Source organism: Microcoleus sp. MON1_C1 (assembly GCF_036701945.1).
GTDB lineage: Bacteria > Cyanobacteriota > Cyanobacteriia > Cyanobacteriales > Microcoleaceae > Microcoleus.
Genome location: NZ_JAUBRO010000010.1, coordinates 1 through 57,521 on the forward strand (window position 1 = coordinate 1; position 57,521 = coordinate 57,521).

The window sequence follows — 57,521 nt, forward strand, 5'->3', positions numbered from 1 at the left end:
AGAAATCAGTTCACTATCTTCTTACACTTTCATTCTGGAAGCTTTATTCTATGCAGCTTCATATTAAATTGGTATTACAGCTAATAACCGTGATTGATAACTCTTGACTCACAAATATCGATCGCCATCGGTAAATTATTTGATTGACAACTTTTATAAAATCTGGTACTTTATCCATCTCTGGTACATCATAAAACAGCGCGCAAGTTTTCTTCAACATTTTTGGTAACAGCCGGAACAATATCCCCCTTTAAAACTTCTCAACCATCAAACTAACTCAGTTAGGCTATGGGAGCATAAAAAAACGTTTTTGTCAATATTCAATTTAGGTGAAAGTTAGGTGAGGTGAAAGTTAGGGGCGATCGACTCTCATCCGCACCGGAAAAAGATCGATCGCTGCTGCGGTTGGTTTGTGATATGAATTTGATGTGTGCGTGTACCAGGAGAATTTAAACGTGGAACTCTATAAAGAACCGAAACACCAGATAGTTTTTGCAGATTCACAAGTTAAAGATTGCGAAAGTTTAACAGAAACGGTCAATCTCGATACAGAAATTGTTATTCTGAAAGCCGATCGCGACGGCATCGAGCAAATCGCCGAAACACTTAAACAGCGGCAAAACATTGCAGCCGTCCACATTTTGTCTCACGGCGCAGCAGCCAGCTTGCAACTGGGAGCAATAGAACTAAATCTCAGCAACATTGAAAGCTACCGCAATTATTTAGAAACATGGTTTGCTTTGCCAACAACTGAGGCAAACTCTAACTCTCCAATTACAGCTAAACCCGAAATTCTGCTTTACGGTTGCAACGTCGCCGCCACAGAAGCAGGTGTGGCTTTCGTGGAAAGGCTGAGCCAGCTCACGGGAGCAAATATTGCCGCTTCCGATAACTTGACTGGGAATGCTGCGTTGGGTGGAGACTGGGAACTCGAAGTAACTACGGGCAACATTCAAACACCTTTGGCATTTTCTGCGGAGGCGAGGGAAGCTTACAGTGGCGTGTTAGCAACCTTTACCGCTACCGACTTTACCAGTCTGAACAACGCCATCCTTTTTGCTAATGTCCTGCCGGATGCTGATGATATCAACATCACTGGTCCTATCACCTTCAGTCCCGGACAAGTTCTGCCTGTAATTAGTAACCCTGTTAACTTTGTTGGCAGCACTACAACTGGAATTACGATCGACGGCGGTGGTAATAGCCGACTATTTTTCGTTGACACCACTGCCACAGTCACCTTATCTAACCTCACACTTCAAAATGGAGTAGCAATTGGCAAACCGGGAACTCTTGGTGGTGGTGGCGGCGCTGGCTTAGGTGGCGCACTTTTTATCAACAAGGGTACTGTCAATATTGACAGCGTTACCTTTGCTAGCAATACAGCAACAGGTGGTGCAGGTGCGCTCGGGAGCGGTGGTGCAGGTGGCAACAGCGACTTAAGCACCGGTAGCGTAGGTAGTACCCCGGGTGCTGCTGGTGCCGGTGGTATTGGTGGTACACCCGATGGTGCCGGTGGTATTGGTGGTACTGCTCTGGCTGGTGGTACTGGCTTCCCTGGTGGTACTGGTGGTACTGGTGGCATTGGCGGTACTGGTGGTGCAACCAATGGTCCTGGAGGCAATGGTAGTGCTGGTGGTACTGGCGGTGCTGGAGCCTTCGGTGGCGGCGGTGGTGGTGGTGGCACTGGTGGTGCTGGCCAGAATGGGACTGGCACTGGTAACGGTGGTAATGGTGGTGTTGGCGGTGCTGGTGGTGCTGGCGGTGTCGGTGGCGGTGGCGGCCCTGGTGGCCTTGGTGGTGCTGCTGGTACTGGTACTGTTCCTGGTATCGCTGGTACTGTTGGTGTCGGTGGTGCTGGTGGCTTTGGTGGTGGCGGTGGTGCTGGAAGCACTGGTGGTGCTGGTGGCGGTGGCGGTGCTGGTGCCGGTGGTACTACTGGCGGTGGCGGTGGCGCTGGTTTAGGAGGTGCTATTTTCCTCAATACAGGCAGCACCTTAAAGGTGAGCAACAGCACCTTTAGCGCAAATAAAGTGACAGGTGGTGCCGCTGGGGGCAACGGTATTGCTGGTCAGGGCTTAGGTGGCGCGATTTTTGTCAACACAGGTGCTACGGCTAATTTGACGAACACTACCATTGCCCTCAACACTGCCAGCGACAATGGCGGCGGCGTATTCAACTCTGGGATAGCTAACGTCAACAACACAATCGTCATTAGCAACTCTGGCGGAGTCACCCCCGAAATTAACACCATCACCGCAGGTGCTAACAACGTTACTACAGGTGGTACGCCGGGAACCCTCCCCCCTTGGCTGGGCGCACTAGGCAAGAATTTCGGTGGCATCGTCCCAACCCACAACTTAATTAATAGTCCTGGCAATCCTGTCATCAATCTCGGCAACGCAGCCACCGCCCTCAACGCAATAACTGGTGCGGCTCTTACTACTGACCAACGTGGCACTGAATTTAACATTCCCTTTGCCCGTACCGTCAACGGCGCTGTTGATATCGGCGCTTATGAGTACGGCCCCACAATTACTGGTCAGAAATTCAATGACCTCAATGGCAATGGCGTTAAAGACGGGACTGATGCCACCGCCACAACTCCAGCGCAAAACTTTGTTATTTATGTAGACGACAACAACAACAATGCGCCGGACCCCACTGAAGAGCAGGCTACCGTCGCCACAGGAGGTACATACACCCTCCTCGACACGAAGACTAACAGCCCGATTAAGGAAGTGGCAGTAACTGGTTGGCAGCAAACTCTCCCCGCTACAGGCGCAACTCCCTACAGCACAGGTGTTGCTGACGCTGCTACGGGCCGAGACTTTGGCAACTTCCAACTGACATCGATCGCGGGCAAAACCTACACCGATGTCGCCGGCAACGCCGTCTTAGACATTTCCACCGACCCCACCTTCAACGGCGTCACGGTCACTTTATACAAAGACACCAACCTCAACGGCACGCTAGAAGTCGGCACAGATACGGTTGTGGGCGCGCCGGTAACGAGTGCGGGAGCCGGAGATTACCTATTCTCAAATATCGGCCCCGGGAATTACCTGATACAAGCCACTGCCCCAGCCAACTCCAGTATTTCTTTCCCCGCTACCCCAATTCTAGTTAGTGCCCAAAGCGGTACTCCCGTCACCGGTCAAAACTTCGGCGTTTTCCAAAACATCACCGTTAGCGGCACCAAATTCACTGACCTCACAGGCAACGGCTTCTCTGCCGACGATACGCCCTCCCCCGTTACTACTATCGTTCGCTTGTTCAAAGATACTAACAATAACAGCACTTTAGATAGCGGTGACGCGGAAATCGCCTTTCAAGGTACCGGAACAGCGCCAGCGGCTGCTGGGACGTATAGCTTTGCCAACGTCGGCTCCGGTCGGCACTTTGTGAGACAAGACGTACCGACTGGTTTCTCACAAACCGCCGGCCCGGCTTTTTATACAATTAACCCGGTCAGTGGCACAAACATTACGGCTCAAGACTTTGGCAACTTCCAGTTGGGCAAAATCAGCGGGATTAAATTTAACGATCTCAACAAAAATGGCATCCAAGATGCGCCAGCAGAACAACCCCTAGGAGGCTGGAGAATCTACGTGGATGCCAACAATAACGGCACCTTCGATGCTGATGAAGAAAGCGAAATCACGGATGCTACGGGTCAGTATGAGATCGACGACCTTACAGCCGGCACTTATACAGTGCGGGAAGTGCCACAAACTGGCTGGACGCAAACTGTACCCCCCGTCAACCCAGCCACGCCTACCCTTTCAGGCGCGTTTACGATCGCCGTCACCAGCGGTACAAACTCCCAAAACAACAACTTCGGCAACTTCAAGCCCAACTCGATTAGTGGTCGGAAGTTCAATGACCTCAACAACAACGGGGTACAAGATACCGGGGAACTAGGACTTCCCAATTGGAAATTCTTCCTCGATACCAACAACAACGGCACTCTCGACACGGGAGAAGCGAACACTGACACCGATCCCGCAGGCAACTACAAATTCCTCGATTTGTCAGCAGGAACCTACAAGGTGCGGGAAGTCTTGCAGCCTACTTGGACGCAAACTACCCCCGACCCCGCCGACATCACTGTCACCAGCGGTCAAGACATCACTAATATCAACTTCGGCAACTTCCAGTCGAGCACAATCAGCGGTCAAAAATTCAATGACCTCAACAACAACGGCGTTAAGGATGCCGGAGAATTGGGGCTAGCTAACTGGCAAATATTCCTCGACAGTATCAATCCGGATGGATTGTTTCAGCAGGGCGAACCAACTACCATCACTGATGCAGCGGGCAACTACACTCTCCGAGATATACCCGCAGGTACTTACCAGGTAAGGGAAGTCCAGCAAAACGGCTGGACGCAGACGACCCCCAACCCCGCCCCCGTTACTGTTAATCCCCCAAATAACATCACCGGCATTGACTTCGGCAACTTCTTGCCACAACCAGGCGCGATCCGAGGTCTGAAGTTCCAAGACACCAACAACAATGGCACTCAGGATGCTGGAGAACCGGGTTTACCCAATTTCCAAATTCAGTTAACCAATGTCGTAGCTGGAACTGCTCCTGCTCCTGTTACTACTACCACAGACAACAGTGGCAACTACCTGTTCGCGAACCTAACCCCGGGAACCTACCGCGTCAGGGAAGTCAACCAACCTGGGTTTACCCAAAGCACGCCCCAACCGGCCGACATCGCCCTAACTTCAGGCGCTATTGTCACCGGCATCAACTTCGGGAACTTCCCAGCGCCGACGCCGACGCCGACGCCTCCACCTGAACCGCCGACGCCGCCACGGCCACCTGAACCGCCGACGCCGACGCCTGCTGCACCGACGCCGACGCCGACGCCTGCTGCACCGACGCCGACACCGACGCCTGCTGCACCGACGCCGACGCCGACGCCTGCTGCACCGACGCCGACGCCTGCTGCACCGACGCCGACGCCGACGCCTGCTGCACCGACGCCGACGCCTGCTGTACCGACAGATTTGGTTTGCCCTGAGAACTTCCCCAGGATCGCTACTCCCAATGATCCCGGCACTTCTTCAGCGGGTAATGTGATCAACGGCCCTAACGGCGACGATACGATCGTGGGTAGTGTCGGCAATGACTCTATCTTAGGGTTGGGCGGCAACGATTTGATCTTTGGTCGAGGGGGCGGCGACTACATCAATGGCAATATTGCCAACGATACTGTCTACGGAGGCATCGATAGCGATACTCTCTACGGTGGCAAAGGGTTTGACCTGATTTTTGGAGATCGCGGTAACGATACGATTTATGGCAATCGTGGCAACGACTCTCTCTCTGGTGACGAAGGCAATGACGTATTGTACGGCGGCAAAGCCGATGACGTAATTTTGGGAGGCGCTGGCGATGACGTGCTAATTGGCGATCAAGGCAATGACACTCTCTGCGGCGGCGAGGGTAACAATACCTTAATTGGCGGCAGCGGCGATGATTTGCTCTTTGGTGACACCGGCGATAACTTGCTCTTTGGTGGCATTGGCAGCGATACCCTCGTCGGCGGCATTGGCAGCAATGGCTTTGTCTTGTCAGCGAGCGGAGGAATTGACACCATTTTCAACTTCACCGAAGGAGTGGATTCGATCGAGTTGGTGGGAGGCTTGGACTTCAATCAACTGTTATTGACCGAAACTAATGGCTCGACGGCGATCGGGCTTGCTAACAGCGACCAGATTTTGGCTATAGTGACGGGCGTGCAGCCGAGCCAGTTATCAGCTCAGAGTTTTAGCTTGTTGGTTTAGTCGGCAGATCAAACTCGGCATTTGCAACCGAGCATACACTTGCCAGTCGTCCCAGCAGAGAGGGACTACCCGAAAGCAGAGCCTCTAAACCCATGTTTAGAGGCTCTGCCAAAGAAGGGGAACGAATTCCGTTCCCCTTCTTTGGTCAAATTTGTTCGAGATACTTTAGCAAGTCTGCCATTTCTTGCGGACTCGGCTGAAACTGGGGCATTGGTGGGGTTTGCCCGCTGGTGACTTGGCGGATCAAATCGAATTCGGATTTGCGCTCGGACACTCCGTGCAAGTTGGGTCCGACTTGACTGTCTGAAACCGATGTGTGACACCCCGCACAGTTCATTTGAAAGATGGCGGAACCCTGAAACGGGTTGCCCGTCAGGGATAGTACGCTTTTGACGTAAGGATCGGCGACTTGAAACTGACGAATTGTCATACTCGCCAACATGATGGCAACCAACACCGCTAGCGCAAATATGGCAAGTCGCTCGATCGGGTTTTTAATTTCATTCCTGGCAAGTTGGTTATTCAAAGGAGTTCAATTAAAAATAGTATCTACAAGAAAATTTATTTCTCATAACATAGCTTAATCGTTCGCAGCGGGGAGAGCAAGCTCTGAGACCCACGGAAGGCTGCTTTTGGGAAAATTCATCTGTATAAGTGCTGGTAATATTAAAAATAGGTTGTTAAATCTTAACGTTAAGGAGCTCTCATGGTAGAACCGCTACTTTCAGGTATTGTTCTGGGTCTAATCTTTGTTACTCTGGCGGGGCTGTTTTTTGCGGCTTATCAGCAGTACAAGCGCGGCGATCAGTTGGGTATCAATAAGTAAAAGGGGCTACAGTCCCTCACTCAGGCTGTCAGGGGGAGGGGGAATTGGGAATTGGGCATGGGGCATGGGGCATTAATCTACCTACTGACTTCTTCCCTCTTCCCTCTTCCCTCTTCCTTCTTCCTTCTTCCCTCTTCCCTCTTCCTTCTTCCCTCTTCCTTCTTCCTTCGTTAAAGATATCGATCGAGAATAGCAGCAGTTTGCAGCCCTGTTTTTTCCCAGCTAAATTGTTTTGCTCTGGCTAAACCGAGCTCCCGCAAGTGCGATCGAACTGTGGCATCGACTGCAAGCTCTTGCATAGCAGAGGCAATTTCCTCGACGCTGTAGGGATTGACTAATAATGCTGCACCCCCCGCCACTTCGGGCATTGAAGACAGGTTAGAGGTGATGACAGGAGTGCCACAGCCCATTGCTTCGAGCACGGGGAGGCCGAATCCTTCCCAAAGACTGGGGAAAACCAGCGCGATCGCTTGGTTGATGACTTTGGGCAAGTCGGCTGCGGGGAGGTAATCTAAGAATTTTACTCGATCGACCAATCCCAATTCTTGAACCTGCGCCTTCAGCAGCGGCGTATAGCGTTTGTCTTCCGAACCTGCTATCCACAATTCGTACTCGGAATTCTGCTGCAAAGCAGCAAAGGCTGCTACAACTCGCTGCACGTTTTTATAAGGATTGTGGCGGCCGATATAAAGAAAATAATTGCTTGTTGGTAAGTCTAAAAAACGGAAAAAACTGGTATCATATCCGGGAAAAATTGGCGTAATTAAATTAGTAGAAATCTTGCAAAAATTAGCGATATCTTGTGCTGTTGATTCTGAGTCGCAAATGACGTGTTGAGCCTGCCGCAGCACTTGGGGAATGTAGTAGCGGTGATAAGGTGTCAGAGGATCGAAGCGACGGGGAAATCGCAGCGCTATCAAGTCATGTACTGTAATTATATAGCGGCAACCTGCAAATAAAGGAGCTTCGGGAATTGGGGAAAATAACAGGTTAGATTTTAGCTGTTTGTAAATTTTGGGAAGTTTGGTTTGTGTCCACAACAATCGGTTGATGTGTCCTTTGGTTCCTTGTTCGGGTGTTAGATTGGCGGGGATTTGGTAGCAGTTGTTATTGGGGAATTTTTCGGGTGTTAGTAATGTTGGATTGAGGGATTTTAGGTGGGGAAATAGGTTTTTGGCGTAGATGGCTAAGCCGGTTGGTTTGGAAATTAGGAAGGAGAGGTTGATTAGTAAGTTAGATTGGCAATTGGGCATGGGATAATATGTAGATTGCGGTTTTTTGGTGGGATTTTTTTTTACCGCAGAGGGCGCAGAGGACGCAGAGAGGAGAAAGGAAGAGAGGGAAGATTTAAAGATATTGCTGTAAGATGTTGGCGGTTGCTTTTCCGGTTTTGTGCCAGCTAAATTGAGAGGATCTGGCTAAACTCGCAGTTTTTAAGTTCGATCGCACTTTTGAATCTGTGGCTACTGTTTGCATGGCTTCGGCTATTTCTCCGACGCTGTAAGGATTGACTAATAATGCGGCATCTCCGGCTACTTCTGGCATCGATGACAGGTTCGATGTGATGACGGGTGTGCCGCAAGCCATTGCTTCTAAAATTGGTAAGCCGAATCCTTCCCAAAGTGTAGGGAAAACTAGGGCGATCGCCTGATTCATCAGTACGGGCAATTGAGAATAGGGAACGTAACCGAGAAACTTTACCAAAGATTGTAAACCTAATTGTTCAACTTGTGCTGTCAACTGCGGTGTGTAGGCATTGGGAGGCCCAGCTAGCCACAATTCGTAATTTGCGCGAGCGGGCAAACTCGCAAATGCAGCAATCAATCTTTCCAAGTTTTTGTAAGGATCGTGTCTGCCGGTATAAAGAAAATAATTTTTGGCGGGCAAGTCGAGATATCTATAATTAATATTATCGCAAGCTAGGGGAATGGCGGTCATTTTATGAAGCGGAATCTGGAAAAAGTTAGCAACATCTGCCGCCGTTGCTTGAGAATCGCAAATAATGTGTTCTGCTTGTCGCAAAACCTGCGGTATGTAGTAGCGGAAATAAGCTGTTAAACGAGAAAACCGTCGGGGAAATCGCAAAGGAATTAAATCGTGAACTGTGACGATGTAGCGGCAGCCAGAATACAAAGGTGCTTCGGGAATTGGGGAAAACATCAGGGTGGACTGCAATTTTTGGTAAATTTTTGGTAACTCAAACTGAGTCCACAGCAGCCTGTTAATTTGTCCTTTCGGGCCGCGATTCGGTGTTAGAGTGTCGGGGATTTGATAGCAAGTATAATTTTCAATTTGCTGGGAAACAAGTAATGTGGGTTCTAGCTGTTGCAGTTGCGGGAAAAGATTAGCTGCATAAGTTCCGATTCCCGTTGGTTCAGGAGTTAAGAAGGACAAATTGATTAACAGTGAATTAGACATGATTTTAGATATCCGGCGACTGGAAGTCGCAACTACACATACAAAGTCCCAGCAGAGGGGGACTGAAGAAAACGGTAATAAAATCGACTTTGATATTAGTCCTATGCAAGAGGACTTTAGCTTTTGGCTAGGGGTTTTAAGCCCTGGTGGACTATTTAATTAGCCTTTAAGTTCGATCGAGCATTTGAGCTATATCGGCAGGATTTGGCAGCCGAATTGTAGCATACTCTTGGTGAAGAATCTCAAAAAAACTCTTGACTTTTTTATCGAAACGTGCGCGTCTAAAGTTCTGACTGCGTTGCTGTGCACCAGCTTGAAATTCTGCTAGCAAATCGGGATTAACAATTAGTTGATGTGAATGCTGGCACAGTTCCTCAACGGTATTGAACAAAAAGCCCGATCGCCCATGTTCGACAATTTCCGGTTGGCCGCCGCCGTTGAAAACAATCGGAGCACAACTGTTTTGCATTGCTTCCACAGTCGCCATCCCGAAATGCTCAAATCTTTGAGGATTGACTTCACCCAAACCGCAGCCGTGCCAAAATATGCTCGCTCTAGCATAAAGCGATTTTACCTCATCAAAGTCAGCATTGACTTTTAGCTCGATCGCCCTTGAATCTTGCTTCAATAAATTCTGAACCGTCTTTAAATAAGGATTTTTCGGAATGCTACTTCCGGCTAAAATGAGCCGCCATCCTTGAAATTGTTCGGGATAATCTCCTAACAAACTGCGGAAAGCTTTAATTAGTTCAATTTGCTTTTTTGTGCCCCCAGCTTCAAACTGTCCCACAGCCAAAATTATTTTTTCTTTCGGCACTTTAACTGTTGCCATGTCCACGGGCGGATAAAGCAGAAAAGTTGGCTGTAGGTTCCAGCGTTTCTCCAACCACTTAACAGTAAAGTGACTGTTGGCAATAATAAAAGTGTAATCATCGACAGCAAAGTGGCAGTTGCGGAAGGTATTGGGAAAGTGGCAGAAAAATACTGATATCGGTGACAGTGGTTTGACTTTTTCCAGTTGGTTCGCGTTGATAAAAATATCGTAGTTTTTGCTTTCTCTGGCAATTTCATCAAAGGGATTTTCCATATCTTCCACGATGATGCTGGAATCGATGCACTGCATTCCGCGTTTCTCGTAAAACGCCAAGGGAAGAATTTTAATTTTGCATCCTGAAAGGTTGAGTCCGTACCACGATTCTAAGTCGGAAACAGCAACTGGTTTGTTGGCGATAAAAGTAATGTCAAATTCATTTTGTAGCAGCGAGGCGATGGTAGCGACGTATTTTTGACCGCCACCAATAAAATGCAGTCCGTGATCGTAAATGGCGATCGACATTTTGCGATCGCCCCGAACCACCTGCAATCGAGATAAAATGCGATCGATCTTCATCCGACTGTAAATCACCGCCAACTTTTCCGACAACTGTGGCAATACAGTTTCAATGATTTCTGGTTTCTGATAATCAAGCAGCTTTTTAATCGCTACAAATAAACTCTCGAACAGCAAATCGTACTGCTTGTTAGTAAAAAAATCAGAAGTATGAATTCCTTTGACTAACTGCAACGGTTCATGTTTTGCCAAATACAAAAACCGATTTCGGTTGCAGAAATACTCGGTAAGTTTGCTTCCTTTACTCGAACCACGATATTCGTGATGGGCGATTGCTGCCGGAGTATAAAGCATTTTCCAACCGCGTTTGTGGCAGCGTTTGGCAAACTCTACATCCTCAAAATACATCACAAAATCTTCATCTATCGGCCCCACATCTTCGAGACATTCCCTGCGAAAAAGGACCGCCGCCCAACAAAGCCCTTCGACTTCCCGTTCTGTATCGTACTGTCCCGAATCTTTTTCGCCAAAACCGACATCTCGCCAATAAAAATTAGGTAATTGCTGAATGCCAGCGCTGTTAATTCGCCCGTCTTTAAACAGCAATTTGCCGCTAGTCGCACCTACTTCTTTATTAGTTTCTAGCCGTTTTACAAGAATCTCTAACCAGTGACTGTCAAGGGTAGCATCGTTATTTAGAAAGGCGATATATTGCCCTTTTGCTTCGCTGATGCCGAGGTTGAGGGCTTTAGCAAAATTGTTGGCGGAGTTGACAAAAATCCGAACTTTTGGAAATAGTTCGCGCAGGGAAGTAACGGAATCGTCTTGAGAACAATTATCAATTACAATTAAATCTAGTTGCTGTTCGGGATACGCAAGTTTTTGTAGAGATTTTAAGCAATCTTTCGTGTGGCGCAGACCGTTATAGTTGACTATAATTAACGAGCATATGGGCAGTGTGGTCATCTTTGATGCTTTATTGTTGTCGATCGAGCAATTGAGCGGTAAGCTTCTCTAAAATAGCAGTATGTTGCTGCTGCACTGCTTTAATTTGCTCTATTTCAGACTGAAAAGCTGCGATCGCATTTTGTTGAGTCTCAAGCTGTGCTGTAACTTCGGGAGATGCGCTGCTGAATTCGGATTGAATTTTTTTCTCTAGAGTTTGTTGATTTTCTTGCAGTTTTTGCAATTGAATGCTCAATGTTTGAACGACGCGGGTATTGGCAAAATTGTAAATTACTTGTCGTTCGAGTACGGGTCTGAGCAATTTTCGGACTATTTTTCTAACTGCAATTACTGCGGAACCCAGCCGTCTTTGGTAAGAGGTAATGGGGATGTTATAAATGTCGAAACCTGTCTTTAAAAGGGCGATGTCTTCGTCATCTTCATCTCTGGCGATCGCACTATTTTCGGTTCCCAATAACGGCGGCTCAGCAATACCAATTCGCGGCTCCAAAGTTTGCCGCAATCTATCTATTATCTTTTGAGTTGGTATTTCTTCGTAATGCAAACTTTCCTCTCCTTTAAATAACTTACTCTGACTTATTATGGAACAGGCATATTTGCTGTTTCACTCATTGTAACTAATGGTGAACAGCCATCTTTGCTGTGTGAATAATTGTAAGTAATTGTGCACAGGCAAGATGCCTGTTCAAGGGCGGGCAGGATGCCCACCCCACAAGAAAATTCATCTCTTGTTAAATCAGGATTATTGCTTCCAATATTGGCAATATCTCAATTTAAGCTAACTCAATTTGACTGTCATCACCAATCAGAAACCGCAGAGCTTTTGGACGAGCCGGCGCAATGGTTAGTTGAGCTCGCTGCCCGATCACGCTGTCAACAATTCGTTGGTGAATGCCAAGTATTTTCGCCCCTTGCAATATTACACTGTGTTCGATATCAGCATCAATCATGGTCACGCGATCGGCAATACTGCTGTAAGGCCCGATAAAGCAATTTTCAATGCGGCAATTTTCCCCAATTACCACTGGCCCGCGAATTGTAGAATTAATGACCTCCGTTCCTTCCCCTATTTGCACTCGCCCGATAATTTGACTTTTGGCGTCTACTTTTAATTCAGTTGAAGCTACGATACGGCTATCTAAAATGATTTGGTTTGCACTCAGCAAATCGTCTTTTTTCCCCGTATCCAGCCACCAACCTTCTAAATTGCAGGCTTCTACGTGTTTTTCCTGATTGATGAGCTGTTGAATGGCATCGGTAATTTCGAGTTCGCCACGGGGCGAGGGTTGAATTTGATCGATCGCCTCGTGAATAGTAGGAGCAAAAAAGTAAATCCCCACCAGTGCTAAATTCGATGGCGGGACTTGGGGTTTTTCTACTAACTCCAAAACTCTTCCTTTCTCATCAACTTTTGCCACACCGAAAGAAGAGGGATTGGGAACGGGACGCAGCAAAATCAGAGCGTCTAGTTTTTGCTGGTTAAAAATCTCTAAAAACGGATCTAGCTGATTTTCAATTAAGTTATCTCCCAAATACATAATAAACGGAGAATCGCCCAAAAACGGTCTGGCAATTTTCACCGCGTGAGCGAGTCCCGCCGGCTTTTCTTGCAAGATATAAGTAATTTTTGCACCGAAGCGAGATCCATCTCCTGTTTTCGTCTTCACCTCTTCTCCGGTTTCAGGACTAATAATAATCCCAATATCCGTAATCCCAGCCGCCACAATTCCTTCAATTCCGTACCACAGTATCGGCTTATTTGCTACAGGAACCAACTGCTTAGCACCCGTATAGGTGAGGGGACGCAAGCGTGTTCCTTTGCCGCCAGAGAGGATGAGTGCTTTCATTGGGTGAACTCTGAGTTATCCTTTAGGGTTTGCGGTGCTGGCTTGAGTTGCCTGCACTTGTTCGCTCTTGTTGATTTTAAAGCACCGCTACCCCGCTGGCAATAGTTGTCGTGTCTTATGATACAAATGATTTATGCCGATCGAGCTTTTATAGTCCGGGACGCATAGAGTGTCAGAAACTTGGTTTTTTGCCGAATAAAGCACCTAAAAGCTGAGGTTTTTTGTCAATAAACGCGGTTTCTCAAGGTTGCGAGTGCGCCAGTCCAGATTTAATTGCGTACCGTTTTAATAGCGACCGTATCGGGCGATAAATTGACTACCACTATTGTTTTGATTTGTCAACCAAGCCCACATCTGATCCCCCAGAGAAAAATGCCACCATTCGTTAGGATGCTGCTGAAAACCCGCAGCTATCATCACATTTTTTAAGATTTGCCTGTGACGGTGATATTGCTGTTCTGGTTCGCGCTCTCTATTACCAAAATAATCGGGATAAGAACGTTCTGATATTTCATCAATCGGAGAACCCATATTAATTTGCCGATTATTTTCGTCCACTAAAGTTATATCTAAAGCTGCACCTGTACTGTGAGGGGGAGGCGTCGCGCGATCGAGGCTCGGTACTGCCCAAAATTGATATACGTGTTCTATAATTACTTGGCGTTTGTCTTCGGAAACCGGAAATTCGCAGCCTTGAGCTAGGGCAATTTGATTGAAAGTATAATCCACCATAAATTGCTGGACTTCCACGGGTCGATAAGCGTCAAATATCAGAATTTTCCAATTTTGATAATTTTGCTGTAGCTCAGTTTTAGCGGCGATTAAACTATCTACCACTCCTTGTCGCAAATAGTAAGGTGAATCTGCTTTGCTGTTGTGATAGGGAGCACCCAACTTTTGATAAGGGTGTGGAATTTCAAAGGCAAAATGTTCGGGTGGAATAGGGACTAAAGGTTCGCCACATTCGTCGATTGCTATTTGCTGATATGCTTTCATATCAAGGTGTTACCCTACTTTATGATTACTGATGAACTACAATACTAAGTATATGCTTTTCACTTGAGTCAGCCGCGCGGCAAATAGCAAAGCAGCTAGAATATCCTCATGTTCTAAATCGTCATAGTCATCTATAATTTCTTTATAATTCATACCAGAACTGAGTAATTCAAGAATCCACTCTACTAGATATCGGAGACCCCGCCTACAGGGTTTTCCGTGACAGATATTTGGATCGAGTGTGATGCGCTGCAAAAGTTAGTTTTCCATATTTTAGGAGCCAATATTGAATCTATCCTAACCTAAAGAGCGTAGCTTTCGATCAGTTTATAGTAAGGACTTTAGTGCTTTCAATCTCCACCTAAAGTCCTAAAGTCCTTACTGCCAAAAAATCCTAACTTTGACGGTAAGCAACTACCGCATAAAACGGGTCGCCGCTTGCTATTCGCAGCATTTGCATAAAACTCGGCAAGTTAGGCTTGCGAACAATTACTTCCGGCTTGCTAAATCCGGGTATATTCGCTCCTTTGACAGAATCAAAGTAACCCTTGACTAATTCTACCCGATCGCCCTCGGAACCTTCCCGCCAAGCCGCGATCGCCTTTTGATAAAACATCCGGTTGGAAAAACTCATAATTGCTACGCCCCCCGGCTTCAAAATCCGGTGAATCTCCGCAAAAACCGCATCTGGGTGCTGCAAATACTGTACCGAAACGCAGTTGACAACCGCGTCAAATTCTGCATCCGGCAGTGGCAATTTGGGATTTGCGTTCAAATTTTGCACGAAATAATGATTCAGCCTGCGATTTTTTGCCAACTCCTCTTCATTCATGCCGTGCCCTTCGACATGGGAAAATTGCATCTCGTCGGGCAAGTGAGAAACCCAACTGCTCATCATATCAAAAATCCGAGTATTCGGTTTCAGCCGTTCTCGATATAATCCGGTGAGTTGCTCAATGAATCCATCGTCTACGTGAGTCACAAACCGGGGAGCGGAATAGAACAAATTGTCGTCGGTGTCGTCTAACTTGGTGCGTTGGTCGGGTGGAAGCAACATAAATTCTGATTGCAAACTAGATTTACTCTTTCTAGTTTAAGAACAATAAGAATTGTTAACATATCCGGCAGAAGGCGGATTCCCGGTTTTAGCGTAGCATTCGATCGCCAAAAAACCGACTTGCACCCTTTGGGCTGACCGCTTTTCACTGGCTGGTACTGTGCTGCTTGTGGCCAGAAGACGGTTTGCCGACTTCCAGCATTGGCGACAAACTGCAACAGGTAGGCGGGACGCTGACAGGCGCGATCGATCGCATGGAAGAAAGAGGCCTAGTCCGCCGAGAGAGAGACACGCGCGATGGCCGCATTTGGCGCATTTGGCTGACACACTCCGGCAGGGAACTGCAAGACGTATTGCCCCCGCTGGTAGCTGAAATCCGAGATCGAGCTGTCGAGGGGATTTCAGAGGGCGATCGAGAACTCTTTTGCCCACTGATCGATGGGGCGAGCGTCAATCTTTCCTAAACCGACAAATCAATCTTTTTAGTAAAGCCAGCAGCATCTACCTCCACTACATTACAACTAACCGTAAAATACTACGCATTCTTAAAAAAAGCAGTGCTACTTTCCTGCACGAATATCACCGCAGCCGCCGGACAAATCGCCCACAAATCCGTTGAAGTCGGGCAGCGGGTGCAGCCGGGAACTCCGTTAATAGCGATCGTCAGTAATGATTTGTGGGTAATTGCCAACTTCAAAGAAAAGCAACTGGCAAATATGAAACCCGGCTAAAAAGTAGAAATCAAATTAGATGCTTTTACTGACCGTAATTTTGAGGGTGGTCTCGATAGTTTCTCCCCTGCTTCTCGCGCTCAATTCTCCTTATAGCCTCCCGATAATGCTAGGGCTATTTTACCAAAGTCGTGCAACGGATTCCTGTCAAAGTTATATTTGATGCCGAAAGCTTTAAAGGCTATGAATCGCGAATTGCACCGAGGATGTCTGTTACGGTAAATGTTGAACTGAAATAAGGGAAGAACACGGATACACGGATACACGGATGAATTTACAAGTCGGGCATTTGATTTGTTTGGGGTAAGGGCGACTAACAGGAGAAAACCCTGACTTCTTGGAGCAGTTTGAGAAGTTTGAGCAGTCGGGGATTTTATTTGTTTCGGTTAAGGGCGATCGCCCTTGCAATATCATCTTAAAAAGTTAGGTATCTGGTAGTGAAAACAAAACCTAAATCTCGTCCACCAGCTCGAAAACGGGTTGTTGCTTTGTGATGAGTGGCGATCAATTCAAATCGGAAAAATTTTATTGCCAACAAAACAAGTCTATGGTATACTAGAAGATTGTGAATATTAATCAAAAGTAAAGTAACAAGCCGGGAGAAATCAAAATGACACAGCAAACCCTGCACGGAACCAGCCGCAAAAGAAAAAGAACATCCGGTTTTCGCGCCAGAATGCGTACCGCAACCGGTCGATTGGTAATCAAAGCTCGCCGCAGCAAAGGTCGCCACCGCCTCGCAGTCTAGCACTGCATCAAGGTTGAGAGGCCTCAACGATCGCCCTACGCCATGTTGCCCGAGACAAACCGACTTAAGCACCGAAAAGACTTCAGCGCCGTATACCGCAAGGGAATGCGCCGTAACTCGGCCCATTTCAGCTTAAGAGCTCTGCGTAAACCAAAAAGCGCCGAATTTGCCAAACCGACAGCCGAAAAATCCTTGCAGCCAACTCGCACAGGCATTTCCATCAGCCTGAAAGTCAGCAAACGCGCTGTAGTCCGCAACCGGATTAAGCGTCAGATTCGGGCAGCTTTGCGACAGCTATTGCCCCGATTAAGGTTCGGGTGGGATTTAGTAATTGTCGTGCGTCCGATCGCACAAGAGTGCAATTATGCAGAAATTCTGCAAGAATTAGAGCAGTTGTTGGTAGAAGCCGAGGTACTAGATGGGAATTCGAGAGGAAGTATATTATGAAGGCGGCCCCGCGCCGGGAGACTTGATCCTCAATTTACTCCTGGGGCTGACAGTCGTCGGAATCCCCCTAGCAGTAGGAGGAATTGTCCGGGCTCTGTGGCTGCGGTATCGGATCACGAGCCGCCGAGTGTCCGTAACTAGCGGTTGGATGGGGGGCGATCGTACAGACGTTATCTACTCAGATATAGTCAAAATCGTCACAGTACCTCGCGGTTTCGGGACTTACGGAGACATGGTGCTCACCATGAAAAATGGCAGCCGCTTGGAACTCAGAGCTATGCCGAAATTTCGAGCAATGTATGACTACATTAACGAAAAACTGCCCGTAGCCGCTCAAAAAGCAAACGCGGCCCAAGCTAAATAACCGAACCGCTTCGCCCTCAAATCAGGGTAAAGTGAGTGCGAGTATTGGCAAACTCATTACAACAAACCCGCAGACTGGGCGGTCGATCGACGGGCAATGTCCTAAGATAGAGACAAAACCCTAAAAATTGAGGCGGCTCGCCTTCAGCGGGTAAAAATAGTTCTCAACAGCAAACATAGAGCACCTAAATTAACTCAAAGCGAATGGATTTCGGTATCTCGTTTCTCTCCAACAACCTCATGCTCCCGATCCTAGATTTTTTCTACGGGATCGTGCCAAGCTACGGTTTAGCGATCGTAGCTCTGACGCTTGTGATTCGCTTTGCTCTTTATCCTCTCAATGCAGGCTCTCTTCGCAATATGCGGCGCATGAAAGTAGCGCAGCCATTGATGAAAGAGCGAGTAGATCAAATTCAAAAACTCTATAAAGAAAATCCTGCAAAACAGCAGGAGGAAATGAGCAAAGTATACAAAGAATTTGGTAATCCTCTAGCAGGATGCTTCCCGTTGGTGCTGCAAATGCCAGTGCTGTTTGCACTGTTTGCAACGCTCAGGGGTTCGCCGTTTTCTGACATAAATTACAGCGTAAACGTTCAAGTTTTGCCCAAAGAACAAATCGAAACTGTTCAACCGCAAGCTTTTGCTACACCGCCACAAAATATTTACGTCACAGGTACTTTTCATGCTCCTGTTGTGGGCGTAATTCCAGGCGGCGACAAACTCGCAGTCGGCGAAACAACCAAGATTAATTTTCAAACCCCAGAGGGCAAACCTCTCAAAGCTCTAGCGGCAGAAAATAAGAGCGAAATCGACTTTGAACCCGGCTGGAAAGTCATCAAAGGCGAAGAAGTCGTCAAGGTAGATGAACAGGGCAACATCACGGCCTTAGCGCCCGGTGAAGCGACAGTTCAAGGTACAATCCCCGGATTGGCTACTAACAAAGGATTCCTGTTTATTGAAGCTCTAGGCCGCGTTGGCGCGATCGACTCAGACGGTACACTCCATTGGGATATTTTGGTAATGATCCTGGGCTTCGGCATCAGTTTGTACATCAACCAAACCCTTTCAGGACAAGCACAAGGGCCAAACGACAACCCCCAACAGGCTACAGTTAACAAACTGACGCCAGTCATATTTTCAGGGATGTTTTTGTTCTTCCCGCTGCCCGCCGGCGTGTTGATGTATATGCTGATTGCTAACATCTTCCAGACAGTTCAAGCGTTTATATTGTCGCGAGAACCGCTGCCGGAAAACCTGCAAAAAATAGTAGACGAAGCAGAGGCGAAAACAAAAAAAGATCAGGGATTAGATGCCCTTCCCTTTGAGCCAAAGCGTGCCAAGAAAAAGGCTTGATTTTAACAACAATGAAAGACTCTCAAATGCAGCGCGGACAGGCATGGTTAGAAGAATTGCTACAACTGTCCGCAATTCCTTCAAAAGTGGTATGCGAACAACAAAAAGATTGCTATTGGATGACAATAGATGAAAGCAATCTGACTCGAGAACAAGTTGCAATCTTAGTCGGGCCAAACGGTAATGTAATAGATGCCATTCAATACCTCTGTAACACGGTTCAGAATATAGGTCAGGAAGTAGAGGAGTCAATTCCTTATACAGTTGAACTAAATGGCTATCGCATCCGCCGCCAAGAGGAATTGCGCTCGATGGCAGAGTACGCAGCAGATCAAGCCCGATCGACGGGAGTTGAAGTTGAAATAAAATCGCTGTCTTCGGCAGAACGCCGTCAAGTCCACAGCTTTTTGAGCGAATGTGAGGACATAGAAACTTACAGTCAAGGGCAAGAACCAGATCGGCGTTTGGTAGTGCGGCTGCGCTGACGCTAAAGAAGGAAGAAGGAAGGAAGAAGGAAGAAGGAAGAAGTTAAAAATTAACTATTCCTTTTGACCTTTGAATTCAAGAAGTAGGAAGGTAAAAGATTATGGAGACAATTTATATCCCTCATCTACTCACAAAAACTGAGCGGAAAGAGGTCATTGATTTTGAAGAATTTATCCCCGATTTAGAAACTCTTACTCCGGTGCGGGGGCGACTGCAAGTGGCTCACCAAGGGAATTATCTTGAGGTGAAGGCGAAAGCAGAAACAATAGTTACTCTCACGTGCCACAGATGCTTGAAACAATACAATCATCGTTTGGTACTCAACTCATCGGAACTAATCTGGCTCGAGGAAACAGCAAATCAAACAGATTCAAGTTCAGCAGAAATAGAAGTTGCTTTAGAAGATTTGGTGGAAAATTTGTCCCCAGGTGGCTATTTCTCTCCGAGCGATTGGGTGTACGAGCAAATGTGTTTGGAACTGCCGCACAAACAGATATGCGATACTGAATGTCCGGGAATTTCTTTAACTGATGATGCAAATACAGAAAGCTCAGAAACAGTCTCAGACAGTCGCTGGGCGTCTCTGGAAGCACTTAAACGGCAATTGCCTTAGTCAGTTGACTAATAACTAATGACTATTTTTAGCGACGAGTTTGAACTACTGCTGCGATCGCGCTACCCCCTAATTTACATTCCCACACGGGAAGAAGAGCGCGTAGAAGCGGCGATCGCCCAATGCGCCAAAAAACAGGGTTCTCGCGCTGTCTACATCTGGGATTTTGTTGATGGCTACCAAGGCAATCCCAACGATACCGGTTTTGGCAAGCGCAACCCGCTGCAAGCTTTGGAATTTCTAGAAAAATTGCCCGCTTCCGCGCCGGCAATTTTTATTCTGCGCGACTTTCAGCGGTTTTTGGAAGATGTCTCGATTTCCCGCAAGCTGCGGAATTTGGCGAGACTCCTCAAATCTGTCCCCAAAAATATTGTCATCGTATCTCCTTTAATTTCCATCCCGGAAGACCTCAGCGAAGTGATGACAGTTTTGGAATTTCCCCTGCCTGCGGCGGCGGAAATCAAAATTGAGGTAGAAAGGCTGTTAGGGGCTACCGGACAAGCCCTTGAAGGGCGTTTGCTGGACGAAACAGTGCGCTCCTGTCAAGGGCTGTCGATCGAACGAATCCGCCGAGTTTTGGCAAAGGCGATCGCCACCAGAGGCGAACTCCATCCCGACGACGCGGAACTGATTTTAGAAGAAAAGCGCCAAACAATTCGCCAAACTCAAATTCTGGATTTTTACCCAGCCCGCGAAAATATTTCCGATATCGGCGGTTTGGACAATCTCAAAGAATGGCTGCTGCGGCGCGGCGGTGCTTTTACCGATCGAGCCCGCCAATACGGTTTGCCGCATCCCAGAGGTTTGTTGTTAGTCGGAATTCAAGGAACCGGAAAATCCTTAACAGCAAAGGCGATCGCCCACCACTGGCATTTGCCTTTACTGCGCTTGGATGTCGGGCGTTTGTTTGCCGGATTAGTCGGGGAATCAGAATCCCGCACCAGGCAAATGATTCAGCTAGCGGAAGCTTTGGCCCCCTGCGTGCTGTGGATTGACGAGATTGACAAAGCTTTTGCGGGATTAGACGGTAAAGGGGATTCCGGGACAACCAGCCGGGTGTTCGGGACTTTTATTACTTGGTTGGCCGAAAAAACTTCCCCGGTGTTTGTGGTAGCAACAGCCAACAACATCCAGTCTTTGCCGCCAGAAATGCTGAGAAAAGGCAGGTTTGACGAAATATTTTTTGTCGGTTTGCCCAGCCAGGAGGAACGGCGGGCGATTTTTGAGGTACATTTGTTGCGGTTGCGATCGCACAGCATCAAAAATTACGATTTAGAGCGCTTGGCTTACGAAACTCCCGATTTTTCAGGGGCCGAAATCGAGCAAACTTTGATTGAAGCAATGCACATTGGGTTTAGCCAAAATCGAGACTTTACCACAGATGATATTTTAGAATCAGCTAGTCAGATGGTGCCCTTAGCCAGAACGGCTCAAGAACAAATCCAGTTTCTCCAAGATTGGGCCGCTGCGGGGAAAGCTCGCCTTGCTTCTAGATACGGCAGTTTGAGCCGCCGGATTCAAGGTTAAGCTTTTGAAGTCAGTAGTCAGTAGTTAGTAACCAGTTGTCAGTTGGCAGTTACCAGATTTTACTCAACATTCAGCAGTCAACACTCAACAGTCAACCTTCTTCCCTTTTCCTTCTTCCTTCTTCCTTCTTCCTTCTTCCTTCTTCCTTCTTCCTTCTTCCTTCTTCCTTCATTTGCGGTTTTATGAACAGTGTATATAGCGTTTTCAAATTTTTAGTGGGTTTTCTGCTCGCGATCGTCCTGATGGCAGGTGCTAGCGTGGCTGCTGCACTTTACTTTGCCGCTAAGCTAACTACTGTACCCGAAAAACCTGTTTTTCCCAACGACAAAACAGCAGTTCAGGTTGCCGGCGCTGGGCCCAAGTCAACAGCCCAGGCTAGCCCAGTTTCTACATCTAGCGATGCCCCGTCTCCCAAACCCCTGGAACCGGGAGCTTACCGAGCTGTGGTGACTCAGCCGATCGGCTTAATTCTCCGGGATACTGGTAGCCGAGACTCGAACCGCATTGGCGGTGTTGGTTACAAGGAAAAAGTCGTAGTTTTGGAAGAGTCGCCCGACAAAGAGTGGCAGCGAATTCGGATTGAGGATGGCAATCGCGAAGGTTGGGTCAAAGGTGGCAATACTGAAAGAGTTGAGGGCGAATAGGACTTAGACAAAAAATATACTCCTCTGATTGTGAGGGCAGCAAAGCAATCGTAGTGTGCAGGTTGTTTACCAACCCCGGGTTTTTGCCTGTCTGTGGTTCCAAATAGCGAGATACATATTTATAAATAAAAGTCAAGTTAAATTTATTTACGATATTTGGGATAGCAGTTTGATGCGCTGACACTGCTGGTGCGCTCGCCCCTGCAAAATCCTGAATTTGACATAAAAGCCCAGCAGACAAAAGGTTTCAACAGCTAAAACTCAACAGAAAAACTCGAAAATACATAATCCTAACTTATGTTATTCAGGAGAGTATGTTAAGAAACTTAGCAAAATTTTAAGGTTAGTTGCAAAACCCAGGCTGTTGTCCCTGGCGCAGAGGCAAGAGTGGTAGCTTGGATTACAAGATGTAAGTTTTCAGCTTAACAGCTACCAACAATAAAAAATATGTACGACAAACGTCCCGATCGAGATTTGGCGACTGCTGCTGTTACTGCGGCTTTGGGAGCTGGGGTCGTTACCTCTTTTGCGGTGAGCAGAGGGCAAAACCCGCTGGTAGCCATCGCAATTACTGTTTTTGCAGCGGGAGTAGCTGTAATTTGCGATCGGTTCGGCTTAATTTAAGCGATCGTCGATTTTTTAATACAAAGTCAACTTATCAAGAAATCCCCGCCCTATTTGCAACTAGCAAAAGTGGGGATTTTTAGTGGCTAGTTTTTTGGTTAATCAGCGGTACTTTCCTAGACGCAATCGCCACATGAAGAAGCCGCGTTTCTTAACAAAAAACCTGCGATTTCAGGCTCTTTACCAGACCACAAATTAAGGTGATGACAGCCTGCTCGCAAGTCTTGTGGTAATTTCAGCGGCAGCCAGATAAAATATTAGCCAGCACTACCCCACAACTTATTCTCTTTTGGCGTTAAAGGCTAAGACTATGCCTGCAAACTTTTTTGCTGAGTCTCGCGTCTCTAGAAGCAGCGATGCTATCTTGGTTATTACCTGTAATTATTTTTGACGGTATTTAAAAAAAAAAACGGGTGCTTCGCGCTTTTCATGTAGAACTTAGCGTTGGTAGAATCCAAGCCAAGCGTGCCAAAAATCATTTTTGGCAGCTTGCTCACACAACCCACCCACAATTTCACACTAAAAAATTATGGAATCTCTTGCTTACCTCGAACTTGCTCTTGTTTGCGAAGCACCCGCAGAGTCGAAAATTTTTGATGAGATCAAGTGGCAAAACCTATCGAGTCAGACTTACGTCCGTTTGCTGTCTCTGGCTTTGATGCTGTCGGTTTTGAGTGCAGCCGGTTCGGCTTTTGCTCAAATAGATCCGGTTTATCCGAATGTGCGAGCGGTTCAAGACAGGTTGCGGGATCTCGGCTATTTTCCCAGATCTTCGACTGGTCAACTCGGCCCGGTTACTAAACAAGCGCTGACTAACTTTCAGCGAGACTATCAACTGTCGCTGACTGGTAGGCCCGATCGAGCTACTGTGATAGCCCTCAACAGTTTTGCCAGGGACGATCGACCTTTTAATACTATTTATACAAATTATCGGGAGCTGCGTTTTGGAGACGCAGGTGCAGGTGTTTCTGCTCTCCAGCGCAGGTTGCAGCAGCTAGGCTACTTCAGCGCGCGTCCCACAGGGAGTTTTCGCGAAGTTACTCAAAATGCGGTTAGATACTTCCAGCGAATTAATCGACTGCGGGTGACGGGAGTTGCCGATAGGCAAACTTTAGCTTTGCTGTTTGGTTCCACCCGGCCTGTTCCCCCCGTTACGCTTCCAGGGAATATTTCGGGAAATGGCGGTTGCAAAGGGCTGCGGTTCGGGGACACAGGGGCGACGGTAGACTTGATCCAGCGGCAATTAAAAGCTTTGGGCTATTTTGAAGGCGGCGTTGACGGCAAGTTTCGCGAACGCACTCTCTACGCTGTGACTCGTTTTCAGCAAGATTATAATCTGGTTTCTGACGGTTGCGCGGACACTGCTACTTTGACTGCTATCGATGCCCAGATGAGGGCAGCTCAAATTACCTCATTGACTGAGGAAAATGACCAACAGACTAATTCCGGAGATTTTCTGGAGTTGGGCGACAGAGGCCGACAAGTAGAATTTGTGCAGCGGCGGCTGCAAGAATTGGGTTATTACAGGAGCCAGATTCACGGTTGGTTCGATCGACCAACTCAAGCAGCTTTGATCCGCTTTCAGAGAGATAGCGGGCTGTTCGGGACTGGAAGGGTCGATCGCAGCACTCGATCGGCTTTGCGGCAAGGCAACAGGCAGGCAGCAGCGCCTGTGCCGCAAATCGCCACTGGTCTGCGACGGGGCGATACTGGGCCTGCTGTCCGACAACTTCAGTCTTCGCTCAGAAGTCTGGGCAAAAACCCCGGCCCGGTGAACGGAGTATTTGGAGCCGAGACCGAGTTTGCACTGCTGTCGTTTCAGCAGGAACGCAATTTGTCACCGGCGACGGGTATTGCCACTCCGGCAACTTTGGCGGAGATCCAAAACGGATTAGCAGGGCGGTTAGCTGTTCCTGCTGTTCCTGCTGTTCCTGCTGTTCCAATTAGCAGTAGTTTGAACTCTCGATCGAGCATTGAGCAATTACAAAGGCGGCTGCAAGACCTCGGCTTTTACACAGGCTCGATCAGCGGAGTTTTTGATACTCCGACGAGAGACGCCCTCGATCGAGCTCAGCGCAGTTACGGGGTTAGCAGCGACGATTTGTTGAGCCAAACTTTTTAGCCCCAGGCTTGCGGACGCTACATCAAAGAAATCGGGTTTCTGCTGTCCAACTCCTTCCTGAAATGATGTATTTTTCTTAAGAAACCCGGTTTCTGCGTAACTGCGATCGCACTTGGGCTACCGATTTTTGTTAAAACTTGTAACAAGCCGTACTTGAAATGCGAAAATAGTGTACTATCACTCGACTGAATCCGGGGCGCTGCTGCCGTTGTGGGCGATCGACCTCGGACAAGACCAATTGCTGGAAACCAAAGACGGCCATCCCATCCGCAAAGCTTCGTGGCAAACCGTATGAATCGTTAGCTGGCAGTCTAGCAGGTGCAACCCAGACTTTTCAGCTTGCTTCATGCCAATTTTCAGAATCGAGTCGTTGTTAAATTCGATCGTTCTGTTGCACTGAACGCAGACTAGGTGGTGGTGGTGATGCGGGTAAGGCTGGTTTATTTCATAGTGTTTGTGACCTTCTGCGAGTTCGAGTTCGCGGAGGAGGCTCATCCTTGCCATTAACTTTAAAGTTCGGTAAATGGTGGACAAGCTAATGTTTTCTCCGCGATTTTTTAACAAAGTGTACAAATCCTCCGCACTCAGGTGATTGCCTTTGGGGAGGTTCTGAAACACGTGCAAGATGGTTTCCCGTTGGGGAGTCATCCGCCAGCCTTTGTCATTGAGTTCGGATTTGAATGAGGACGCGGTGTAAAGTGCCATAGTGACCCTCTCAAGAAAGTCTGCCTATTGACAATAATACACAACGATCGAGATATTTTGCAAATATCGCAGCTTATTGAAAAAAGATTGAGGAAAAAATTTGGTTTTTGATATTTTTTGACTTTTAACAAGCTTGATGACTTGCTGCAGAGGACAGAGAAGTTGTTTAGAAGTAAATATTTTTACTTCTGCCGAATGCCTCATGCCTTCTGCACAAGTGCCAAATGCCTTGCTCCCTGATTAATCGCGCTGACTGACCGGCCAAATTTAAGTCAGAGACTCCAGATAGTCGCGGACGCGGTTGCGACGCTTGGGTTGGCGGAGTTTTTGCAAAGCTTTGGCTTCAATTTGGCGGACTCGCTCGCGGGACAAGTCGAGCGCGCGACCGATTTCTGCCAGCGAATAGGGGTGTCCGTCGCCCAAACCAAAGCGCATCAGAATTACATCTCGCTCGCGGCTGGTCAAATCTGCCAGCAGTTGCTGCAAGTCGCGGTGCAGAGCTTCTCGCATCAGCATTTCTTCTGGGGAGATGCTGTCGGTTTCGAGCAAGTCGCCCAACTCTGTATCTTTTTCGTTGCCCACTTTAGTTTCCAAAGAAACAGAACGGGGGACTCGCAGCAAAACTTCTCGGACTTGGGGCGCCGTCATGTCCAACTCGACAGCGATATCTTCGATCGTAGCTGTCCGACCTTTTTCTTGAGAAATTTTGCGCTGGGCTTTTTTGATTTTGTTAAGTTTTTCGGTGATGTGGACGGGGAGGCGAATGGTGCGGCTTTGAGTGGCGATAGCCCGCGTAATTCCCTGCCGAATCCACCAGTAGGCATAGGTGCTAAACCGATAGCCCCGCGTCGGGTCAAACTTTTCTACAGCTCGCTCCAGTCCAAGAGTACCTTCTTGTATTAAGTCGAGCAATTCTAAACCGCGATTTTGATATTTTTTCGCCACCGAAACCACCAGGCGCAGGTTCGCCTTAATCATGTGGTCTTTCGCTTCGACGCCTTCGGCTTGAACTCTTTCGATCGCCTCGACTGTCATCTCTGCTAACTCTGCCCACTGGCGCTTGCCTTCGGACATAATTCGCTTGAGTTCTGGCACGTCACCGACGCCGGCAGTTAATGCCCAGCGTTCCAGGGAAGGTTTATGTCCCAACTGTGCTGCTAACCGATCGCGCACTTCAATTAAATGCACGAAGCGCCCAATTAGCCCTTCTTCCTGGGATGCGACGGTGTTGCGTAATTCCAGCAATTTGATATAGCGCTGAACTTTTTGAGCTTCCGAGACTTCTTCGTCTCTACCCAAGAGACGAACCCGACCTATTTCTTGAAGGTACAGGCGCACTAAATCTGTAGTGCGGCGGCTGGCATTTTTTTGCAATTTTGCTGCTGGGTCTGCATCTTCTGTCTCTGCTGGGTCTTGGTCGAGCAGTTCGTCTCCAGCTTCTTCAGCATCTTCATCCAACACATCACCTTGCAAGGGATTGACTCGCAGTTGTTCGTCGAATTCAGCTTCAGCGTAAAAAGAGGTGGCTGGCATAGTGATTTTCTCAGTTGCTCCGGGTGAAAAGATGCTACGCTTAGCGGTTATTTATAATTATGATGCCCGCTTTGTTAAAACGAAGCATCACCGCTTTGTGTTTCTTTACTAACTTTCCTGACTTTTCTGCTGTTGTTCGATCGAACTTTTGCTGCCCCACTTGTTTTACCAAGATTCTGGAAAACGCTAAGAACTTTCTGATGTAACAGGTTGAAGGCCCGGAAAGTGTGTTGTACTTCTTTGTTTATGTAGCTAGTATAGATAGTGACTGGCTAGAAACAAGTGACGTTAGTCAGAAGTTAAGTTAATCTTCATCACCGATAAGCAGGTTCCCGATCACTTCGGAAAATTAGCCATTTTTTTAATAAAACTTTATATAACTCGGCGCTCTAGATTAAAAATATCCTAGTGAACGCAGAAGTTTAATCCATTACAGAATATGAGCTTCAGAGTTTTTGCAGTCTGCAGTACCGAGTTAGCGACTGACGCAAAAACCGGGTTTCTCGACAAAACTTCTGGATTAAAACCTAGAAGTTTGAGGAAGAAACCCGGTTTCTGGATGTCTTTTGCGTAAGTCGCGACTTTGATGGGGCGATCGACCGATAATTGTTTTGCTGTTGGCTGCTGCTTGCCCGGTGAAATCTTCCAAGATCACCAAGATCGGAAACCGGGTTTTTTGCACTCTGCCTGCATAGAAAGCGCAGGTTTTTCCTCGCTGTTACCGGGTTAAGCGGGTTTTAGTGAGAATGGTGCGATCGGGCGCGAGTCAACTCAAATTAAAATGGCTAGCGTGGGTAAAGTTTCATGAGTTCCCTCACCTGTTCGGCGTGATAGGAACTGCGAGTTAAGGGAGAAGCGACAACTTGCAAAAATCCCAAAGATTCGCCAAACTTTCTCCAAGCATCAAACTGTTCCGGAGGCACAAAGTTTTCTACGTTCAAGTGCTTTTGAGTCGGTTGCAGGTACTGTCCAACTGTTAAAATATCGCAGCCGACAGCCCGTAAGTCCTGCATAGCCTCCCGAATTTCGGTGTCTGTTTCTCCCAGTCCCACCATGATGCCGGATTTGGTGTAAACCCCAGGTGCGAGTTCGCGACTTCGCTGCAATAGTTCCAAGGTGCGATCGTACTTTCCTTGCGGCCGCACCTTGCGGTAAAGTCGCTTTACGGTTTCGGTATTGTGGTTGAGTACCTCTGGCCGGGCTGTGAGAATGATTTCTAAAGCCTGCCAGTTGCCGCACAAGTCGGGAATCAAAACTTCTATAGTTGTATCGGGCATCGCCGATCGTACTGCTTGAATGCACTCGACAAACTGAGACGCGCCCCCATCCGGCAAATCGTCCCGGTTGACAGAGGTAATCACGACGTGGTTGAGTTTGAGCCGCTGCACCGCTTGCGCCAATCTTTGGGGTTCCGTGGGATCTAATGGTTGGGGCTTTTTCTCAAAATCAATGTCGCAGTAAGGACAGGCGCGGGTACAAGCCGGGCCCATAATCAAAAATGTCGCAGTACCTGCGTTGAAGCATTCGCCGATGTTCGGACAGGAAGCCTCTTCGCAAACCGTATTCAGGGATAAATCCCGCAAAATTTCTTTGACGTTGCCGACGCGCTCCCACTGGGGGGCTTTAACTCGCAACCACTGGGGCTTAACTGTCACGTCTGTCTCCGCCTGAGTAGTGTTTTACAAATCATTATATACGAGCTTGCTAAATTTTAACTTGAATGTGATAAGCTAAAAATATAGTGACTAATTTCGGGATGTAGCGCAGCTTGGTAGCGCACCTCGTTCGGGACGAGGGGGTCGCAGGTTCAAATCCTGTCATCCCGATTATAAAATTAAATTGGATATTCCGCAGCAAGTGAGTTTGTTTTGGGCGATCGTCCGGCTGTGTATATTTGTGGTTGGGATAAATTAATGGATCGGGCGATTCCCTACGGGATAGCTGCGCTTCACGGGCGTGTTAATTTGCCTTGGGTAAAAAATTAACTGTAGCGACTGTTTTGGCAGAGGGAATTAGAGAATAAGGCGTAAAGAATCACAGCAGCAGTAGAGAGTAGCCAACAAGTCTTTGCCTTCTCCCTCTGTGAGGATTTGGGACTGTGTTTAATCACACGTACTTGCTCAATGCTGAAAACTTTGACCAAAGTTTAAAACCGGAGGCAAGTATAAATACTGCAAGAATTCTTAAATACAAGTTCATCACGATTTACATCTTGAGATAGATGAATTAATAGGTGAATGAGCTTATAATAAAACTTAATTGTTAGCGTGTCTTAAATTAACCCAAAACCGGAGGATATTCCAATGCAAATAAGTGGCAAAGCCTTCGGCTCATGCTCTCGCTGCGAAACACTACCCGCAAAAATAGAGGGCAGCGGAGGTCTATACCTGTGGTTTCCAGTATATCATACGCTGACCAAGGTTATTTCTGCACTCGCTAAGGCTAAACTTGAATTCAAGCTTTTAGAAGAGAGTAAGTGTTTGTACGTTATCCTTGAGGGAATAGCGAGAGAAAATTTTAACGCTCTAGCATCATCGGTACTGACAACTCAAGAGTTGAAAGAGACAAAAGTTTTGTGGATGGCCGAAGTTGAACAGCCCAAACTTAGCGATTTTTATCGCAGCACTTCCTTAGACTCTTTTATTAATTTTAGTAACTCTGATTGGCTGTTAGATTTATTGTCCCAAGAACGCATTACTACACATTTTCAGCCCATTGTTTATACCTCAGATACTTCTAAAATTTTTGCCCATGAAGCCCTGCTCCGAGGAATTGACGAGCAAGGAAACTTAATTTATCCGGGTCGGATTTTTTCCCAAGCAGAATCAGCAGGCCTAATTTTTCAACTAGATGTTTTAGCCCGGACTCGCGCTATCCGCGAAGCCCATGTTTACGATATCAAAGAACTACTTTTTATTAATTTTTCTCCGACTTCAGTTTACGATCCCGCTACGTGCCTGCGAAGAACAGTACAGGCTATTGATGAAGCGGGAATTCCTCACAGCAATATTGTTTTTGAAGTAGCGGAATCTCAGCACCCTCCTGATATCGATCACTTGATTAAGATTCTGAGGTTTTACCGAGAGGCGGGATTTTTAATTGCCCTGGACGATTTTGGCAGCGGTTCTTCTAATTTAAATTTGATGCACCAACTGCGTCCAGATTTTATTAAGTTGGATATGCAATTGATTCGCAACGTCCATCAAGATTATTATAAGGCACTCATTACGGAAAAGATGTTAGAAATTGCTACTCAATTAGAAATTAAAACTGTTGCTGAAGGTGTGGAAACTTTGGAGGAGTTTGAGTGGGTGCGGGAACGGGGAGCAACTTTGGTTCAAGGTTATTTGATTGCTAAGCCGACTTCTCCGCCGATCGCAGTTACGAGCTATATTGGTGCTGAACCACTACCTATTTCTGCTTAAATGGTTTTCAGTTGCGATTTGGCGCTACATTTGCTCGTTCGCAGCCAGAGCCTCAGGATATTCATTACCAGGCAGAGCCTGGTAACGAGAATAAGTAGCATTTTAAACGCTCAAATTGCGCCGCAGAAAGCTTTCTAAGGATTCCATTCTCATGCCGTAAATTGATTCCAAGTTTTGCACTTCTTCGGGAGTGCAGAAATACTCGTTACCCAGCAATACGCGCAAAGTTCCTAAGTCTTTTTGAGCTTGAGGATTCAATAAACCCAAGGCATTTCTCAAACCGTCAAACACAACCAGTGGCGGGTTTATTACCATCGGTTCGCGATTGAATAAGCGTGCAAAAATGCGGGGAATGTCATCCCTTGTCAGCACATCCGGGCCACCGACTCGCAGAATTTGGTTGCGGGCGCCTTCGACTGTTGGGGAGTCTGCGGCAATCTTTGCTAAGTCGTCGGTACTGACAACAGATGTGCGGTTTTTGCCGTCGCCAATCAGCAGGTAAAGTCCGGTTTCTCGAAATCTTTCTGCTAGCGGTAACAAGCTGGAAGCAAAACCGGCCGGCCGCAAGATTGTATAATTCAATCCGCTGTTTTGCAGGTATTTTTCAACTTCTCGCTTGGCTTTGAATACTGCGGAATCTTCGTATCCTCGATCGACTCCCAGTACCGACACAAAGACAAAGTGCTGCACTCCGGCTTCTTTGGCGCAGTCGATCAATTCTATGTTAGCGCGGTAGTGTACTGCTTGAACATCGCCGCCGGTGCCGTGGGTGCTGATGATGTATTGCACTCCTTGGCAGGCTTTTTTAATATCTTTGTCTTGTTTTAAGTCGCCGATAAAAATCTCGGCGCCTCGGTTTTCTAGTTCTGAGTAGCGAGATGCGAGGCGAACGAATGCGCGGACAGGCTTTTCTTGCTGTCTGATTTCTCGTACAATTCGGCGGCCTAGTGCGCCTGTTGCTCCGGTTACTAAGAACATGATTTTTAGTTGTTGGTTGTTATTAACCTTATAACCGATCGATCAAATTTCGACAATTACGGGGGCGTGGTCGCTGGGTTTGATTAATTTTCTGGGAGCAATATCTATTGTACAGTTTTTTGCTTGTTCGTACAGGGGAGGGCTGAGATAATGGTGGTCGATTCTCCAGCCGTTGTTGCGGGGAAATGCGGCGGCGCGGTAGTCCCACCAGCTATAATGACCTCCTTCTGATGTGAATTTGCGAAAGGGGTCATTTAATCCTAATTCTATGATTTCTGTGAGTGCGAGGCGTTCGGCTACTGATAGGCCGACGGAGTTAGCATTGGCTTTGGGATTGTGGATATCTCGATCGTCCGGGACGATGTTGAAGTCGCCGCAAATGCACAAGTTAGGGGATTTATCTAGTGCTATTTTGAGGTATTCTTGCAGCAGTTTGAGCCACTTTAGTTTGTACTCATATTTCTCGCTGCCAACTTCGGAACCGTTGGGAACGTATACGCAAATAATGCAAATATCGTCTATAACCCCGGCTATTAGGCGTTTTTGTTCGTCAAAAATACCTGCGGTTTCGTCGCCGAGAAGGGGGGCAAATCCGCTGCTGATTTCCGACATGGGCGATCGACTAAAAATGGCAACGCCGTTGTAGGATTTTTGACCGGAAATGTAGCAGTTGTAGCCGAGGTTGGTGAAGGGTTCTAGGGGAAAGTCTTTGTCTATAACTTTGGTTTCTTGGAGGCAGAGAACGTCTGGGGAGTTTGTTTGCAACCAGCTAGTAACGTGTTCTAAGCGGGTGCGGATTGAGTTGACGTTCCAGGTGGCGATTTTCATTTTTTGTTTGTTATATACTCTCTGATTACGGGCGCGAGCGTAAAGTGCGAGCGCCCATTTTGTTGTACTGTTTCAACTAATGACCGTCGTCCTAAAGATTGCATGACATTTAATAGTTCTGCCCGTGATAGTTGCAGGTTTTCTGGTATTTTTGAGAGGTCGGCTGGTTCGGGGGTAGTTGCTAGCCAACCCATAGCTTGTTGTTCGGATGCGGTTAGGCGATCGCACTGCTGGTGCAGGAGAGATTCTAAGTCACCTAAGAATAGGGTATCATAGGAGAGGAATTCGGAAACGCTACCGCTGAATAAGTCTTGAATCATAGTTGCAATTATATTTAACCATAGGGGATTGCCTCGGTAAAGGTCGATCAGTTCTAACCATTTCTCCGGTTCTGCTAAACCTTTTTCTCTGAATATTTCTTGTGCTTCCGCGCATAAACCGTTGAGTTGCAGAGATTTGCAGGGGCGGTTTTCACCTTCTAAGCCGGCGATTTCTCTGGGTTTTTCCCAACTCAGGAGAATTAAGCAACTGTTGTGGGATGATTCTGCTATTTGTTTGAAGAATGCGCCGTAATTTTCATATCCGGGTTGGTAATTTCCTGCGAGTTGTTGGCTGCTGAAGATTGTTTGCACATCATCGAGGATGATCAGACAGCGGTGCGATCGTAAATATTCTAGTAGGGGCAATACCCCCGTGGTTGCCCTTTCTTCGGGATAGGGGGCGGGCACGGGGACACCGCCCCTACAGAATTTAATTAAGTCGGTTTCGAGTGAGGCCAGGGGTGGCGCATTGCGGAGGCTTCGCCAGATGATGCGATCGAATTCCTGTTGAATTTGTGGGATTAGTTGGAGTGTAATGGCGGTTTTGCCAATACCGGATAAGCCTAAGATGGTGATGAGGCGGGTGCGGCCTAAAATCCCGTTTTCGAGGGTGGTGAGTTCGGATGTGCGGTTATAGAATAGGGTTAGTTCTGGTGCATCAGCTAAATCTAAATGTACTTTCGGTTCGGAATTGCTTGTTTTTTCGTTAAATTTATTCTTTTCTTGCGGTTCAGATTGTAATTTTTTTGAGGATTGGGAACTATCAGCAGAGATGTTACCAATATGGATGCAGCCATTCCCGACGAGTGAGACAATATTAGAAGCTTGTAAATTTTCCAACTTAGCTCTAAAATTTGCTTTAGATACTTGTTCATCGCCTAATGCAACTGATAAAAGTTTCCATAATTTAAAGCCAACCTCTTTAACGTATTTCTCTGAACGGTTGTGATGCTGTGCAATTTCTTTATATTTCTGATTGTCCCAAGCGCCACGTAATATAGCTTTTTGCAGACTATCTAAATGTTTTCCCGTAGTAGTCAAAGCTAGATGGTCAACAAATTCTAAGGCTTCTTCAACGTCCATCAGTCAGGCAGATGCAAGGGGTTGACCTGATTGTAACCCAACTAAATATGACTTTTTCAGTAGCAACCAACTAAATATGACTTTTTATGACCTAGTTGGGATGAAAACAACTACTAAATATGACTTTATATGGCTTGACAAGCTTTGGTATTTAGGAAAGAATTTATACTTAAGACAGTAAAAGGTTATGCTAAGCGCTACTGGTATCTAACGGTTATGACACAACCGAATATTTTGGAACTCGCGAAACAGGGAGATGCAAAGGCGATCGCGCTTCTGCTAAACCGCCAGCTACAAGCCAAGGGCATCACCGCCGCAGCTTCCCTTAAGGATCGTTGTTTACAGGTGATGCTGGAATCGGCAGAAGCGCCTAGTCAGCAAGTCTTGGCCCCGTGGGTGAGTAAGTCGATCGCTGGTTTGGGGGCTGCATGGATTGAGAAAGTCAAGGTTTACGGGCGACAGACAGGCGCAAAGGTGCCGGCGTGGAGTCAAGAGTTTGAAGTGGCGGGGCAAAATTTGCCTGTTGCAAATGTTACACCGGGGCGGGCCAGTTATAGTGATAATACGGAGTCAAATCAGCTTAGTTTGAAGGAACGGACTAAGCTTGGGGATGTGGATGCGATCGCATCTCTGTTAAATCTTCCGTTGCAAAACAAGGGAACGGCGACAGCGACTTTGCAAGACGGTTGTTTGCAAGTGATGCTGGAGTCCGATGTGGTTCCTGATGAGGAGAAGGAAAAACTATTGCTACTGGAGAGTTCGGCTTAGGTAAAATCGTCTCTTATAATCGCTGTAAATTTTCCCTCGAAGTTAAAGGAGTACCCAAGTCAGGGTTTTACACGATTCAGATCGGTAGTCGAGGTTATCTGACATATTCATATCAAGAGATGAAGGAGCAAACTAGGATATAAATTTGTTATTAGGTCATTAATTTACTCTTATCAAAAATAGTCGTTTATGATTTTTGTAATTCCGTTTATTATGGGCGCTGCTGTTTTAGCTACTGCTGCGTATGGCGCTGTGAAAGGTACTGAAGGCTTTGGTAACATCAATCAAGCCAAGGAAATAGGCGATCGCGCTCAACACCGCCACGAGAAAGCAGTCAGCGATCTAAAAGTAGACTGGGAAGCAGCCAACAGATTAGCAGAAGTGTACGGTTCACTCCAAATTCGTGTAAGGCATCGCACTATTGGACGATTTGTTGCCTTCATTGAGCGCATTGGACAGAAAGCTTCTCCAAGTGATATGAAGTTTTTAGCGGGACTAGAAGGCATCTCAATTCAGCAGCTAAAAGAATACAAAACTGTCGCGCTGGAAGGTCAGGAAGTATTCCAAGGTGTGACTTCATCCGCAGGGGCAGGCGCGGCTGCTGGTGCTACAGCAGTAGGCGTGGCGCAAACTTTTGGGACAGTTGCAGTTCCTCAATTTTTTGGCTTGTTTAGTACCAATGTAGCTGTTTCTCAACTCGGTATGTCTGGTGTGGCGGCGTGGTTAGGCGGTGGCAGCATGGCACTAGGTGGCGCTGTACTCGGAGGTATTGCACTTGGCCCTGCTTTAGCTGTTGGCGGTTTCCAAATTGCAGGTAAAGGTGAGGAAGCTTTAACGAAAGCACGTGAATACGAAGCTCAGGTTAACGTTGAAGTTGCCAAAATTGAAGAGGCTAGAGATTTCATCCGACAAGTCGAACGGCGAGTCAAAGAATTAGGCAAATTGGTGTCTGATTTAGATAGCCGCGTTGCTCTACTTCTCAACGAACTTGAATTAAAACCCTTTGATATAGTTCAAGATGCTGCTAAGTTTCAACAGGCACTAATGCTAGTGAAAGCCATTGTAGAAATTATGAAAACCCCTGTGTTAGACAGCCAAGGAAATCTGAATTAGACCGTGGCGAATATTCAAGCAAAATACCGGAATATGTGAGGAAATTAACAATGAGCAAAATGGGAGCATTTGTTAGCGGTGCTGATGCCTTTCAGCAAGTTATTGCACATTACACTGAGTATAAGCAAATCGCTGAACAAGAGCGGATCAAGCGCCGTGAAATCAAAGCTTGGGAAAAGGAAAGCCTAGCAAAGATTACAGCTCAACGTGACTTGTTAATGGAGTACCTCGATCGCTCCTTTGATGAACGATCGAAAAATTTTAAGCAACTTTTCGATGTGGTCGATCGAGCAATAGCCTCTGGTAATAATGAGCAACTGGGATTAGCATTACATTCGATTACAGAACTTGCGAAGTCTAGCCCATTTAAAGAACTGGCTAATTTATCTTCTGTGCAGGCTGCTCTCGCCGATCCAAACCATGAGTGGAAGTTTTAATTAGCTAGCTGTTAAACCATTATTGATAAACTAGAGTGGGGATTCCCCCACTCTAAAGGAGAGTAAATTATGGCTGACCTTGAAAACCTTCTAAACCAACTGCCAGAAATTGCCGAGGCAATGAAACTTACTATTGGCAATCCTAGCGAAATCAGACGTGAAATTGGGAATATAGATAATCTTCTAAAGCGACTAAATACTATTGGCAAGGAACTTGAAGAAGTATTAAATAATGAGAGATTCCATAAAGGATTTTTGGGAGCGATACCTTTGTTAGGGGCAGTTGCCGGCTTGTTCCTACCTGGTGGATTTTTAGTAAATGCACTTGTATCGGCAGGGAGTGGCTTACTTGCTGAAAAACTGGGCGATCCAGATAAGGAAACGTCTCTTGCTGACTTAATAGAAAATGTTGAAAACTTAATTGAGTGGGGCGAGGGTCTAAAGAATATAGCAGAAAATATTTTAAATGATTCACAATTATTGATCAAGCTAGAATGGGAAAGGAAATCTCTAAGTATCCCAGAAGAACTAAGGCAAATTGATGAAAATTTAAGAATTCACATAGACTTTGATGAAGAGCAAAGTTTAAGGCAACAGGTTCAGCAAATAAAGGTAGCTCAAGAACAGCTAAAACAGGTTCAGCCTAAACTGGATAGTATCGTACAAAATCTTGAACGTAATGTCGAGCCAATTGAGCGGATAAAAGCTTTTATATCTTACTTTGGGGAATCAGTGTTTGCGATAGAATGGTTGGATGAAGAGCATGGGCTTATTATATCTTATGAGGGTCAAACTACAACATTAGGAATTATATTGAATGAATGTGTATCTTTAAAAGAAAAAGCTAATGCTTTAATTGACCGGGCTAATAGGTTAAGAGGACAGGCTGAAGAATGTCTTAAACACCTAGAAAAAGAACGCCGTCACAAGGAACAAAAAAAATCTAGTCGTAAGCAAAGTGAAAGCTCCACACAGACAGGAGAGTCTCTAAATCCTATTGACCGTACCCTGTCTTCAGAGCAAAGACGCGGGGGTAGAAGTGGCTGGATACTGATACTATCCACACTGACTCTAGGAGTTTTGGGTTTTATCGGCTGGAAAACTACCTTTCAAATTTCACCGAGTCAGCAGACAATAGCAAATTCGGGAATTCCTCTAAATATTGAGGAGCAAAAACCAAATTCTGAAGCTTCACCCACCTTAACACCGACTCCTCAGCCAGACCCAACAGCAACAAATTTAGCAGCAGCTCAAAAACTAGCAATGGAAGCTGCCGTTATGACTCAAAATCCACCTCATCCACTAGAAAATTGGCAGCAAGTACAAGGGAAGTGGCAGGAATCAATCAAATTGTTAGAGGCAATTCCAGACAATTCGCCTGTTGCAACTCAAGCTCAAGAAAAGCTAAGTGTTTATCGAACTAACTATCAGGCGATTACTAATAGAATTGTCACTGAACAGAAAGCAGCTACTAATTTAGAATCCGCGCAAAAACTAGCATGGGAAGCTGCCGTCCTGGTGAATAATCCACCTCATCCTAAAGAAGTCTGGCAGAATGCTCAATCAAAATTGCAGCAGGCGATAAACTTGTTAAATGCTATTCCTCAAGGTACATTTGTGGAAGCTCAAGCTAAAGAAAAGCTTGCCGGTTATCAGAACAACTACACGCTAATAAGCAACAGAATTAAAACTGAATCGCCCTGATTTTATCCATATTACCAATTAAGTTTTAAATCCCCACAGATTAAGCCCAAAGCCTAGCTGCTGATATCCTAGTTACTACAAAATTGCGATCGCCCTTACGTCCTAACTTGTCAAAAAGCCCGTGAAGCGCAGCTATCCCGTAGGGAATCGCCCTTATATTATTTAGAAAAAAAACGGCCCGAATAATATTTTTTCATCGATTCGTGAGAAATAATCCCATGACAAGATTCGTCTCTGGGTACGTTCCCTCTCGCTTCTAGCCAAGGCATTTCACTGCAAATCATTCGTTCCAAAGTTTCATCATCATACTCAAAATATGCCTCTGCAACTTCTTCGAGAAATTGCCCAACTTTTTGGGGAAGTTTTGGTTGTTCGATTTTCTCTGTAATTTGTTCCCAACTAAATTGGCGTTGATACTTTTCTAATAAATCCGGAATCACCGGCCCGTGAATTCCTGCTTGAAAATCTGCATCAAATAGTGGCTTTCCGTAAACTCCTAAATGCCAAGCTTGAGCGTAATACACGAGTTTTTGTAACTTGTAGACATTGATTTCTACATTAGTTTGCGAGGCTAACCAAATGAAAGCATTTGCAATATCTCGATCGCTCATTTTTTCTGAATTATTTGGAACCCCGAAAACTTTCAGTTTGCCTTCGCCTATCTGTTCCAATAGTTCAGAAACTGACAACTTAAATTCTCCGGCAATTTGCTCAACTCTTTGCCAGACTGAAGAGTTCACAGTTATTTGATATTCATTTTTTGTTGAATTATTTTGAGTCATAACAGTTTTTAGAGCTGACTTAAATAAGTCTAGCAAACAGTGCGGAATAATGACCTAATAGCGATCGCCCTTACGTCCCAAATTGTCAAAAAGCGCGTAGGTGTAACCAGCCGCAGGCAATGGGCGCAGCATCGCTATGTCTGTAGCAAATCCCCATCAGTCAAATGTTGACAGTAGGAAATATCGCTCTAAAAAATACTTGACAGTGAAAATCTGGCGGTGTAGTATAGAAGTAGTGGATAGAATGAAAAACATGAGACTAAAAAGTTGGGAGTCTCCTCGCAGCGAGGGTAGAAACTCCAAAGGTAAAGGCGGCTCAGCCAGGGCTCGGCAACTCAAAAAGCAACAGCAAACTCTGCGAAAACAGTTAAAAGCTCAACACGATCGACAAAACCACCAACAAAACCACCAGCCAAACCATCAAGGGAAGGAAACCGATAATTCCTTCCCTTCTTTTTTTGTATCTTTCTGCTGCTCAATCCCGCTGAATGTTCGGACAAATCGTGCGAGTAATGCTCGCCTGGGAGGGTTGCTCTTGCCAGCAGTTGAGAATGCCTTGCAACTCGCTCTTCAAAGTTTCTAAGGCTGCAATTTGCACGGAAATTTCCTCTACCTTAGCCGTGAGATGCTGCTTCGCTTCAGAGCAAGGCAACTCCCCCCGATCGCGAACTTGTAAAATATCCTTAATCTCCTGAAGGCTCAAACCCAGAGTCTGAGATCGTTTAATAAACGCCAACCTGTTAAATACCGTTTCCCCAAACAAGCGATAACCAGCGGGCGAGCGCTTTACCGCAGGAGACAGCAAGCCCATCTCCTCATAGTAACGAACAGTTTTGACCGACAAACCACTACAGGCAGCTACAGAGCCAATTTTGTACAGTTTCTCGGCAACAGAAATATTCATAAACCAAGCATCCAAGATCGAAAGACTTTCTTGCCCTATCTTTTAGTGCCTCAGATCCAGAGAGTCGATCGGCACATCGCCCAGTCACCATTGCCCGGTAATCTTAATAAGGAGGATTTTTTTTAGACACATTAAGCACGGGCAACTGAGGTCTAGAAGACTGAGGAGGAAGATAGTATTCAGGAGCAGGTGCGGGTTGTTCGGCTCCAGAGCGGTAAAATTGCCACCAGCGGAGAGCCATCGCCACCCCAGCAGTGCCCAGCCCAAAAGCCAATAAAGAGCCACTGGCACCGATGCTGCCGATGGCTGCATCGACAACGCCCACTGTCACAACAAAGCTGGTAATTGGCTCTTTACGGTAAGCTGACCTCAAAAGTCGCGTCCACGAAGCATTCATTTGGTTTTACTCTGTTCTATATTTATTTACAATCTCTAAAACTTAGAGTTGGCGGAACGATCGGGATTTCTAGCTCAAAGACTAGCTTCACCTCAATTAATCTTCTCGCCTGTGGGGAATTGTACGGGAGCGAGGCAAAATTGCCAAGCTAGTCAAATCAAAATTCCACCCCATATACACCTCCAAAAGCCAGCTATTGCATTCGGGAACAGATCTCTCTCGACAGAGAAGTCGCTCGGCTTGTTTGTAATTAATATTTTAATCAATTCCCGAATTTGTCGCGGTCAGCAGAAGTCATACCCGCTGCCGTTCGAGTCAAGACAAAGTGTAAGGCTGACCGCGCCATTGCTAAAATTAGTTGAGACCTAACCAGGACAGCAAGCCCTGGCCTGTGACATACTCGATAATTAAAGTTAGAGAAAAACCGATCATCGCGGCTCGACCGTTAAGGCGTTCCGCGTAGCTGTTGAAGCCAAACTTTGGCTGTTCCAGTTTGGGAGTGACGGTGGGTTGTAGTTGTGTCATTGCTGTGGGTACCTGGCGATCGACGCTATTCAAATGTGAAATCCAATGTTAGTTACAAATCTTAAACATTGCTACTTCTATTATAAAGAGGGTTAACCGCCGTCAACCGTCCCCGAAGAGAAAAAACTGCCGCCAACTAATGCCAATTAATTATACCCGCTCAAAATATGACTAATCAGTTAGATAACGATAAGCTTCCTGTCGCGGTACAGCGAGTAGCCTTTGCCCTTCGTACAACAGGCTGGGTTTGCTTCTGGGTACAGTTAGTGCTAGGGGTGGTAGCGGCGATCATTTTGCTCTTTGCCATCCCCTTCGCCATCCCCCGCGGTACCGCCGCTGCGGGTTCAACCAGTGCCGGCACCGGCGGCGGCGTATTTTTTGCCATTTGCGGGCTGGCCGTACTCGCTTACAGCGTATATCGCTCTTTCCGCTTCACCCGCTTGTCGAGACAACTGCGATCGCCCGCTAACGCTGTCCGTCCCAAAAAAGCAGACACCATCAAAGAAGTGCGGCTGTCACTTTGGAGCAACTTATCGGGAATGGTGCTGACGCTGATCGGCGCAGAAGCCATCAGCGGCACTCTCTTAGCCAAATCTCTAGCTCAGCCGCAAGCCTTGTTCGGTGCCGCAGTTGATGTGGGCCGATTTATTCAGCCGCTAGATATATTTGTGGTACTTGCCAATACTCACGCCACTGTTGCCCATTTTGTCGGGATTTTCGGGGCTCTTTTTTTGCTCGATCGCATCCACAAGCAATAGACAATCAATAAGTGGGAATTGCGCCTCTCCCACTCTCCCACTCCCTCACTATCTCACTCTCCCTCACTCTCCCACTCTCCCCCAACCGACATCCGGAATCACTGCCAACGTGTCGAAGAACGTACTCAGATACCTTCTACGAAGACAAAATGAATATCATGGCACTGAAACCAGAGGCTTATTTTGGGGTGACAGATCACCCAACTATTGAAATTTCTCAAGAAAGTTTTCGTTCTGTCCTGGGTCAAATAGAAGCTGAACTCCTCTGTAGCGACACCTATAGCCACGCTCTAGCTAGCTTGCAAACAATGTTGGGCGAAGCAGCTTCCGCTGCCGAAATTTTAATTAGAGCAGTTAGCAGAGAAGCCGTCAAGCTCGCATTTGACCGATTTCCCAAACAAAACAAAATTGAACCGCAAGTAGCCCCAGAGAGTTTTACTGCTTTAAGTCCCGCCATTGAGACGGTGACAGAAATTAAAGAATTGGAGCCACCAGTAGCTGTTCCTGTCTTCTATTGGCGCAGCGCTAGTGTGGAAGCCCCCCCCCAAATCGAGTCCGACACAGAAAATTCCGATCGAGACACTAACACTTCTGAAGACAGCAAACAAGCGCCCCAAGACGACATTAAAGTCGAGTCGGCTCCACCTGCAACTGTCACCCTCCCCGGAAAATCCTTCCCAGGGTTCGGTTTTCCCAAGAAGCCGAAAAAACTCACCAAGGAAGAAGAAGCAGCTTTAGCCGTTCAACAGCGACAAGAGTGCCTGGGAGAGTTGGGTAGAGAATTACGCAAGGGACGGCAAATTCGCTCCCTATCTCTGCTGCAACTCCACAGTCAAACTCTCGTGCCGGTTCACCACATCGAATCGATCGAAAATGGGGAAATCGACAAACTGCCTCAAGATATTTACGTTAGAGGTTTTATCCGCAGACTCGGCGACGCCTTGGGACTAGACGGCAGCGCTATGGCGAATGCTTTGCCCAAACCCGCTCCGAGTCCAATTCCCAGTATGAATGTGTCTGTTTCCGACTCCGACTCAAGCGAAGGCTTTCAAATGCGTCCGGTGCATTTGTACATCGGCTACACCGCTTTGATGGCTGGGGCTGTAGGGGGTTTGGGTTGGCTGTCGCAGCAACCCGTGGTGCCAGGAGCACAGGCAGTACCTCCAACGCAGGTGACACCGCCAGCCTCAGTTGCACCGGCTCAGAAGACCCCAGAAAAAGCACCTCAACCGGGCTTGAAGAAGTCTAAGAGCGGGGAATTGATTGTGGGGGCTGACATGGCGCCGCCGGAGGTGATTTTTGGTTAGTGTGTGTCGGGCGAGCGATCGTCCGACAACTCTCTTGGCGCAGGTGAACTCGCAAACCCGGTTTCCGAGTTCACCTACATACGGATACTTGCTTGAAGAAATGAGTCCTGGAGAGCAATCACGGTTGAGATTTTAGTTCAATCCCCGATTTTCATCCATCTGTGGAGTCAATTCTAAAATCTTTAATCTAAAAATCTAAAATCTAAAATCTAAAATCTAAAATCGCCGGGCCGTGTACCCAAAGTGATTTTTCTACTGCATCAGGAAACCCGATATGTGCGATAAACTATCTATTTGACCACTCCTCAAAGAGGTTTCCGATAAGATGAGTTCCCCAGCCACCGCTGCTTTCTCCGATCTCGATCCCCTATCGACTCACTCGCCCACAGTCACGAGTTTGGCGGCACCAGACAGTGCTTTGGTAACGGCGGCTCAACTGCCACAAAAATCTTGGACAATAGAAGATAGTGAGAAACTCTACCGCATTCAAGGTTGGGGCGAACCGTATTTTTCGATCAATGCAGCCGGTCACGTTACAGTGTCTCCCAAGGGCGATCGCGGCGGTTCCCTCGACTTGTGCGAACTGGTAGAATCCCTGAAACAGCGAAATTTGGCTTTGCCCCTGCTGATTCGATTTTCTGATATTTTGGAAGACCGGATCGAGCGCTTAAATTCGTGTTTTGCCAGAGCGATCGCTCGGTACAATTACAAAAATGTCTATCGCGGTGTCTTTCCAGTTAAATGCAACCAGCACCGACAATTAATTGAAGATTTGGTGCGTTTCGGTCAACCCCATCACTTCGGGCTCGAAGCCGGCTCCAAACCGGAATTAATGATAGCTTTGGCGACCTTAAAAAACCCAGGCGCTTTGTTAATTTGTAATGGTTACAAAGACCGCGAATACATCGAAACTGCTATTTTGGCGCAGCGGCTAGGGCAAACTTCCGTAATTGTACTGGAGCAAATAGAGGAAGTAGAACTCGCAATTGTCGCGAGCAAAGCATTAGGAATTAAACCGATTTTGGGAGTGCGAGCAAAACTCACTACCAAAGGGGTTGGCCGCTGGGGAGGTTCCACGGGCGATCGGGCAAAATTTGGCTTGACAATTCCTGAAATTATCCGTGCAGTCGGCGAACTAGAAAAAGCTGGAATGCTCGATTGTTTGCAGTTATTGCACTTCCACATCGGCTCTCAAATTTCCTCAATTAGTGTCATCAAAGACGCCATTCGAGAAGCCAGCCACATTTATGTAGAATTAGCTAAATTGGGAGCTAATATGAACTACTTGGACGTAGGCGGTGGACTCGGCGTTGACTACGACGGGTCTAAAACAAACTTCCACGCTTCCAAAAACTACAATATGCAAAACTACGCTAACGACGTAGTAGCGGGAGTGAAAGATGCCTGCGACGAGCGCAAAATCCCGGTTCCAATTATCATTAGCGAAAGCGGGCGGGCGATCGCTTCTCACCAATCAGTGTTAGTTTTTGACGTACTCGGTACTAGCGATGTCCCCAGAGAAGTACCAGAACCAGTAGATGAAAACGCGCACCAAATTCCGCGCAATCTCTACGAAATTTACCAATCTATCAGTCCCGAAAATTACCAAGAAGTTTATCACGATGCTATCCAATTCAAGGAAGAAGCAGTCAGTTTATTTAACTTAGGCTATTTGGGAATGGCGGAACGGGCGAAAACCGAACAGTTGTACTGGGCTTGCTGCGATAAAATACAGGCGATCGCGCGGCAAAAACAATATGTATCGGAGGATTTGGAAGACCTAGAAAAGGTGATGGCGTCCATTTATTACATCAACCTATCTGTTTTCCAGTCTGTACCAGACAGTTGGGCAATTAACCAATTGTTCCCTATTATGCCCATTAACCGACTCGAAGAAGAACCAACTCAGCGCGGTATTTTAGCCGATATAACCTGCGACAGCGACGGCAAAATCGACCAATTTATTGATTTGCGAGATGTGAAGTCGGTTTTGGAACTGCATACTCTCAAACCTGGAGAACCTTACTATTTGGCGCTATTTTTGGGAGGTGCTTATCAAGAAATTATGGGCAACCTTCACAACTTATTCGGCGATGCTAATGCAGTTCACATTCAGCTAACACCTTCTGGCTATCATATCGAACACGTTGTGAAAGGAGACACTATGAAAGAAGTCCTCAGCTACGTACAGTACGATTCAGAAAATTTGGTTGAAAGCATCCGCCGTCAGACAGAAGCAGCTTTGCAGCAAAATAAAATTACTCTTTCCGAGGCCCAACTTTTGCTGCAAAATTACGAGCGGAGTCTCAGCCAATATACTTATCTTCAGTCTTAAAATGTAGGGTGGAACCTAAGCACATTACCAGAATTAAAAGCTGAGATCATCAATGTAAAAGTAGGGTGCGCCTAGCGCACCTTACCTTGAGCAATTACCAATTATTCAGGACGGAGAATTTCTGCGATCGCCCGCCGCTCCTCTCCGTCTTGAGTCGGTAAAACTTGGCGAGCGTCAGTAATCAGCCAATCGAGAGCCGCCGCTTGCAAATCGATCGCAGCCCCGGTTTTATCAACGCAGTAGCGCCCGAACACCAGTTTGTCAACCAACCGCACCTCCGGGCCCAAACGGGAATACTCAAAAATCACGCTGTTTTCCACAGTGGCGCCACTACAAAGCCAACAATTTGGGCCGATCATTGTCGGGCCGATAATTGTTGCTCCATCCTCAATGATCGTCATCCCGCCAATGTAAACAGGCCCAGTAATATCAACCTTATCCCAGTTAACAGCTACATTCAAACCAGCGTAAATGCCGGGGCGTACTTCAATTCCCGGAATCGAAACATTTTTAACTTGTCCCAGGAGCACGCTCTGAATTGCCCGCCAATAGTCAGGAACTTTGCCGATATCCACCCACTCAAAGTCCATGCTAATCCCGTAAAAAGGCGCGCCTGCTGCTACTAGCGCGGGGAATAACTGCGAACCGATATCGTATTCCTCACCCGAAGGGATGTAATCGAATATTTCCGGTTCAAAAATATAAATACCAGTGTTAATGTCGGTACTCAGAGCTTCCTCTACAGAAGGTTTTTCTTGGAAAGCTTTTATTTTGCCAGACTCGTCTGTTACCACCACTCCGTAACTGGGAACCTCCTCGCGGGGAACCGATTTCATAACAATAGTAGCGATCGCCCCTTTTTCGCGGTGCCACTTCACAGCAGCAGTCAAGTCCAAGTCAATCAAAGCGTCGCCGCACAGCACCACAAAAGTATCGTCAAAAAACGGCGAGAAGTCCTGAATTCGTTTCATGCCACCAGCCGAACCGAGAGCCTCTCCAATCATTTCTCCATCCTCAATCCGCCCTTCAAAAGAATAGGCAATTTGTACCCCAAACTTTTGACCGTCGCGGAAGTAGTTTTCAATCACGTCTGCCAGGTGGGAAACATTGACCATAATTTGGTCAAATCCGTGCTGGCGGAGCAATTCGACCAAAAATTCCATCACTGGCTTTTGCAGGATGGGAATCATCGGTTTGGGTATTGTCTGAGTAATGGGACGGACGCGAGTGCCTTTACCGGCCGCCAGAATCATCGCTTTCATTATTAACTTCCTCAACCCTCTGTTAATTGATATAAACTCAACAATTAGATGCTAGCGGTTGCGATCGTTGAATCGATCGAGCACAGCAAAATCCTGACCTGTTTATAGGCGACATCGTACCAGGCTATCAATCATTTATTCCGAATTTACCTGGATTTAAGAAACCAGGTATCGGGAATCACCAAGAACTTCACACTCCCGCTCTCCGCATTCGGGACTCAGCAACAGAATGCCATAGAGCGAGATTCTGTCTGGAATCTTAACCGACGCAGTGGCATAGTTATTAGTTTCCCCCGAGAACCTAATACCCTGCAAGCTCAAAGCGCGCGGATTTTGAGGTCTTGGTAAAACTCCTCTTGAAGCAACTCTACTTTAGACTGAGCCGATAGCAGCAACAAGGCCCAAAAAATACCCACGCGGTCATGATTTGGCAAGTGAACTTCCTCAGTCGATACCGGGGGTTCTGGGTTGACAGGAGAGTGCAAATCGTTATGGTGCCAGAGCTCTAGCAATTTGTCCAAGTCCAGCCAACCCTCGTCAATTTCCGGGCCCCGCTGAGCCAGAAACCGTTCGAGTTCACTAGCAGTTTCTACGAGATTTTCTTGGTGAGCTAGCTCAAAGATAGCCTGGGCCGCTTGCGATCGCATTTTTGAGGTAGGGCGGCGCCGGGGGGTCACAGTCTGCTCCATTGCTGCTTTCATTAGCTGCAACTGCTCAATCAGTTCTGGGAGAGTCACCGGGCGTTTTTGCGGTAGTTGAGCTACACCGCGACGGCGCAATTGCCGCTCTAAATGCTGCGGCAAGTGTCGCCCGCCTGAGTGCTCTGCGTCTTCTAGCGTCGCCTCCTCGGCCGAGTCGGGATTAGGGGGGGGTTCGGAGAGGACGATACTTTCTGCTTTGAGCAACACCAGCATTGAAGCGTACAAAAACGCTTGGCCGGAGTGGGACAAATCGGAGAAATCCTTACTCTGATCTGCATCGCAGGCGTTCGTAAGCTTGCTCAGACATCGATCGAACACTTCAATTACCTTAACGTCCCAAGGATCAATTTCTCCCCGTTCGGCTAGGTCAATTAAAATTGCGATCCCCTCGGAAATCGTTTCTAAGCCATCTTGGTCTCGGGAAACGGCCATTCGATTTTAGATTTTAGATTTTAGATTTTAGATTTTCCCTCTGAGAAAACGAGAGAGCATATCAAGTTAATTGGCGGTTATTTCAGCAGTTGTGCCCTCAATGGCTGCTATTTCTAAACTTATCGGTTCTGCACTTTCTAACAAAGGTTGTTTGGCTTCTACTTCTGCTTTATAGCGTTCAAGATTTTGTTCTAATTCCTGAATCCGCTGCTCTTTTTCGCGAACTTGGCGGAGCTGTTGGCGCGACGCGAGGGTTCGCTGCATTCTCGACCACAGACTGAACAGCCACGCTAGTGTTGCCCCTAATCCGGTCGCTACAATTAGTTCTACGCACAGCGGAGCTTTAACTTGGACGCCTTGGATAACTTGAATCGCGACGGGCTGTGTATTTTCGATACTGAAAAATACTAGAGCCAAGCAAATCAGAAAGATGAAGAAGAAATTTAGCGCTCGCATTTTCTCTGTTCCTAATTCTCAATTCAGGTTAAGCAAATTCTTGACCCTTTGTCAACTGTTTTTTGACAGATGTTATCATTTTTTTTTATCAGCTCAAATCTGGTCAATTAACCATAATATCCGGAGATGGGCGGGTTTATTGGAACTGTGAGAGTTGATTGAAGAGATTGGTTAACCCGCCCCAGCAGGACATATCCTCTTTAGGTTTGACCGATGTTTTGGGGTTTCTTGCCGATTAAGAGTGCTGGCAATATTTGATATTTCAAAGCAATGCCCGCAGCCACAAATAAGGCAATAATCAGCGCCCCAATTCCTACGGGACTGGGAATCCAGAATATCGCCTCCAAATAGTTAACTTCTCCGGGTTTGAGCTTCCAAACTAACTGTTTTCCCTGCTGATAGGTTTCCGGAACCAGCGCACCGGCGACAGTTTCAATACTTTTTGCGCCCCAAGGCGTGTTCAAGCTAAAGTCTAGCTCCAAAAGTCCCCCCGGACTCAGCAGCAGACTGCCATTAGAAGAAAGCAGTGAAAGAGAGCGCAAATCCAATTCCAAACTCAACCGATTTCGCAGCACCAATAACAAATTATTCTGCTTGACACTAAGGTGAGATTCAAACTTTGGCAAATCTGTTTCTAGCGGACTTCCGGTCCGATATTTTGTGGTTGGTGCGATCGGATTGTAAAATTGGTTGAACTTGTCTTGCAACTCTGCTCCATTATTGAAAGGAATCCTCACTAGAACTTCTGTGGGGGAAAGCCGTTTAGTTTTTCCGTCCAGCAACCTCACCCGGCTTTCTACGCTTTTCAACCATTCTGCAACAGTTTCGCTGCTGAAGCTCGTCAACCTTTCCCCCAGTTTAATGTGCTGCACGATTTCGCCACGAGTTTGACTCTCAAAGTTAACTCCGACATCGTACTGAACGCATCCAGTCACTAGAGTTAAAAGGCAAAAAACCAAAGGTAAAAGAAAGAAAAAGTGCTTTTTCTTCTTCCGAGTTCCATCCTTGACATTTTGCTCTTTCATTGTACCTTTTTCCCTGTTTTTCCCTATTTGCATGAATTAGCAAAGCGTTGAATTGTCGGCACTGTTTCTGTGTTTTTATTTCCACGTCTGGACTTGCGAACCGCATACCAAAAACCCGGTTTAGGGGCTAGCGAAGGGCAGTTTCACAGATTCTTGGTGGCAGAAACCGGGTTTTTTTGATGTGAGTGCTAAGATTTTTCTAGCAACAGTATCAGCGTCACCTGGAATTAACCGCACTGAACTTATTGCCTCGAAGCTACACCCAACTGTTGAAACAGCATACTCGGCAAATAGGCTGCACCGCCTACCCATTCGGCTTCGCTACTCAAATCTGCCAAATTTTTAAACGCTTCAAAAATGCTGCCTGCCACCATTGTATTCTTGACGCGACCCACAATTTTGCCTTTTTCTACTTTATAGCCTAAGTCCAAATTGACAGAAAATTCGCCAGCTAACTGATTGGACTGACCGGCACCTAAAACCTGCTCTACTATTAGACCTTCGTCCATGCTAGCAATCAAGTCTTGAGTGGCGGTATTTCCGGGGGAAATGCAAAAGTTAGTCAAATCAGGGCCTGGGCGAGACAATCCGCCACGAAAACCGTTGCCGGTTGATTGTACACCGGCGCGAGCTGCCCACCTGCGATCCCAATAAAATCCGGTGACAGTACCTTTGTCTATCAAGATTTTGCGGGTGGTGGGTGTACCTTCGTCGTCAAAGGGACAAGCAGAAGGGCCTAAAGTGGGGTCTTCAAAAAAGGTAAAGCGTTCGTCAAATAAGGTTTCGCCGATTTTGTCCGCTAGGGGAGAGGCTTTTTGAACTACTGCTTGACCTGAAAGGATGGTATCAAAGAGGCCGCCGAGGGTGCTAGCGGCGGCTCTGGGGGTAAATAATACTGGGTAGGAACCGCTGGTGATGGTGGCTGAATGTTCGGCGAGGCGGTATTTTTCCAGGAGTGATTCGAGGATGGTGTTGGTGTCCAGGGGACGATCGCGCGCAACGTCGTAACTGTATGCTTGCATAAAGTCTTCTCCCTTGACCAAATTTCCAGCGATCGAGCCGCTGACTATTTGGCTGCTTCTTTCGGCATACAGGTCTTGCGTGGTGGCAATTTTCACGCGGCCACTGCGGACGTGAAAGCCGACATCTACCATAATATCGGGATTGTAGGCGTGAACTTGCTCAATCAGGTTTTTGCCGTTTTCGACTAATTCTTGAGTTGTGGGCGGAGTGTAGGTGGTTTCCGGGCCTTTTAGGTGGAAGTTGGAGGCGAGTTCAAATTCTGCGGGGTCGCCGATTTCGGCTGTTTGAATCGCTGCATCTACTAAATCGTCTATCCGCGTTAAATCTGTGGAACTAGCAAAACCGATTTTGCCTTTGTAAATTAGCCGGAGTGCTACGCCTTGCAGTGCTTTGGTTTGCAGGGATTTGAGGCGATTGTTTTCAAATTCGATGGGGGTGTCTTGACTCGACAGGTAGTATACTTCTGCGGCATCGGCGCGCTGAGAGGCCAATTTCAAAATCTGGTCTACGGTTGAATCGCTCACAATAATCGCCTTTCTGGTTTTGTCTTTTTTTTATTTTAGCAATTATCGCTATTCAACTTCTGACTCCTGCCTCATGCTCGATAATTAATCCGTGTATCCGTGTCAAAATCAGTGTCGTTCCTTACTTCTTCCTTCTCCTATAATTGTAATTCACACTGTTTAAAAACATAGTTAACGGCTGCAAACAGTCGCTCTAAGTCCTGAATTGTATAGAAAAATTTATTTTGAGTAAACATTTCTAAGGTGAGCTTGCCAAACTGCCAAATTGCCCCATTAGAAACAATACCAAAGATAGTTTGTTCGGGTTCATTGTTAAGTCGCTGCACGGCGATCATTTCTGCCAAACACTGTCCCCATCCTTCATCAAATGCGCTCTCTTTCTTGGCTTCAACTAATATGAAATAGGGCTTGTCAAAAACTACTGTGCCGAGGGGGGAGCGCTTCGCCAATATATAATCTGGAATTCCTGACAGATTCTCATTATAGACTAAGGTTTGGTGACTCCAGAGGAGAAAATTACTGCGATAATTTTTCCAAACTTCTTTTAATACAGGATAAATTATATTTTCACAAATGGCGATTTCCGAGTTGTCAAATACTCCCTCATTGAAAATCAATTCTAATTCATTCCGAAAAACCTCGCTGACTGCAAATTCTGTTTCGACAATGAAATTATCCCGTCGGTAATTAATTTGGAATTCTTTGGCGACCGCGCTTATACTTTTATAATTGCTAAAAGGCATTGCTTAACTTCTCTCAGTAGGGGTGAGGTGCGCCGAGGCGCACCCTAGAGATAGAGTTGGTGCGAATGAAAAAATGATTAATAACTAATAAATAATCCGCCTAAAATTAGCCCTATCGCAATTAACGCCACCCAGATAAACCTATTATCTTTCGTATTAACCTGACTCAAATCTACAGGCTCTGGTACGACTGGCTTGGGTTTAGCGTACTTGATATCAGCGTTTGGATTGGCTTGAAAACTGATTGATTGATTTTCATCTAAAGCTGCCAAATCAGGGATTTTCACCATCCATTCAGGAGGGATAGTGAGTTTGGGAGCTTCGAGAATGAACAGCAAGCGCTTTGCTTGCTGGCGAGTTTCTTGGCGGGGATGGCGGGTGAGCGCACGGCAAAGCTCGATCGCCCTTTCTGTATTGCCAGAGGCTTCGTAGGCTGTCACTAGCCACATCTGTACCTCACCGCCCAACCGGGAATTTCGATCGACTAAACCGGTAGCTGTTTCTAAACTCTGCACAGCTTGAGCATACCGGCCACTCTCAAAAGCTACTTGCCCAGCTTGGTACTCAGTTTGAACAATTTCTAACTTTTCTGGAGTCACGAGCACCCACCCAATTCACAAATATTAATTCCCAAATTCCCCAAACGCTAGAATTCGCTGTTTTGTTGGGACATACCCGACTCGTTGTCGCGTTTGGAACCCAGCAAGTCTAAATGGTCTACTTTAATTACCGGCTTCGAGCGATTTGAACCCGTATTGCGGTCTTGCCAGCGATCGAACTTCAAAGAGCCTGTTACGCCAATTAGAGAGCCTTTGCGAACGTAGTCAGCCGCAATCTGCGCTGTTTTGCCCCAGATTTCCAGATTGAACCAGTCTGGTTGATCGCTGTTCTTGGTTCTGCGATTCACTGCCAGCGTCAAACTACACTTAACTGTACCCGACTCAAAATACTTAACGTCCGGGTCGCCGCCGACGCGGCCTACTAAAGTCACAACATTAAGACTCATAAACTTTTTTGGGAATGTGGTCGATCGGTGATGTAGTTAAACAGTCCACACGCGCATTAGCCTCCAAACTTAACTTGGAACAACGCTTGTGAGGCTTCATCCTGATTGTACACCCAGTTAGGAGAACATATTGATGGTGGATGATTGGCAAGTCTGCGCTCAACCTGAGCTCGACAATGTACATTTCTGACTAGACTCAGGATGAAAAACGTAATAGAATCCACCTCGGTTACACTTTTGTAACAACATTATTGCACACAATAGTATTTTAGTTTTTGGGGGGGGTACGAATCAGTGGGTCTTCTCAATCGATTTTCGTTATCGAGAGATATGGGTATCGACCTCGGTACTGCTAACACGCTCGTTTATGTATCGGGCAAAGGTATTGTTCTGCAGGAACCTTCTGTAGTGGCGATCGACCAAGATTTAAAAATACCGCTGGCTGTTGGAGAAGAAGCCAAAAAAATGCTCGGGCGCACGCCAGGGAATGTCATAGCACTGCGCCCGCTTCGCGACGGGGTAATTGCAGACTTCGATACGGCGGAACTGATGCTCAAAACTTTTATCCGCAGAGTTCACGAAGGCCGAAGCTTAGTTTCGCCGCGGATAATTATTGGCATCCCCAGCGGTGTCACCGGAGTAGAGAGGCGTGCTGTCATTGAGGCGGCGACTCAGGCCGGTGCTAGAGAAGTACGGTTAATTGATGAACCCATCGCTGCGGCGATCGGGGCTGGACTGCCTGTGGCTGAGGCGACTGGCAATATGATTATAGATATAGGCGGAGGTACGACGGAAGTTGCGGTTTTGAGTTTGCAAGGGACGGTGATCAGTGAGTCTGTGCGGGTAGCCGGCGACGAACTCAATGAGGCGATCGTCCAATACATGAAAAAAGTTCACAATTTGGTTATCGGCGAACGCACTGCTGAAGAAATTAAAATTCAGGTTGGTTCTGCATATCCAACTCCAGAGGATGACGACGTAATGATGGAAGTGCGGGGCTTGCACTTACTGTCTGGTTTGCCGCGAACTGTTACTATCAAAGGCCCAGAAATTCGCGAAAGTATGTCGGAACCGCTTTCAGTAATTGTGGAAGCTGTCAAGCGTACTTTGGAACGCACCCCCCCGGAATTAGCAGCAGATATTATTGACAGGGGAATTATGCTGGCTGGTGGTGGCGCGCTGATGAAAGGTTTAGATACTCTGATCAGTCACGAAACAGGAATTGTCACTCACGTGGCAGCCGATCCGCTGTGCTGCGTGGTTTTGGGAACTGGTAGGGTGTTGGAAAACAAACAGTTGGAACGGGTTTTCAGCGGGCAGTCGTCGCGTAATATGTAGTTAACAAATTTGGGATTGTGGATTTAGAAATACGGCTGCAATCTCAAATCTAAAATCCTGACTTAACAATTTTAGATTAGTGAAATTATGCTAAAAAATACATTCCGAAAGTGGTGGGATCTGCGGCTGCAAATTGCTCTTTTAGGTTTAGCTGTAACTGCAGCTTGGGGAGTTCGGCAAACACAAGGTGCGGCAGTATTTGAAGTTTACAATTGGGTGACTCGTCCGTTTCACGCCAACGGCTCGGGGCAAGAGGAACTCATCTCGGCGCGCACTCAAGAATTGCAAGCGCAGCTATTAGAATTAGAAAATCAAAATCAGAAGCTAAAAGAGCTTTTAGGTTACGTTTCGGGTAAGAAACCTCAAGGAATTGTAGCTCCTATTGTCGGTCGCAGCGCGGACCACTGGTGGCAGCAAGTAACCTTGGGGCGCGGCAGTAACGATGGCATCAAAACAGATTTTACTGTGATGGGCCCTGGCGGTTTGGTAGGCCGGGTTGTCAGCGTTACTCCTAATACTAGCTTGGTGCTGTTAGTCAGCGACGCTACGAGTCAATTGGGTGTGGGAATTACCCGCAGTCGCCACATGGGTTTTATGCGCGGGAAAGGCGGAAATCAGGCTGTGATGGAGTTTTTTGAGAATGTTCCCAATGTCAAGCCTGGGGATGTGGTTTCAACTTCTTCTTACAGTCAGTTGTTCCCTCCTGGTTTGCCGGTGGGAAAAGTGGTTTCGGTGGATATGAATAAAACTCCGGCTCCAGAAGCTGTTGTTGAGTTCTCTGCACCAATGAATGCTCTGGAGTGGGCGGTGGTTTACCCCCACTCTAAGCAAGCCGAACCACAGGAGTCGCCGAGTCAATCTTCAGCAGCATCTGAGGGAGCACAGCAACAATGAAAGCTTTATCTCGGATGTCTTCGCGATCGCGCCAATTTCTCAACTTCGCAGTTACATTTCTATCTGTGATGCTGTGCATACTGATATTGCCCACTCGGATGCCAGGAATGGAATTGCTGGGAATTGGACCGAACTGGCTGTTAATTTGGTTGGTAGCTTGGAGTATTAAGCGGAAACGTACAGTTTGGGGAGCTGCTAGCATGGGCTTGGTTTTGGGGTTTCTTCAAGATGCGATGACGGCTCCTCATCCCACCCATGCTGTCAGTCTAGTTGTTGTAGGAGTCTTAACAGTTGTTTTGCAAAAAACCTGGTCGATTCCGGTAGATATTGTTGAGAGAGATCCGATCCCGATGGCGTTAATTGTGTTTGGGATGGCGGTGGTAGCGGAAACGGTGATGGGGCTGCAATTTTTTACTATGGGCGATCGGGCTTTACTGGAAATTTGGAGCTATCACCAGCGAGTGGCTTTGTGTTCTGCTATTCTTAGCAGTCTTTGGGCTCCGGTGATTTATTTTCCTCTCAATCGCTTGTGGGAAATGACCAGGAATGTAGAAAAGCCTTAGTCAGCCATTAGTCATCAGTCATTAGTCCTTAGTCATTAGTCCTTAGTCCTTAGTCAACAGTTAACAGTCAACAGTTAACTGTTAACTAATTACTGTTAACTGTAGTCATTCTACTATTACTTGTTGGCCGGAACCTAATAAGTGATTAACGGCAATAATCAAGTTGCTGAGAATGAAATTAGGCTGGTGCTTTTGGAGTTGATAGCGGCTGCGAATTCCGCAGGTAACGGCAATTGTAGGTATTCCCAATGCTTTTCCTGCGAGGATGTCTGCTTCTGTATCTCCGATCATCCAAGCCGAACCCAGCGATGACTCAAATTCTTCTGCAACTTCAGCCAACAATTCAGTTTTTAAGGCTGTATAGTTGTGATAGGCGGCATCCGCCATCTGAGTTCCGCGAATGCTGGTAAACAGTCTGGCTAAACCGTAATTTTGTAACAGTTGAACGGCTTGATTTCTCGGCCGCAGGGTGACTAAAATCAGCCGCACGCCGCGGGAGTGCAGAAGTCCGATCGCCCATTGCACTCCCGGCTGGATGCGATCTAAGTGCAACAAGTCTGGCTGATTGACAATCCGACTCACGCATCCGAGAAAAACGTGAATTTCTTCTCCCGACAAGCCGGAACTTTTGGCTATTTCAGCATCGGGTACTCGGTTTTGTTTCATTTGCCAAAACTGCTGTTTGCTGAGTAGTTGAAGGTTGAGGTTGATTCCCCGATCGAGATAAGCTGCTTGAGTATCGGCTAATCCTTGTTGATATGTGGCATAGTAGCGATCGGACACATCGACTATGGGCCCGTCTAAATCGCAAAATACCGTCATCCGGGGGGATGAGTCAGTCTCTGATCGTAGCTTGTACTGAAGGTTTTCGGAGTCTTGGGCGACAGCCTTTAACATAAAACGTTAAGTAAATCAAGGGAGCTATACATTTCTTGACTTTAGCAAAAAATGTATAAGTTATAATACATAAATTTTAATGATTTTATTAAAAAAACCTATTAGATTTTTGAGAATGGGGTTCAATAAGGGCGATCGATCAAGCCTGCGCGTCGATAAAATTCAGGGAAAAAGTGATTTTTGTGGCTGTTGATATGTGCTTTAGCCATTAAAGTTTAGAATTAAGTTTTTAGTCTTTTGTAATTTACCCATGCTCAAACAAAGCGATTTTGTTAGGAATTCGGACACTAATCGAGTAGAGGTGCTGTCCGAAGCACTGCCTTACATTCAACACTTTGCCGGTCGCACCATAGTGGTCAAATATGGCGGTGCGGCGATGAAAGATAGCAATCTCAAAGACAAAGTGGTTCGGGATATTGTGCTGCTAGCTTGCGTGGGGATGCGTCCGGTTGTGGTTCACGGCGGCGGCCCGGAAATTAATATTTGGCTGGAAAAATTAGGAATTGAGCCACAATTTAAGGATGGTTTGAGAGTGACTGATGCGGCCACGATGGAAGTTGTAGAAATGGTTTTGGTGGGCAAAGTAAATAAGGAAATTGTTTCGTTAATCAACCAAGCTGGCGGCAAAGCAGTGGGATTGTGTGGCAAGGATGCCAATCTGATTCAAGCTCGTCCAGATGGCCGGGAAGGAATTGGGTTTGTGGGTGAAGTCAGCGGCGTGAAAATCCAGATTTTGGAGTCTTTGGTGAACAGCGGATATATTCCGGTGGTGTCGAGCGTGGCGGCGGATGAAAAAGGTCAATCTTACAACATTAATGCTGACACGGTGGCTGGAGAAATTGCGGCTGGTTTGGGAGCGGAAAAGTTGATTTTGATGACTGATACAGCGGGAATTTTGGAGGATTATCACAAGCCAGAGAGTCTGATTGCTAAGTTAGATATTCAGGAAGCGAGACAGTTGGTTGAGTCGGGAGTTGTGTCTGGGGGGATGATTCCGAAAGTTAATTGTTGTGTGCGGAGTTTGGCCCAGGGTGTGAATGGTGCTCACATTATTGACGGTAGAATTCCTCATGCTTTGCTGCAAGAAATATTTACAGATGCGGGGATTGGGTCGATGATTGTGGCTTCTGAGTTTAGCAGCGCGAATTTAAGGCCTAAGTAAGGGGTAAATCCTAGCGTGGGGAGGGCGGGTGCGTGAAAGGGGTAAACTCGCTGCGATTGGGTATATCCTAACTAAACCTGCCCCTAAAAACCTTGAGAAGGTACTTCTGGGAAATGACTTCAACTAATTCTAACCGTTGTGGGATTTCAGCTTTTCTTAAACTATGATCAAACACTTTAGAGTTTTGGATTCTGTTGCGATTCTCAAGCCGATTTCAAATACGCGATTAGCGCTAGTGGAACCAGAATACGCATCTATTTCTAGTTTGCCAGTTGGACTTGTGGGAACTATTGTTGAAGTGTATGATACGGGAAAGGAATGTCAGTATTTAGTGGAGTTTGCTGATAGTCAAGGGATTGAATATGCTATAGCTATGTTAAAAGCTGATGAAATTTTAGTTCTGCAATATGAACTTGCAGTTGCTTAGTAACGTGAGGGGAATAGAAGTTAGATAAGGGCGATTCCCTACGGGATAGCTGCGCTTCACGCACTTTCGGAAAATAAGGGCTATCGCCTTTTAGTCGTGTACTGAAATCCCGCCATCATTTAATGTGAAGTTTCAGCTTGAATTTCTCGAATAATAGTTGATATTTCTTCGGCTGACTCAAGGTGTCTAGCCAAAACTTGAGCAGTTTTGTCTAGCAAGCGTTCTGAAAAAACTTTAGCTAAGTCTTCCCGTAAACCTTGCCCTATA

General features: G+C 46.7%; 56 protein-coding genes, 1 tRNA gene and 1 pseudogene (1 of these 58 running past the window's edge). 28 read left to right on the top strand and 30 right to left on the bottom strand.

The features are described from left to right. Nucleotides 1-455: 455 nt before the first annotated feature. Complete coding sequence (locus QUA62_RS07465) at nt 456-5,801, top strand: DUF4347 domain-containing protein (RefSeq protein WP_333403293.1); 5,346 nt, start codon at nt 456-458, stop codon at nt 5,799-5,801. Nucleotides 5,802-5,946: 145 nt separating this feature from the next. Here the strand turns inward: QUA62_RS07465 and QUA62_RS07470 are convergent, their stop codons facing one another. Further along, a complete protein-coding gene (locus QUA62_RS07470; protein ID WP_333403294.1) occupies nt 5,947-6,327 on the bottom strand; it encodes a c-type cytochrome in 381 nt (126 codons plus the stop codon). 180 nt (nt 6,328-6,507) lie between these two features. Here QUA62_RS07470 and petG point away from each other — a divergent pair, with 180 nt between their 5' ends. Continuing rightward, nucleotides 6,508-6,627, top strand: a complete 120-nt coding sequence (gene petG / locus QUA62_RS07475) for a cytochrome b6-f complex subunit V (RefSeq protein ID WP_006632329.1) — start codon at nt 6,508-6,510, stop codon at nt 6,625-6,627. A 170-nt stretch (nt 6,628-6,797) separates the two neighbouring features. Here petG and QUA62_RS07480 read toward each other — a convergent pair whose 3' ends face one another. From QUA62_RS07480 to QUA62_RS07515, 8 genes are all read right to left on the bottom strand, one after another. Continuing rightward, nucleotides 6,798-7,880 carry a glycosyltransferase family 1 protein gene (locus tag QUA62_RS07480; RefSeq protein WP_333403295.1) on the bottom strand — a complete coding sequence of 361 codons (1,083 nt, stop codon included), beginning with the start codon at nt 7,878-7,880 and terminating at the stop codon, nt 6,798-6,800. A 94-nt stretch (nt 7,881-7,974) separates the two neighbouring features. After that, the gene (locus tag QUA62_RS07485) at nt 7,975-9,045 is read right to left on the bottom strand and encodes a glycosyltransferase family 1 protein (protein ID WP_333403296.1); all 1,071 of its coding nucleotides are present in this window, start codon (nt 9,043-9,045) and stop codon (nt 7,975-7,977) included. Nucleotides 9,046-9,211: 166 nt separating this feature from the next. Next, a complete protein-coding gene (locus QUA62_RS07490) occupies nt 9,212-11,341 on the bottom strand; it encodes a glycosyltransferase (protein ID WP_333403297.1) in 2,130 nt (709 codons plus the stop codon). A gap of 10 nt (nt 11,342-11,351) precedes the next feature. Next, complete coding sequence (locus tag QUA62_RS07495; RefSeq protein ID WP_333403298.1) at nt 11,352-11,885, bottom strand: hypothetical protein; 534 nt, start codon at nt 11,883-11,885, stop codon at nt 11,352-11,354. Nucleotides 11,886-12,114: 229 nt separating this feature from the next. Next, the gene (locus QUA62_RS07500; protein WP_333403299.1) at nt 12,115-13,188 is read right to left on the bottom strand and encodes a glucose-1-phosphate thymidylyltransferase; all 1,074 of its coding nucleotides are present in this window, start codon (nt 13,186-13,188) and stop codon (nt 12,115-12,117) included. Between the two features lie 285 nt (nt 13,189-13,473). Continuing rightward, nucleotides 13,474-14,184: a M15 family metallopeptidase gene (locus tag QUA62_RS07505; protein WP_333403300.1), complete on the bottom strand. Its 711-nt coding sequence runs from the start codon at nt 14,182-14,184 to the stop codon at nt 13,474-13,476. A gap of 36 nt (nt 14,185-14,220) precedes the next feature. After that, a complete protein-coding gene (locus QUA62_RS07510) occupies nt 14,221-14,439 on the bottom strand; it encodes a DUF433 domain-containing protein (RefSeq protein ID WP_333403301.1) in 219 nt (72 codons plus the stop codon). Nucleotides 14,440-14,578: 139 nt separating this feature from the next. Further along, a complete protein-coding gene (locus QUA62_RS07515) occupies nt 14,579-15,241 on the bottom strand; it encodes a class I SAM-dependent methyltransferase (RefSeq protein WP_333403302.1) in 663 nt (220 codons plus the stop codon). Between the two features lie 167 nt (nt 15,242-15,408). On the opposite strand from QUA62_RS07515, the gene QUA62_RS07520 reads away from it, so the two are divergent. From QUA62_RS07520 to QUA62_RS07575, 12 genes are all read left to right on the top strand, one after another. Next, on the top strand, nt 15,409-15,705 hold the full coding sequence (locus QUA62_RS07520; RefSeq protein WP_445301645.1) for a MarR family winged helix-turn-helix transcriptional regulator: 297 nt from the start codon (nt 15,409-15,411) through the stop codon (nt 15,703-15,705). Between the two features lie 93 nt (nt 15,706-15,798). After that, entirely contained in the window at nt 15,799-15,972 is a 174-nt protein-coding gene (locus QUA62_RS07525; protein WP_333403303.1) for an HlyD family efflux transporter periplasmic adaptor subunit, read from the top strand. Nucleotides 15,973-16,582: 610 nt separating this feature from the next. Continuing rightward, nucleotides 16,583-16,720: a 50S ribosomal protein L34 gene (rpmH, locus tag QUA62_RS07530; protein ID WP_006632320.1), complete on the top strand. Its 138-nt coding sequence runs from the start codon at nt 16,583-16,585 to the stop codon at nt 16,718-16,720. A 42-nt stretch (nt 16,721-16,762) separates the two neighbouring features. Then, nucleotides 16,763-17,167 carry a ribonuclease P protein component gene (gene rnpA, locus QUA62_RS07535; protein ID WP_006632319.1) on the top strand — a complete coding sequence of 135 codons (405 nt, stop codon included), beginning with the start codon at nt 16,763-16,765 and terminating at the stop codon, nt 17,165-17,167. Then, nucleotides 17,139-17,531, top strand: a complete 393-nt coding sequence (locus tag QUA62_RS07540) for a PH domain-containing protein (protein ID WP_333283022.1) — start codon at nt 17,139-17,141, stop codon at nt 17,529-17,531. The genes rnpA and QUA62_RS07540 overlap by 29 nt, the downstream gene beginning before the upstream one ends. Before the next feature lie 203 nt (nt 17,532-17,734). Continuing rightward, nucleotides 17,735-18,883, top strand: coding sequence for a membrane protein insertase YidC (gene yidC, locus QUA62_RS07545; RefSeq protein WP_333403304.1), 1,149 nt, complete (start codon nt 17,735-17,737; stop codon nt 18,881-18,883). An 11-nt stretch (nt 18,884-18,894) separates the two neighbouring features. After that, nucleotides 18,895-19,368 (top strand): R3H domain-containing nucleic acid-binding protein, encoded by a 474-nt coding sequence (locus QUA62_RS07550; protein ID WP_333067524.1) that lies wholly within the window; start codon nt 18,895-18,897, stop codon nt 19,366-19,368. A gap of 101 nt (nt 19,369-19,469) precedes the next feature. Then, entirely contained in the window at nt 19,470-19,982 is a 513-nt protein-coding gene (locus QUA62_RS07555; protein WP_190656766.1) for a YceD family protein, read from the top strand. Between the two features lie 18 nt (nt 19,983-20,000). Beyond that, nucleotides 20,001-21,509 (top strand): AAA family ATPase, encoded by a 1,509-nt coding sequence (locus tag QUA62_RS07560; RefSeq protein WP_333403305.1) that lies wholly within the window; start codon nt 20,001-20,003, stop codon nt 21,507-21,509. Nucleotides 21,510-21,691: 182 nt separating this feature from the next. Continuing rightward, on the top strand, nt 21,692-22,153 hold the full coding sequence (locus tag QUA62_RS07565) for an SH3 domain-containing protein (protein WP_190656764.1): 462 nt from the start codon (nt 21,692-21,694) through the stop codon (nt 22,151-22,153). Nucleotides 22,154-22,600: 447 nt separating this feature from the next. Next, on the top strand, nt 22,601-22,777 hold the full coding sequence (locus QUA62_RS07570; protein WP_006632312.1) for a hypothetical protein: 177 nt from the start codon (nt 22,601-22,603) through the stop codon (nt 22,775-22,777). A 529-nt stretch (nt 22,778-23,306) separates the two neighbouring features. Beyond that, a complete protein-coding gene (locus tag QUA62_RS07575; RefSeq protein WP_333403306.1) occupies nt 23,307-24,899 on the top strand; it encodes a peptidoglycan-binding protein in 1,593 nt (530 codons plus the stop codon). A 177-nt stretch (nt 24,900-25,076) separates the two neighbouring features. Here QUA62_RS07575 and QUA62_RS07580 read toward each other — a convergent pair whose 3' ends face one another. The 4 genes and pseudogenes from QUA62_RS07580 to lipA all read right to left on the bottom strand — a co-directional run. Then, nucleotides 25,077-25,604 carry a transcriptional repressor gene (locus QUA62_RS07580; protein WP_333218594.1) on the bottom strand — a complete coding sequence of 176 codons (528 nt, stop codon included), beginning with the start codon at nt 25,602-25,604 and terminating at the stop codon, nt 25,077-25,079. A gap of 267 nt (nt 25,605-25,871) precedes the next feature. Then, nucleotides 25,872-27,137 carry an RNA polymerase sigma factor SigC gene (sigC, locus tag QUA62_RS07585; RefSeq protein ID WP_006632309.1) on the bottom strand — a complete coding sequence of 422 codons (1,266 nt, stop codon included), beginning with the start codon at nt 27,135-27,137 and terminating at the stop codon, nt 25,872-25,874. 520 nt (nt 27,138-27,657) lie between these two features. After that, nucleotides 27,658-27,819 (bottom strand): hypothetical protein, encoded by a 162-nt coding sequence (locus QUA62_RS07590; RefSeq protein WP_333403307.1) that lies wholly within the window; start codon nt 27,817-27,819, stop codon nt 27,658-27,660. Between the two features lie 103 nt (nt 27,820-27,922). Next, a pseudogene (lipA, locus tag QUA62_RS07595) lies at nt 27,923-28,798 on the bottom strand (lipoyl synthase); the annotation flags it as partial. A 91-nt stretch (nt 28,799-28,889) separates the two neighbouring features. On the opposite strand from lipA, the gene QUA62_RS07600 reads away from it, so the two are divergent. Beyond that, a tRNA-Pro gene (locus QUA62_RS07600) sits at nt 28,890-28,963 on the top strand. Nucleotides 28,964-29,440: 477 nt separating this feature from the next. Continuing rightward, nucleotides 29,441-30,562 (top strand): EAL domain-containing protein, encoded by a 1,122-nt coding sequence (locus QUA62_RS07605; RefSeq protein WP_333403308.1) that lies wholly within the window; start codon nt 29,441-29,443, stop codon nt 30,560-30,562. A gap of 102 nt (nt 30,563-30,664) precedes the next feature. Here the strand turns inward: QUA62_RS07605 and QUA62_RS07610 are convergent, their stop codons facing one another. The 3 genes from QUA62_RS07610 to QUA62_RS07620 are packed head-to-tail and all read right to left on the bottom strand — an operon-like array spanning nt 30,665 to nt 33,771. Continuing rightward, complete coding sequence (locus QUA62_RS07610) at nt 30,665-31,540, bottom strand: SDR family oxidoreductase (RefSeq protein WP_333403309.1); 876 nt, start codon at nt 31,538-31,540, stop codon at nt 30,665-30,667. Between the two features lie 42 nt (nt 31,541-31,582). Next, nucleotides 31,583-32,368, bottom strand: a complete 786-nt coding sequence (xth, locus tag QUA62_RS07615; RefSeq protein ID WP_333403310.1) for an exodeoxyribonuclease III — start codon at nt 32,366-32,368, stop codon at nt 31,583-31,585. Then, complete coding sequence (locus tag QUA62_RS07620) at nt 32,365-33,771, bottom strand: NB-ARC domain-containing protein (RefSeq protein ID WP_333403311.1); 1,407 nt, start codon at nt 33,769-33,771, stop codon at nt 32,365-32,367. Before QUA62_RS07620 ends, xth begins: the two co-directional genes overlap by 4 nt. 216 nt (nt 33,772-33,987) lie before the next feature. On the opposite strand from QUA62_RS07620, the gene QUA62_RS07625 reads away from it, so the two are divergent. From QUA62_RS07625 to QUA62_RS07640, 4 genes are all read left to right on the top strand, one after another. Continuing rightward, on the top strand, nt 33,988-34,539 hold the full coding sequence (locus QUA62_RS07625; protein WP_333403312.1) for a hypothetical protein: 552 nt from the start codon (nt 33,988-33,990) through the stop codon (nt 34,537-34,539). Between the two features lie 189 nt (nt 34,540-34,728). Then, the gene (locus QUA62_RS07630; RefSeq protein ID WP_333403313.1) at nt 34,729-35,652 is read left to right on the top strand and encodes a hypothetical protein; all 924 of its coding nucleotides are present in this window, start codon (nt 34,729-34,731) and stop codon (nt 35,650-35,652) included. Between the two features lie 50 nt (nt 35,653-35,702). After that, nucleotides 35,703-36,089, top strand: a complete 387-nt coding sequence (locus QUA62_RS07635; protein WP_333403314.1) for a hypothetical protein — start codon at nt 35,703-35,705, stop codon at nt 36,087-36,089. A gap of 69 nt (nt 36,090-36,158) precedes the next feature. Further along, the gene (locus QUA62_RS07640; protein ID WP_333403315.1) at nt 36,159-37,793 is read left to right on the top strand and encodes a hypothetical protein; all 1,635 of its coding nucleotides are present in this window, start codon (nt 36,159-36,161) and stop codon (nt 37,791-37,793) included. A gap of 158 nt (nt 37,794-37,951) precedes the next feature. Here QUA62_RS07640 and QUA62_RS07645 read toward each other — a convergent pair whose 3' ends face one another. From QUA62_RS07645 to QUA62_RS07660, 4 genes are all read right to left on the bottom strand, one after another. Further along, the gene (locus tag QUA62_RS07645) at nt 37,952-38,575 is read right to left on the bottom strand and encodes a type II toxin-antitoxin system antitoxin SocA domain-containing protein (protein ID WP_333403316.1); all 624 of its coding nucleotides are present in this window, start codon (nt 38,573-38,575) and stop codon (nt 37,952-37,954) included. A 475-nt stretch (nt 38,576-39,050) separates the two neighbouring features. Further along, entirely contained in the window at nt 39,051-39,479 is a 429-nt protein-coding gene (locus tag QUA62_RS07650; protein ID WP_190663687.1) for a heavy metal-responsive transcriptional regulator, read from the bottom strand. Nucleotides 39,480-39,582: 103 nt separating this feature from the next. Beyond that, nucleotides 39,583-39,876 (bottom strand): hypothetical protein, encoded by a 294-nt coding sequence (locus QUA62_RS07655; RefSeq protein ID WP_190663686.1) that lies wholly within the window; start codon nt 39,874-39,876, stop codon nt 39,583-39,585. A gap of 354 nt (nt 39,877-40,230) precedes the next feature. Next, the gene (locus tag QUA62_RS07660) at nt 40,231-40,401 is read right to left on the bottom strand and encodes a hypothetical protein (RefSeq protein WP_172186391.1); all 171 of its coding nucleotides are present in this window, start codon (nt 40,399-40,401) and stop codon (nt 40,231-40,233) included. A 167-nt stretch (nt 40,402-40,568) separates the two neighbouring features. On the opposite strand from QUA62_RS07660, the gene QUA62_RS07665 reads away from it, so the two are divergent. The 3 genes from QUA62_RS07665 to speA all read left to right on the top strand — a co-directional run bounded on the left by QUA62_RS07665 (nt 40,569) and on the right by speA (nt 44,801). Further along, nucleotides 40,569-41,159: a DUF3611 family protein gene (locus tag QUA62_RS07665; RefSeq protein WP_190663685.1), complete on the top strand. Its 591-nt coding sequence runs from the start codon at nt 40,569-40,571 to the stop codon at nt 41,157-41,159. 149 nt (nt 41,160-41,308) lie between these two features. Then, entirely contained in the window at nt 41,309-42,466 is a 1,158-nt protein-coding gene (locus QUA62_RS07670) for a helix-turn-helix domain-containing protein (protein ID WP_333403317.1), read from the top strand. Nucleotides 42,467-42,791: 325 nt separating this feature from the next. After that, complete coding sequence (speA, locus tag QUA62_RS07675; protein WP_333282965.1) at nt 42,792-44,801, top strand: biosynthetic arginine decarboxylase; 2,010 nt, start codon at nt 42,792-42,794, stop codon at nt 44,799-44,801. Between the two features lie 101 nt (nt 44,802-44,902). Here the strand turns inward: speA and QUA62_RS07680 are convergent, their stop codons facing one another. The 8 genes from QUA62_RS07680 to QUA62_RS07715 all read right to left on the bottom strand — a co-directional run bounded on the left by QUA62_RS07680 (nt 44,903) and on the right by QUA62_RS07715 (nt 51,973). Continuing rightward, nucleotides 44,903-46,063 (bottom strand): NDP-sugar synthase, encoded by a 1,161-nt coding sequence (locus QUA62_RS07680; protein ID WP_333403318.1) that lies wholly within the window; start codon nt 46,061-46,063, stop codon nt 44,903-44,905. A 317-nt stretch (nt 46,064-46,380) separates the two neighbouring features. Beyond that, nucleotides 46,381-47,196, bottom strand: a complete 816-nt coding sequence (locus QUA62_RS07685) for a segregation/condensation protein A (protein ID WP_333403319.1) — start codon at nt 47,194-47,196, stop codon at nt 46,381-46,383. A gap of 66 nt (nt 47,197-47,262) precedes the next feature. Beyond that, nucleotides 47,263-47,652 carry a LapA family protein gene (locus QUA62_RS07690; RefSeq protein ID WP_333218580.1) on the bottom strand — a complete coding sequence of 130 codons (390 nt, stop codon included), beginning with the start codon at nt 47,650-47,652 and terminating at the stop codon, nt 47,263-47,265. A 200-nt stretch (nt 47,653-47,852) separates the two neighbouring features. Beyond that, a complete protein-coding gene (locus QUA62_RS07695) occupies nt 47,853-48,677 on the bottom strand; it encodes a DUF3153 domain-containing protein (protein WP_333403320.1) in 825 nt (274 codons plus the stop codon). 242 nt (nt 48,678-48,919) lie between these two features. Beyond that, nucleotides 48,920-50,224, bottom strand: a complete 1,305-nt coding sequence (locus QUA62_RS07700) for a TldD/PmbA family protein (protein WP_333403321.1) — start codon at nt 50,222-50,224, stop codon at nt 48,920-48,922. Nucleotides 50,225-50,361: 137 nt separating this feature from the next. Continuing rightward, on the bottom strand, nt 50,362-50,967 hold the full coding sequence (locus QUA62_RS07705) for a hypothetical protein (RefSeq protein ID WP_333403322.1): 606 nt from the start codon (nt 50,965-50,967) through the stop codon (nt 50,362-50,364). A gap of 77 nt (nt 50,968-51,044) precedes the next feature. Then, nucleotides 51,045-51,566: a tetratricopeptide repeat protein gene (locus tag QUA62_RS07710; RefSeq protein WP_190663676.1), complete on the bottom strand. Its 522-nt coding sequence runs from the start codon at nt 51,564-51,566 to the stop codon at nt 51,045-51,047. Between the two features lie 47 nt (nt 51,567-51,613). After that, nucleotides 51,614-51,973, bottom strand: a complete 360-nt coding sequence (locus QUA62_RS07715) for a single-stranded DNA-binding protein (RefSeq protein ID WP_333120930.1) — start codon at nt 51,971-51,973, stop codon at nt 51,614-51,616. A gap of 330 nt (nt 51,974-52,303) precedes the next feature. Between QUA62_RS07715 and QUA62_RS07720 the strand changes: the two genes are divergently transcribed. The 3 genes from QUA62_RS07720 (at nt 52,304) to mreD (ending at nt 54,768) form a co-directional block, all read left to right on the top strand. Continuing rightward, nucleotides 52,304-53,311 (top strand): rod shape-determining protein, encoded by a 1,008-nt coding sequence (locus QUA62_RS07720; protein WP_006632285.1) that lies wholly within the window; start codon nt 52,304-52,306, stop codon nt 53,309-53,311. Between the two features lie 87 nt (nt 53,312-53,398). Next, nucleotides 53,399-54,205 (top strand): rod shape-determining protein MreC, encoded by an 807-nt coding sequence (mreC, locus tag QUA62_RS07725; RefSeq protein ID WP_333403323.1) that lies wholly within the window; start codon nt 53,399-53,401, stop codon nt 54,203-54,205. Continuing rightward, the gene (gene mreD / locus QUA62_RS07730) at nt 54,202-54,768 is read left to right on the top strand and encodes a rod shape-determining protein MreD (protein WP_190663673.1); all 567 of its coding nucleotides are present in this window, start codon (nt 54,202-54,204) and stop codon (nt 54,766-54,768) included. The genes mreC and mreD overlap by 4 nt, the downstream gene beginning before the upstream one ends. Before the next feature lie 105 nt (nt 54,769-54,873). Here mreD and QUA62_RS07735 read toward each other — a convergent pair whose 3' ends face one another. Next, a complete protein-coding gene (locus tag QUA62_RS07735; RefSeq protein WP_333403324.1) occupies nt 54,874-55,665 on the bottom strand; it encodes an HAD family hydrolase in 792 nt (263 codons plus the stop codon). Nucleotides 55,666-55,915: 250 nt separating this feature from the next. On the opposite strand from QUA62_RS07735, the gene argB reads away from it, so the two are divergent. Both argB and QUA62_RS07745 read left to right on the top strand, forming a co-directional pair. Continuing rightward, the gene (argB, locus tag QUA62_RS07740) at nt 55,916-56,827 is read left to right on the top strand and encodes an acetylglutamate kinase (protein ID WP_190663671.1); all 912 of its coding nucleotides are present in this window, start codon (nt 55,916-55,918) and stop codon (nt 56,825-56,827) included. A 163-nt stretch (nt 56,828-56,990) separates the two neighbouring features. Then, entirely contained in the window at nt 56,991-57,254 is a 264-nt protein-coding gene (locus tag QUA62_RS07745; RefSeq protein WP_333282938.1) for a DUF4926 domain-containing protein, read from the top strand. 119 nt (nt 57,255-57,373) lie between these two features. Here QUA62_RS07745 and QUA62_RS07750 read toward each other — a convergent pair whose 3' ends face one another. Further along, nucleotides 57,374-57,521: the 3' portion of a hypothetical protein gene (locus QUA62_RS07750; RefSeq protein ID WP_333403325.1), read on the bottom strand. 149 nt of this gene lie beyond the right edge of the window; the window shows 148 of its 297 coding nt (coding positions 150-297); the start codon falls outside the window, past its right edge — the gene reads right to left on this strand; the stop codon is at nt 57,374-57,376.

Excerpts from the sequence above, each read along its gene's own strand:
- petG (WP_006632329.1), top strand. The coding sequence starts at position 6,508 with ATGGTAGAACCGCTACTTTCAGGTATTGTTCTGGGTCTAATCTTTGTT.
- QUA62_RS07480 (WP_333403295.1), bottom strand. The coding sequence starts at position 7,880 with ATGCCCAATTGCCAATCTAACTTACTAATCAACCTCTCCTTCCTAATT.
- QUA62_RS07485 (WP_333403296.1), bottom strand. The coding sequence starts at position 9,045 with ATGTCTAATTCACTGTTAATCAATTTGTCCTTCTTAACTCCTGAACCA.
- QUA62_RS07490 (WP_333403297.1), bottom strand. The coding sequence starts at position 11,341 with ATGACCACACTGCCCATATGCTCGTTAATTATAGTCAACTATAACGGT.
- QUA62_RS07500 (WP_333403299.1), bottom strand. The coding sequence starts at position 13,188 with ATGAAAGCACTCATCCTCTCTGGCGGCAAAGGAACACGCTTGCGTCCC.
- QUA62_RS07505 (WP_333403300.1), bottom strand. The coding sequence starts at position 14,184 with ATGAAAGCATATCAGCAAATAGCAATCGACGAATGTGGCGAACCTTTA.
- QUA62_RS07515 (WP_333403302.1), bottom strand. The coding sequence starts at position 15,241 with ATGTTGCTTCCACCCGACCAACGCACCAAGTTAGACGACACCGACGAC.
- rpmH (WP_006632320.1), top strand. The coding sequence starts at position 16,583 with ATGACACAGCAAACCCTGCACGGAACCAGCCGCAAAAGAAAAAGAACA.
- rnpA (WP_006632319.1), top strand. The coding sequence starts at position 16,763 with ATGTTGCCCGAGACAAACCGACTTAAGCACCGAAAAGACTTCAGCGCC.
- QUA62_RS07540 (WP_333283022.1), top strand. The coding sequence starts at position 17,139 with ATGGGAATTCGAGAGGAAGTATATTATGAAGGCGGCCCCGCGCCGGGA.
- yidC (WP_333403304.1), top strand. The coding sequence starts at position 17,735 with ATGGATTTCGGTATCTCGTTTCTCTCCAACAACCTCATGCTCCCGATC.
- QUA62_RS07550 (WP_333067524.1), top strand. The coding sequence starts at position 18,895 with ATGAAAGACTCTCAAATGCAGCGCGGACAGGCATGGTTAGAAGAATTG.
- QUA62_RS07555 (WP_190656766.1), top strand. The coding sequence starts at position 19,470 with ATGGAGACAATTTATATCCCTCATCTACTCACAAAAACTGAGCGGAAA.
- QUA62_RS07560 (WP_333403305.1), top strand. The coding sequence starts at position 20,001 with ATGACTATTTTTAGCGACGAGTTTGAACTACTGCTGCGATCGCGCTAC.
- QUA62_RS07565 (WP_190656764.1), top strand. The coding sequence starts at position 21,692 with ATGAACAGTGTATATAGCGTTTTCAAATTTTTAGTGGGTTTTCTGCTC.
- QUA62_RS07570 (WP_006632312.1), top strand. The coding sequence starts at position 22,601 with ATGTACGACAAACGTCCCGATCGAGATTTGGCGACTGCTGCTGTTACT.
- QUA62_RS07575 (WP_333403306.1), top strand. The coding sequence starts at position 23,307 with ATGGAATCTCTTGCTTACCTCGAACTTGCTCTTGTTTGCGAAGCACCC.
- QUA62_RS07580 (WP_333218594.1), bottom strand. The coding sequence starts at position 25,604 with ATGGCACTTTACACCGCGTCCTCATTCAAATCCGAACTCAATGACAAA.
- sigC (WP_006632309.1), bottom strand. The coding sequence starts at position 27,137 with ATGCCAGCCACCTCTTTTTACGCTGAAGCTGAATTCGACGAACAACTG.
- QUA62_RS07605 (WP_333403308.1), top strand. The coding sequence starts at position 29,441 with ATGCAAATAAGTGGCAAAGCCTTCGGCTCATGCTCTCGCTGCGAAACA.
- QUA62_RS07610 (WP_333403309.1), bottom strand. The coding sequence starts at position 31,540 with ATGTTCTTAGTAACCGGAGCAACAGGCGCACTAGGCCGCCGAATTGTA.
- xth (WP_333403310.1), bottom strand. The coding sequence starts at position 32,368 with ATGAAAATCGCCACCTGGAACGTCAACTCAATCCGCACCCGCTTAGAA.
- QUA62_RS07620 (WP_333403311.1), bottom strand. The coding sequence starts at position 33,771 with ATGGACGTTGAAGAAGCCTTAGAATTTGTTGACCATCTAGCTTTGACT.
- QUA62_RS07625 (WP_333403312.1), top strand. The coding sequence starts at position 33,988 with ATGACACAACCGAATATTTTGGAACTCGCGAAACAGGGAGATGCAAAG.
- QUA62_RS07630 (WP_333403313.1), top strand. The coding sequence starts at position 34,729 with ATGATTTTTGTAATTCCGTTTATTATGGGCGCTGCTGTTTTAGCTACT.
- QUA62_RS07635 (WP_333403314.1), top strand. The coding sequence starts at position 35,703 with ATGAGCAAAATGGGAGCATTTGTTAGCGGTGCTGATGCCTTTCAGCAA.
- QUA62_RS07640 (WP_333403315.1), top strand. The coding sequence starts at position 36,159 with ATGGCTGACCTTGAAAACCTTCTAAACCAACTGCCAGAAATTGCCGAG.
- QUA62_RS07645 (WP_333403316.1), bottom strand. The coding sequence starts at position 38,575 with ATGACTCAAAATAATTCAACAAAAAATGAATATCAAATAACTGTGAAC.
- QUA62_RS07650 (WP_190663687.1), bottom strand. The coding sequence starts at position 39,479 with ATGAATATTTCTGTTGCCGAGAAACTGTACAAAATTGGCTCTGTAGCT.
- QUA62_RS07655 (WP_190663686.1), bottom strand. The coding sequence starts at position 39,876 with ATGAATGCTTCGTGGACGCGACTTTTGAGGTCAGCTTACCGTAAAGAG.
- QUA62_RS07660 (WP_172186391.1), bottom strand. The coding sequence starts at position 40,401 with ATGACACAACTACAACCCACCGTCACTCCCAAACTGGAACAGCCAAAG.
- QUA62_RS07665 (WP_190663685.1), top strand. The coding sequence starts at position 40,569 with ATGACTAATCAGTTAGATAACGATAAGCTTCCTGTCGCGGTACAGCGA.
- QUA62_RS07670 (WP_333403317.1), top strand. The coding sequence starts at position 41,309 with ATGAATATCATGGCACTGAAACCAGAGGCTTATTTTGGGGTGACAGAT.
- speA (WP_333282965.1), top strand. The coding sequence starts at position 42,792 with ATGAGTTCCCCAGCCACCGCTGCTTTCTCCGATCTCGATCCCCTATCG.
- QUA62_RS07680 (WP_333403318.1), bottom strand. The coding sequence starts at position 46,063 with ATGAAAGCGATGATTCTGGCGGCCGGTAAAGGCACTCGCGTCCGTCCC.
- QUA62_RS07685 (WP_333403319.1), bottom strand. The coding sequence starts at position 47,196 with ATGGCCGTTTCCCGAGACCAAGATGGCTTAGAAACGATTTCCGAGGGG.
- QUA62_RS07690 (WP_333218580.1), bottom strand. The coding sequence starts at position 47,652 with ATGCGAGCGCTAAATTTCTTCTTCATCTTTCTGATTTGCTTGGCTCTA.
- QUA62_RS07695 (WP_333403320.1), bottom strand. The coding sequence starts at position 48,677 with ATGAAAGAGCAAAATGTCAAGGATGGAACTCGGAAGAAGAAAAAGCAC.
- QUA62_RS07705 (WP_333403322.1), bottom strand. The coding sequence starts at position 50,967 with ATGCCTTTTAGCAATTATAAAAGTATAAGCGCGGTCGCCAAAGAATTC.
- QUA62_RS07715 (WP_333120930.1), bottom strand. The coding sequence starts at position 51,973 with ATGAGTCTTAATGTTGTGACTTTAGTAGGCCGCGTCGGCGGCGACCCG.
- QUA62_RS07720 (WP_006632285.1), top strand. The coding sequence starts at position 52,304 with ATGGGTATCGACCTCGGTACTGCTAACACGCTCGTTTATGTATCGGGC.
- mreC (WP_333403323.1), top strand. The coding sequence starts at position 53,399 with ATGCTAAAAAATACATTCCGAAAGTGGTGGGATCTGCGGCTGCAAATT.
- mreD (WP_190663673.1), top strand. The coding sequence starts at position 54,202 with ATGAAAGCTTTATCTCGGATGTCTTCGCGATCGCGCCAATTTCTCAAC.
- QUA62_RS07735 (WP_333403324.1), bottom strand. The coding sequence starts at position 55,665 with ATGTTAAAGGCTGTCGCCCAAGACTCCGAAAACCTTCAGTACAAGCTA.
- argB (WP_190663671.1), top strand. The coding sequence starts at position 55,916 with ATGCTCAAACAAAGCGATTTTGTTAGGAATTCGGACACTAATCGAGTA.
- QUA62_RS07745 (WP_333282938.1), top strand. The coding sequence starts at position 56,991 with ATGATCAAACACTTTAGAGTTTTGGATTCTGTTGCGATTCTCAAGCCG.